General features: G+C 39.5%; 44 protein-coding genes and 1 pseudogene (2 of these 45 cut by a window edge). 17 read left to right on the top strand and 28 right to left on the bottom strand.

Translation table 11 applies throughout. The features are described 5' to 3' along the window. The 5 genes from ldtD to cmoM form a co-directional block, all read right to left on the bottom strand. On the bottom strand, positions 1-1,334 hold the 5' portion of the coding sequence (gene ldtD / locus PZ638_RS14195) for a L,D-transpeptidase (protein ID WP_164455821.1). Its footprint begins 418 nt before the window's first position; the window shows 1,334 of its 1,752 coding nt (coding positions 1-1,334); its start codon is at positions 1,332-1,334; its stop codon lies off the left edge, out of view. Positions 1,335-1,747: 413 nt separating this feature from the next. Then, the gene (gene mukB, locus PZ638_RS14200) at positions 1,748-6,190 is read right to left on the bottom strand and encodes a chromosome partition protein MukB (protein WP_164455823.1); all 4,443 of its coding nucleotides are present in this window, start codon (positions 6,188-6,190) and stop codon (positions 1,748-1,750) included. After that, complete coding sequence (gene mukE / locus PZ638_RS14205; RefSeq protein WP_004256187.1) at positions 6,190-6,915, bottom strand: chromosome partition protein MukE; 726 nt, start codon at positions 6,913-6,915, stop codon at positions 6,190-6,192. The genes mukB and mukE overlap by 1 nt, the downstream gene beginning before the upstream one ends. Continuing rightward, positions 6,896-8,221 (bottom strand): chromosome partition protein MukF, encoded by a 1,326-nt coding sequence (mukF, locus tag PZ638_RS14210; RefSeq protein ID WP_094960694.1) that lies wholly within the window; start codon positions 8,219-8,221, stop codon positions 6,896-6,898. Before mukF ends, mukE begins: the two co-directional genes overlap by 20 nt. After that, complete coding sequence (gene cmoM / locus PZ638_RS14215; protein ID WP_164455826.1) at positions 8,218-9,006, bottom strand: tRNA uridine 5-oxyacetic acid(34) methyltransferase CmoM; 789 nt, start codon at positions 9,004-9,006, stop codon at positions 8,218-8,220. The genes mukF and cmoM overlap by 4 nt, the downstream gene beginning before the upstream one ends. A gap of 354 nt (positions 9,007-9,360) precedes the next feature. On the opposite strand from cmoM, the gene elyC reads away from it, so the two are divergent. After that, positions 9,361-10,188, top strand: coding sequence for an envelope biogenesis factor ElyC (gene elyC, locus PZ638_RS14220; RefSeq protein ID WP_164455828.1), 828 nt, complete (start codon positions 9,361-9,363; stop codon positions 10,186-10,188). 87 nt (positions 10,189-10,275) lie between these two features. Here the strand turns inward: elyC and kdsB are convergent, their stop codons facing one another. From kdsB to seqA, 13 genes are all read right to left on the bottom strand, one after another. Further along, complete coding sequence (gene kdsB, locus PZ638_RS14225; RefSeq protein ID WP_096864230.1) at positions 10,276-11,022, bottom strand: 3-deoxy-manno-octulosonate cytidylyltransferase; 747 nt, start codon at positions 11,020-11,022, stop codon at positions 10,276-10,278. A 5-nt stretch (positions 11,023-11,027) separates the two neighbouring features. Next, positions 11,028-11,207 (bottom strand): Trm112 family protein, encoded by a 180-nt coding sequence (locus tag PZ638_RS14230; protein ID WP_004256203.1) that lies wholly within the window; start codon positions 11,205-11,207, stop codon positions 11,028-11,030. A 139-nt stretch (positions 11,208-11,346) separates the two neighbouring features. After that, positions 11,347-11,562 (bottom strand): cold-shock protein, encoded by a 216-nt coding sequence (locus PZ638_RS14235; protein ID WP_004256206.1) that lies wholly within the window; start codon positions 11,560-11,562, stop codon positions 11,347-11,349. A 402-nt stretch (positions 11,563-11,964) separates the two neighbouring features. Continuing rightward, positions 11,965-12,963, bottom strand: a complete 999-nt coding sequence (gene lpxK / locus PZ638_RS14240; RefSeq protein WP_094960691.1) for a tetraacyldisaccharide 4'-kinase — start codon at positions 12,961-12,963, stop codon at positions 11,965-11,967. Next, positions 12,960-14,705 (bottom strand): lipid A ABC transporter ATP-binding protein/permease MsbA, encoded by a 1,746-nt coding sequence (msbA, locus tag PZ638_RS14245; protein WP_004256213.1) that lies wholly within the window; start codon positions 14,703-14,705, stop codon positions 12,960-12,962. Before msbA ends, lpxK begins: the two co-directional genes overlap by 4 nt. Positions 14,706-14,741: 36 nt before the next feature. Next, entirely contained in the window at positions 14,742-17,045 is a 2,304-nt protein-coding gene (locus PZ638_RS14250; protein WP_272674342.1) for a DNA internalization-related competence protein ComEC/Rec2, read from the bottom strand. 443 nt (positions 17,046-17,488) lie between these two features. After that, entirely contained in the window at positions 17,489-17,776 is a 288-nt protein-coding gene (gene ihfB / locus PZ638_RS14255; RefSeq protein ID WP_004256221.1) for an integration host factor subunit beta, read from the bottom strand. Between the two features lie 56 nt (positions 17,777-17,832). Continuing rightward, positions 17,833-19,506 (bottom strand): 30S ribosomal protein S1, encoded by a 1,674-nt coding sequence (gene rpsA, locus PZ638_RS14260; protein ID WP_004909559.1) that lies wholly within the window; start codon positions 19,504-19,506, stop codon positions 17,833-17,835. 173 nt (positions 19,507-19,679) lie between these two features. Next, positions 19,680-20,363 (bottom strand): (d)CMP kinase, encoded by a 684-nt coding sequence (cmk, locus tag PZ638_RS14265; protein WP_094960688.1) that lies wholly within the window; start codon positions 20,361-20,363, stop codon positions 19,680-19,682. A 187-nt stretch (positions 20,364-20,550) separates the two neighbouring features. After that, the gene (aroA, locus tag PZ638_RS14270; RefSeq protein WP_112308211.1) at positions 20,551-21,828 is read right to left on the bottom strand and encodes a 3-phosphoshikimate 1-carboxyvinyltransferase; all 1,278 of its coding nucleotides are present in this window, start codon (positions 21,826-21,828) and stop codon (positions 20,551-20,553) included. Positions 21,829-21,949: 121 nt separating this feature from the next. Next, entirely contained in the window at positions 21,950-23,041 is a 1,092-nt protein-coding gene (gene serC / locus PZ638_RS14275; RefSeq protein ID WP_094960686.1) for a 3-phosphoserine/phosphohydroxythreonine transaminase, read from the bottom strand. A gap of 287 nt (positions 23,042-23,328) precedes the next feature. Next, positions 23,329-24,963: a phosphoglucomutase (alpha-D-glucose-1,6-bisphosphate-dependent) gene (pgm, locus tag PZ638_RS14280; protein WP_112308212.1), complete on the bottom strand. Its 1,635-nt coding sequence runs from the start codon at positions 24,961-24,963 to the stop codon at positions 23,329-23,331. 56 nt (positions 24,964-25,019) lie between these two features. Continuing rightward, positions 25,020-25,565: a replication initiation negative regulator SeqA gene (gene seqA, locus PZ638_RS14285; RefSeq protein WP_004256238.1), complete on the bottom strand. Its 546-nt coding sequence runs from the start codon at positions 25,563-25,565 to the stop codon at positions 25,020-25,022. Between the two features lie 325 nt (positions 25,566-25,890). Between seqA and ybfF the strand changes: the two genes are divergently transcribed. The 8 genes and pseudogenes from ybfF (at position 25,891) to PZ638_RS14325 (ending at position 35,476) form a co-directional block, all read left to right on the top strand. Continuing rightward, on the top strand, positions 25,891-26,667 hold the full coding sequence (gene ybfF / locus PZ638_RS14290) for an esterase (RefSeq protein ID WP_004256243.1): 777 nt from the start codon (positions 25,891-25,893) through the stop codon (positions 26,665-26,667). A 242-nt stretch (positions 26,668-26,909) separates the two neighbouring features. After that, a complete protein-coding gene (locus PZ638_RS14295) occupies positions 26,910-29,015 on the top strand; it encodes a peptidase domain-containing ABC transporter (RefSeq protein ID WP_164455835.1) in 2,106 nt (701 codons plus the stop codon). Further along, positions 29,012-30,340 (top strand): HlyD family type I secretion periplasmic adaptor subunit, encoded by a 1,329-nt coding sequence (locus tag PZ638_RS14300; RefSeq protein ID WP_110591445.1) that lies wholly within the window; start codon positions 29,012-29,014, stop codon positions 30,338-30,340. The genes PZ638_RS14295 and PZ638_RS14300 overlap by 4 nt, the downstream gene beginning before the upstream one ends. A 3-nt stretch (positions 30,341-30,343) precedes the next feature. After that, positions 30,344-32,442, top strand: a pseudogene (locus PZ638_RS14305) (type I secretion system permease/ATPase). A 169-nt stretch (positions 32,443-32,611) separates the two neighbouring features. Next, positions 32,612-32,905, top strand: a complete 294-nt coding sequence (gene ybfE / locus PZ638_RS14310; RefSeq protein ID WP_004256256.1) for a LexA regulated protein — start codon at positions 32,612-32,614, stop codon at positions 32,903-32,905. A gap of 154 nt (positions 32,906-33,059) precedes the next feature. Continuing rightward, positions 33,060-33,587 (top strand): flavodoxin FldA, encoded by a 528-nt coding sequence (gene fldA, locus PZ638_RS14315; RefSeq protein ID WP_112308215.1) that lies wholly within the window; start codon positions 33,060-33,062, stop codon positions 33,585-33,587. Positions 33,588-33,856: 269 nt separating this feature from the next. Continuing rightward, positions 33,857-34,306: a ferric iron uptake transcriptional regulator gene (fur, locus tag PZ638_RS14320; protein WP_004256285.1), complete on the top strand. Its 450-nt coding sequence runs from the start codon at positions 33,857-33,859 to the stop codon at positions 34,304-34,306. 636 nt (positions 34,307-34,942) lie between these two features. After that, entirely contained in the window at positions 34,943-35,476 is a 534-nt protein-coding gene (locus PZ638_RS14325) for a bactofilin family protein (protein ID WP_226616972.1), read from the top strand. A 175-nt stretch (positions 35,477-35,651) separates the two neighbouring features. Here the strand turns inward: PZ638_RS14325 and chiP are convergent, their stop codons facing one another. Both chiP and ansB read right to left on the bottom strand, forming a co-directional pair. Next, positions 35,652-37,049: a chitoporin ChiP gene (gene chiP, locus PZ638_RS14330; protein ID WP_164455837.1), complete on the bottom strand. Its 1,398-nt coding sequence runs from the start codon at positions 37,047-37,049 to the stop codon at positions 35,652-35,654. 537 nt (positions 37,050-37,586) lie between these two features. Then, positions 37,587-38,630, bottom strand: coding sequence for an L-asparaginase 2 (gene ansB, locus PZ638_RS14335; protein ID WP_004256291.1), 1,044 nt, complete (start codon positions 38,628-38,630; stop codon positions 37,587-37,589). Between the two features lie 194 nt (positions 38,631-38,824). On the opposite strand from ansB, the gene ycaO reads away from it, so the two are divergent. Further along, positions 38,825-40,579, top strand: coding sequence for a 30S ribosomal protein S12 methylthiotransferase accessory factor YcaO (ycaO, locus tag PZ638_RS14340; RefSeq protein WP_206277750.1), 1,755 nt, complete (start codon positions 38,825-38,827; stop codon positions 40,577-40,579). Positions 40,580-40,646: 67 nt separating this feature from the next. On the opposite strand, the gene PZ638_RS14345 is transcribed toward ycaO, so the two are convergent. Genes PZ638_RS14345 through PZ638_RS14355 form a run of 3 tightly spaced genes read right to left on the bottom strand, consistent with a single transcriptional unit; the run spans position 40,647 to position 44,525 of the window. Further along, a complete protein-coding gene (locus PZ638_RS14345) occupies positions 40,647-42,242 on the bottom strand; it encodes a UxaA family hydrolase (protein ID WP_206277751.1) in 1,596 nt (531 codons plus the stop codon). Positions 42,243-42,266: 24 nt separating this feature from the next. Then, positions 42,267-43,580: an MFS transporter gene (locus tag PZ638_RS14350; protein ID WP_206277752.1), complete on the bottom strand. Its 1,314-nt coding sequence runs from the start codon at positions 43,578-43,580 to the stop codon at positions 42,267-42,269. 51 nt (positions 43,581-43,631) lie between these two features. Then, positions 43,632-44,525 (bottom strand): dihydrodipicolinate synthase family protein, encoded by an 894-nt coding sequence (locus tag PZ638_RS14355; RefSeq protein WP_144140567.1) that lies wholly within the window; start codon positions 44,523-44,525, stop codon positions 43,632-43,634. Positions 44,526-44,870: 345 nt separating this feature from the next. On the opposite strand from PZ638_RS14355, the gene PZ638_RS14360 reads away from it, so the two are divergent. The 4 genes from PZ638_RS14360 to pflA all read left to right on the top strand — a co-directional run bounded on the left by PZ638_RS14360 (position 44,871) and on the right by pflA (position 50,396). Beyond that, on the top strand, positions 44,871-45,644 hold the full coding sequence (locus tag PZ638_RS14360; RefSeq protein WP_206277753.1) for an IclR family transcriptional regulator: 774 nt from the start codon (positions 44,871-44,873) through the stop codon (positions 45,642-45,644). A 462-nt stretch (positions 45,645-46,106) separates the two neighbouring features. Next, entirely contained in the window at positions 46,107-46,964 is an 858-nt protein-coding gene (gene focA, locus PZ638_RS14365) for a formate transporter FocA (RefSeq protein WP_004256299.1), read from the top strand. A 70-nt stretch (positions 46,965-47,034) separates the two neighbouring features. Continuing rightward, complete coding sequence (pflB, locus tag PZ638_RS14370; protein WP_004256301.1) at positions 47,035-49,317, top strand: formate C-acetyltransferase; 2,283 nt, start codon at positions 47,035-47,037, stop codon at positions 49,315-49,317. 281 nt (positions 49,318-49,598) lie between these two features. After that, on the top strand, positions 49,599-50,396 hold the full coding sequence (gene pflA / locus PZ638_RS14375) for a pyruvate formate lyase 1-activating protein (protein WP_004256303.1): 798 nt from the start codon (positions 49,599-49,601) through the stop codon (positions 50,394-50,396). A gap of 47 nt (positions 50,397-50,443) precedes the next feature. Here pflA and PZ638_RS14380 read toward each other — a convergent pair whose 3' ends face one another. Beyond that, entirely contained in the window at positions 50,444-50,866 is a 423-nt protein-coding gene (locus PZ638_RS14380; protein WP_004256305.1) for a DUF2000 domain-containing protein, read from the bottom strand. Between the two features lie 149 nt (positions 50,867-51,015). Between PZ638_RS14380 and PZ638_RS14385 the strand changes: the two genes are divergently transcribed. From PZ638_RS14385 to PZ638_RS14395, 3 genes are all read left to right on the top strand, one after another. Then, a complete protein-coding gene (locus PZ638_RS14385; protein WP_004256307.1) occupies positions 51,016-51,483 on the top strand; it encodes an Lrp/AsnC family transcriptional regulator in 468 nt (155 codons plus the stop codon). 346 nt (positions 51,484-51,829) lie between these two features. After that, positions 51,830-52,636 (top strand): BPSS1780 family membrane protein, encoded by an 807-nt coding sequence (locus PZ638_RS14390; protein WP_004256309.1) that lies wholly within the window; start codon positions 51,830-51,832, stop codon positions 52,634-52,636. A 317-nt stretch (positions 52,637-52,953) separates the two neighbouring features. Then, positions 52,954-53,688: a LysR substrate-binding domain-containing protein gene (locus PZ638_RS14395; RefSeq protein ID WP_311135854.1), complete on the top strand. Its 735-nt coding sequence runs from the start codon at positions 52,954-52,956 to the stop codon at positions 53,686-53,688. Here PZ638_RS14395 and PZ638_RS14400 read toward each other — a convergent pair. The 4 genes from PZ638_RS14400 to PZ638_RS14415 all read right to left on the bottom strand — a co-directional run. Then, positions 53,674-54,402, bottom strand: a complete 729-nt coding sequence (locus tag PZ638_RS14400) for a sulfite exporter TauE/SafE family protein (RefSeq protein WP_096864169.1) — start codon at positions 54,400-54,402, stop codon at positions 53,674-53,676. The two genes, PZ638_RS14395 and PZ638_RS14400, sit on opposite strands and share 15 nt — an antisense overlap. Positions 54,403-54,641: 239 nt before the next feature. Next, the gene (gene tnpA, locus PZ638_RS14405; protein ID WP_180312677.1) at positions 54,642-55,136 is read right to left on the bottom strand and encodes an IS200/IS605 family transposase; all 495 of its coding nucleotides are present in this window, start codon (positions 55,134-55,136) and stop codon (positions 54,642-54,644) included. Positions 55,137-55,295: 159 nt separating this feature from the next. Beyond that, positions 55,296-56,588, bottom strand: a complete 1,293-nt coding sequence (gene serS, locus PZ638_RS14410) for a serine--tRNA ligase (RefSeq protein ID WP_004256329.1) — start codon at positions 56,586-56,588, stop codon at positions 55,296-55,298. A gap of 108 nt (positions 56,589-56,696) precedes the next feature. After that, positions 56,697-57,671, bottom strand: partial view of a replication-associated recombination protein A gene (locus tag PZ638_RS14415; RefSeq protein WP_094960674.1) — the 3' portion only. 369 nt of this gene lie beyond the right edge of the window; the window shows 975 of its 1,344 coding nt (coding positions 370-1,344); its start codon lies beyond the right edge, outside the window — the gene reads right to left on this strand; its stop codon occupies positions 56,697-56,699.

Raw genomic sequence — 57,671 nt, forward strand, 5'->3', positions numbered from 1 at the left:
GCTGGAGTAATATTATCCCAGTCAATGGCATATGGGTTGATTTCATATGAATCAGCCCCCCAACCAGAATAAACCGTATAGCCTTTTCGACTAAAATAACTTGGGTCTTGCTTCCCTTTTGGGGCGATATCTTTACGTGCCATACTGGTTGGCACACTCCAAGGCGGGTTAATTACCACGTTATTTAGCGCACTGCTCATGATCGGCGTTTTACGATCAGCACGACCAACAATCACTTTAGAATCTAAAATGACTTCGTCATTTAAATAGAAATCTAAAGAGTAGCCTGGAATATTAACTAATATTCCTGTACCACTACTTGCAGGAATAATACGTAAACGTTGGATATTAAGCGCCATTAAACCTGCTTTTTGTTTTGGCTGCATATTTAACCAAACACGCGTGCCTTTTCCAACTACACCGTCGGCCTCTAAACCATATTGTAATTGGAATTTTTTTACAGCATCAACGAGTTCTTGGTCATATACTTTGGACACGGTACTTGCAGGTGCATCACTTGGTTCTGTTGGTTCGACGGTTTGTTCAACCGCCAGCTCGGCAACTTGAGCCATTGTTTCAGGAGGCGCAACTTCTTCGGTTACATTTCCACCTTCAAGTAACCCTTCACGTTGTAAGATTTGACGTAACATAACCACATCATCGCTAGACTGCCCTGGTTTTAATGTTTTTGTTCCTACTATTTCTAGGTTATCTTCAGGCATCGCCAATAATTTCAACATTTCCTTGCGCATTGGCAGGTACATTGGATGATTCGGTGCCTGTGATTTTACCCAACTACTTAGGTTATTAGATTCAACGGCGTCTATCCATGGTTTCATTTGAGCCGTTGTTGGAGCAATAATTTTATATGGCCGATTAGTATATAGCCAGTACTGCCCACTCGCCTCTATTGATGATAAATACTGTAAATAGCCAAGCATGGCATCAGATAAAATAACGTCGCGGCCCAGTTCATTTAACTGGTTATTTTCAAGTATTGCCAACCATTCCCCAAATTGAGGCTGAACCCCAGCAAGGGATAATTCTGCCAATTGTTGTTGAAATTGGCTAATTGCCGTTTCATCTTGCCACAATAGCTGCATTTGCCTATCAGCATATAGTTTTGCTAATTGCGTAGAAAAAATAGGTTTCACATCCGTAGGAAGTGATTGTGTTATTTTTACTAAACTTTCTGTTGGTGTAACTGGAGCTACCGTTTGAACTTCAGAAACACTTTGCTGCGTATTTTCTTCATTTGAAAATGCAGGAAACTGTAACGCCATCAACCCGCATATTACTGAGACTTGCAGAGCTCGCACTCTTCTCTTTGCCATACATCCACCTTAATTAACTACATGGATAACAATATTTTTTATTATAATTACAATTTTATTGTATTTAATTTTAGCAGTAATGTTATAGGAATAGACTAATTTTCCTTTTTTCGGATTATAGACAGATAACCACTTAATGAGAAAAAGAATTATTTTCATTATTAGTGGGTATTTATTGGTGCTTTAAACATAGATGAATTTTATTTTAATTAAAAGCTTTAGCTAACGCTTTCTTTCTCACTTAATTTCCATATAGAAAAAGAGGTTTTCATCATGAAAAAATATGTTTTAAACATCGGGTTTTATTCAAATTAATTAATAATCTTGTTAAATTGCATTTGCACTATTTGTTAAATACAAGAAAACCGATATTTATTCCTAAATACCGGCTTTCATTTCATTCACAAAAACTATTACTGCAATGTTGGTGCTTGTACGTTCGGGGTTTCTTGTCCGAAGCCTTTTAAGCCAACCACATGCACATGCTCATGATTACCAACCACTTTACGAACTAGCTTATAGGTTGTGCCCTTCTCAGGACTAATATTCTCAGGCGCCGCAATAATTAGCTGCATTTCTAACCTGTCACACAGTTCAAATAAGGTTGCAATTGATTTAGCATCTAATCGCGCAGCTTCATCTAAGAATAATAAACGGCAAGGAATAATATCTTTCGCACGCAAACGGCGAGACTCTTCTTCCCAGCTTTGTACTACCATCACTAAGATGGACATACCCGTACCAATAGCCTCACCGGTGGATAACGCACCACTTTCTGCTTTTAACCAGCCATCTGAACCTCTATTAACCTCAACTTCTAATTCTAAGTAGTTGCGGTAATCGAGTAATTCTTCACCGATGGTTTGTGGCAACCGCTGCCCAACATCCACTTGAGGGTTAAGGCGTTGGTATAATTTCGCCATCGCTTCAGAGAAAGTTAACCGTTGGCTGGTAAACAAGTCTTGATGCATTTCACTTTCTTCAGAAAGGACACTGAGTAACAGCGCATGGCTTTCTCGAATATTCACATTGAGGCGAACCCCTTTAACCTGACCAAATGCCACGGCTTGCAGCCCTTGGTTTAGCATACGAATTCGATTCTGTTCGCGCTGAATGGTTTTGCGAATAATATTCGCCACACTTTTTGAACTGATCGCCAATTTTTGCTCACGTGCCGTTAGCTCTTCCGTTAAGCGCGCCAGCTCAATTTCCATTTGCTCGATTGCATCAATCGGGTCCTCTGTACGAATGATGTCTTGGCGAATACGTTCACGTAGGTGTTGATATACCGCGATAAAGAATTTGATCTTCCGCTCAGGGTGTTTTGGATCTTCGGACAAACGCAGTACATCACGTAAATGTTCGTTATCCGCAACCGCTAAACGCAACGCACCTAAGGCTTTATCCGACATGGAACGTAAGCTGTCACCGTCAGTATAGGCCAGCTCACGGCGATGTAAACGACGCTCGACGCCATTGTCTTTCACCAAGCGCATTACCGCACACCAACCTGCTTTTGCCGTCACTACCTGCTCACGCAGCATATAGTAGTCTTTTTCTAACTTACGAAGGCGCTTCTGTAAGTTATCCATTTCAGCTTCACATAATGTCAGCTGTTTTTCTAACTGGTTAATACGGCTACGATTTTCCATGACGCGCTGGTGCAGCTCATCACGTCGAATACGAGCGCGCTCTTGAGCATCAGGATCAGCTTTTACGCCGATCTCTTGCATCTCAACTTCGAGCTCTTTCAACATTTCTTGTTTGGTATCGAAAGAACTGCGTAACGAGGCGAGAACTTGATGGAATTGTGCACTTTGTGCTTGGTGCTGACGCAGCTGTTCGCGAGCGCGTGTACGCTCGGTTTCTGCCTGCTCTAAACGCTGACGTAATTTTTCATTCAAGTCCGCGTTTTCATTCACCATTCCTGTTGAGTCACTGTAACTAAAGTGAGCACGACGCTGAACAACCTCAACTAATGCAAAGGCTTGCTGTTTTGCATTTTGTTGGCTGTGTTTTGCTGACTCATAATCTTTGCGTAATTGTTCATGTTGTTCAGGATCACTGAGTAACACTGTCACAATCGGTTCTAACTTTTCTAACGCATGACCATGTTTATTCAGGAAATGTGCCGCTTCTTCTGCTTCCGTTAGTTCTTCGTTTATCTCTTCGACTCTGTCCGCCAATGTTTCATCGAGTAATAACCCCATTTGAGGTAATAAACGATTAAGAGCCGCAAGGCTTTCTTTGCCTTGTGCAAATTGTTGGCGTTGCTGCTGAGTTTGCTCTTCAAATTGTGCCAAAGCACGTTCAATTTCCGTGCGTTTCTGGTTAAGCGAACGAATTTCAGCTTCAGGATCATCTTCAAAGGCCACGGAAATATGTTGGCCTATAAACCGACTGAATGCTTGGTGCGAACGCTGAATTTTCTGCACATCAAATGACAGATTCGCATAACGCTCAGCAAGCTCATCACGTTCAGCAGTTAATGACTCTAAATGACTTTCACGAGCAGCACGACCAAACAAAGGCAATTCAGGATAACGAGAGTAACGCCATTGACGCTCAGACGAACGGACTAATACCGCATTTTCAAATTCCTGCGCATCAAAAACGCTGTCATCGAACGATTGAGGATCCCCCTCGATAAAATAAACATCGTCAGGGCAATCTTGTAATGTTTCGAGCTGGCTACGGACCACAGATAAGTCTTGAACCACAATACCATGACGAGCTGGGCCATATAACGCAGAAAAATAAGCCGCATCTTCGATGGTAATGTCATCATAAATTTCTGATAACAAAACACCATTAAAACGCTCAGCCAACGCTAACATGCGGCCATCTTCCGCACCACTTGGCTGACTTAACCGCTCAATTTGCTTTTCGAGATCTTTACGTTGCGCAGCAACTTCATCTCGTTCAACCGTTATTTCCCTTTCTTGTTCAAGGAGTTGCTGCATAAACTCAGTCACAGCGGTACTTGACTCAAACGTTTCATGGGATTGCTCATTAAGCTGCGTTAGCGCTTCTTGAGCCATAATCCATGCAGGGGCTTTAGATGAAAGTTGGCTAATACGCTGGCGAATTTGTTCCAGTTCTTGGCGCATTTGCATTCGTCTTTCGCCACTCTCATTCACACCAATACTGAGCTCTTCTTGTTGCGCTTCCAGCTCAGCCATCAGTGCATCAAGCTCATCTGGCTCATAGCTTTGGCCATGACGTTTACAGAATTCCGCCAATAAGCGTTCTGCATTTTGCTGGCTATTCAGACGTTGTTGCAATTCAGATAGCTGCATACGTAATGGTTGTACACGATCCGCTAAATGTTGTTGTGATGACCAATCACGTAATAATGTGCGCGCTTGTTGGTATGCATCACTGCGGCTAACTTCCCCTACCATATTTCTAACTAATTGATAGGCTTGCTCAAATTGGCTATGTGCGGCATCCGCCACACTCATTTTTTGCTCAAGCGCTAATAACGCTTGGGTAGCTTGTTGTTCACGCGCTTCGAAGGTATCTAGCCATTCATCTGCGTTATCAATGGATAATTCAGGAAGCTGGCACAATTCACGAGCACGCGTTAAGGCATGCAAGGCTTGCTGGTACTGAATGGCTCGTGTTTGTTGTACATCCAGTGCTTGTTGGTAGTCAGCTAATTGATTTTTTAATTCATCAACTTCAATTTCAGCAGCTTCAGCTCGTGCTTCATATTCTTCTTGAGTTTCAGTCGATTCAGCAACAACTTCACTTTGTTCTTCAAGACGATAAGTCAGTTCTTCGATATCTGCTTGATAGCGATCGATTTTTTCTTGTTGACGCAGCGCGGCTTGCACTAAATTTAAATGGTCACTGGCAGCTTGGTAGTCAGCTTCTAATTCTGTAGATGCCCCATTTTGCTCATTCAATTCACGCGCCATTTCGACGCTACGAACTTGTTCAACACGTAATTGTTTACGGCTAGCTAATAGCTCATTGCGCGCAGCCAGTGCTGCATCAAGGTGAATGCGTCTTTCATTGGAATGGCGCATATAATCCGCAGAAACATAATCAGTCGCCTGGCTAATCAAATGTTTGAATAAGTCGCGGTCTGATTGAGTGACACGAATGGCTTCTAATGTTAAACGGTTTTCACGCAGAGCCGCTTCCATATCTTGGAATGCTTTACGTACCCCACTGTTTTCTGGCAACAAATAATCACGTAATGAGCGAGTAATGGCACTAGAAATACCGCCATATAGTGACGCTTCAATCAGTCGATAATATTTGCTTCGGTCACTCGCAGAACGTAAGCGTTTCGGTAACACGCCTAATTCAAACAGTGTCGAGTGGTAATCGGTAATTGAGCTAAACTGCTTAAACAAAACGCCTTCCTGTTCTTCAAGACGTTCTTTTAGCTCATTGAGTGGGATCACTTTTGCTTGGCGGCCATCGATAACTTCCGTCAATATTTCCGTTGGAACTGTCGCTAATGGAATGCCTTGTACCATAAATGGCTTAATATCGACTTTTTTATCGCGCCCTGCGACTTGCTGTAAACGCACCCCCACCATGACGCGCTGATGCTTCGAATTTAACACATCCAAAATAGCGTAACAGACACCAGGACGTAACTTACCATGCAAGCCTTTATCACGAGAACCTGAGGTCGCGCCGGCTTCCGTTGTGTTACGGAAGTGAAGTAAGGTTAAATCTGGGATCATCGCGGTAATAAATGCCGCCATGGTTGTTGATTTACCCGCACCATTACCACCCGATAACGTGGTCACTAATTCATCAAGGTCAAAAGTTCGGGCAAAAAAACCGTTCCAATTCACCAGCGTCAGTGAGCGAAATTTTCCGCGTTCAATCATTATTCTTCATCCTCATCACTTTCTGCCGGTTCTTGACTCTCTTCGCCATCCTCTTCATCACTATCTTTTAGTGATAATTCACCGTCAAGAGAGATAGCTTCACCATCACGGATCATCCGTAACTGTGCATCTTGTGGGTTATCGCCACTGCGCACATCGGCGCCAAAACGGAATACAGATTCACTAATAATAAATTTACTCGAATCATTTTGCAGAAAATGCACCATTCCCAAGCGACGTAAACGATTGAGTGATGTTCTTAATTTTTCCTGCAATTTTTGTTTATCTAGGTCAGAGCCTGTCGAACGTTGATTAACAAATTTAAGTAGTTTGCTTTCATCCGCTAATGATAATAATTCTTCAAATAACTCTTGTGAGGTAAAAATACCTTGGTTACTCAAGCGTTCAGGGCTGAGATAGAGATAACAAAGAATTTTCCCAACCATCATATCTAATTCAGATAACACAGAGCGAGGTATTAAGGTTGTTGATCGCGGACGTAAATAGAAGAACCCCTCAGGGGCACGAATTAATTCTACGTTATATCGTGCATAAAATTGTTCTAATGCTTCCTGAAAATCCATTAAAAATGCGTGGTTATCAAGGTCATCAACACTAATATGGCGACCTGAACGCAATTGGCTGTCTAGCTCTGGAAAAATCGGGTTAGCTAATGCTTGAGCCAGTTTAACTGGCATAAATTGTTCAATATTTGTCGATGACATGTGCCTGTACCTTGGCTCCGTGATCATTAATAGCTTGCCATTCTGCCGGTAATCCCGCCAAATCAGCCTCTGCGATACCTAATTTAACAGCTTGGTCGATAATAATTCGAGCAACATCAAAATGACGTTTTTGTGGATATTGCAGTAAGTACTCATGCAACACACGGCCAACATCGAGCGGCCGTTGCTCTGCTTTATAAATAGCTAACTCAACTTCCATTAGCTCAGCAAGCTTGTCATTTAATTCACTAAACTCTTCAAACTCAAGCTCTGGTGGTAATTCACCCATGACCTCTTCATCATGCAACGCGAGCTCTTCATCACGCATATCGAATAACCGATCCGCATTAGCGTAAGTGAGTGCCCAAGGGCTATCAAGGTAGTGCTGAACAGATTGACGTAACCGCTGAGAAAATATTCTATTTTTATCCATATCGATAGCTGTACGGATAAACTTATGAACATGACGGTCATAACCAATCCATAAATCGATAGATTGTTGACCCCAGCTAACAATACGGTCTAATTTATTTTGCAGGTCAAAAACCAACCTATCCACTAAGTCAGAGAACGCCGGCGCATTCATATTAGCTTCTTGAATACGTAATAAATTCGCTTGCAGTTTATCCCCTGCGGCTTCCAATGTGTCTTGCAACTCACGCAATGTACCTGATGTTTCTGATAATAATTGCTCACAGTTAGCAATAGCTGCCTGCCAGTCTTGATTTAATAATGCGGCAATATCTTCTTTTACTGAATTTTGCTGTTCATCCATAATACGTTGGGATAAATCAATACTGTCAAAAATTTCAGCAACTGAATATTTTAGTGGGGCAAACACGTAACGATGCCAATAAAATTCATCACCACCTTCCTCTGCGGCTTCAGCGGCACGTTGCAGCTCTCCTGCAACAATAGAAAGTTGCATGGAAAGTCTTAATGTTGAGAACTCTCTCTGACGAATATAATAATCGCTGATGCCAATCCCCAAAGGGGTTAACCGGTAAATTGCATTACCTTCAACAATGTCACTGGCAAAACGGTTAAAAATCTTCTGGCGAACCATATCATTGATGGCATTATTGGCCCTTACTGCCAATGATTCAGTTGTCTGCTCAAACCCTTTGCAAACTTCACGAAAGGCATCAACCAGTTCCCCTTCACTCATTTCACCATTGACTCTTTCACTATTTAATACCGCCACCGCAAGCAAAAATGCTAAACGTTCTGCGGGAAGTGAAATCGAAAGATCATTTTTTCGTGCCCAAGACACAAGTTCAGGGACGGTCTGGGAAAAATCACTCATAAATCGTCCTTTTGTATTTGTTTGCGTGCCATGACATGAACATAACGCCCCATGCTAATATAGGGTTCTTCACGGCAATACTGCTGTTCTAATGCCAACAATGCCGGAAAATCTTTTTGCTGTAACTGCCGACTTTGTAAATAGTCATGGAATACCCTGACACCACTTTTACCGATGATTTGCATATTACACTCGCCCAACCAAGCATCAACCTGATGAGGAAAAAGCGGGTTTTGTGGTGATAACGAGCGTTTACGACGACGTTGAATATGTGGCGTTGCAAGATGAAAATTTCCTAAAATTGCATTACGCATCACCAGACCATTTGCATTATAGAACATGACAGAAAATACGCCTTCTGGTCTAATTATATCTACCAGTTGTTCAATTGCATATTTTTGATCGCTAATCCATTCAAGTACCGCATGAAATAAAACAAGGTCAACAGGTTCATCAATGTATTGTGCAACATCTTGCACCGCACAATGCACAAAACGCATGTTATCGCTAATACCTTGTTCCTTGGCAAGCTCACTACCTCGTTCCAACATCTCTTCAGATAAATCGCAAAGTATCACCTGATGCCCCATTTCGGCGAGTTTGCGTGAAAAGTGTCCTTCACCACCACCTGCATCAAGTATTTTTAGAGTTTTACCCTCAAATTGGCTGCTTAATAATTGAGTTAAATCTTGCCAAACTACCGCTTCTCGTATTTTTCCTTTTGTCGTTCCGTAGATATTTTTTGCAAATTTATCGACAATATCATCAAAGTTGCGGTCTGCCATGTGCTATCCGGTTGCCTATCATCTATTATTTAAAGCGGTTTATGAGCCAATTTGTCGCGAAAAAACGTAAAATGGTTGATTACATCCTGATATTGAGAAAATTAACTCTAACCAGAAATATTCTCATATTGCAGCGTATTTATCACATACAATGCGAGGCGACTGTTAAAACAGGAATTATAACAGATAATAGCTATATTTTTGCATAGTACTTCATTGTGCTCAGCAAATTTCAGTTTGCTACTATTAAACACTATTCTGTTATTTTCCCTCTAATTTCGCTGCGTTATTGCATATTTTTCCGTAGATTCTGCCACAATGATTAATCGATAACCCTTAAAAATAGGCTTAGTTATGTTATTTATCTTAAAAAAATATATTGGTTCTCTATTGATGCCATTACCATTATTACTCATCATCGGGTTTATCGGATTGCTTTTGCTTTGGTTTACACGCTGGCAGCGTTGTGGAAAGGCGTTTACTACCCTAAGTTTAGTTTTAATAACTCTGTTGGGGTTACAACCTGTTTCAGATACTTTACTTGCCCCAGCAGAAAAACAATTCAATAAGCGCTATGAATTAATTACTGAGAATCCACCTCAAGATGTACGTTATATTGTTGTTCTCGGTGGCGGTTTTACGTATAACCCTGATTGGAGTCCAAGTTCCAATCTGTTGAATAATAGCCTACCTAGAGTGACTGAAGGTGTTCGTCTTTACCTTAAACACCCTGGTAGTAAACTAATTTTCACTGGCGGTAAAGCGAGTAGTCCTATCAGCAGTGCCGAAGTTGCTGCACAAGTTGCTCAATCCTTGGGTGTCCCCGCACAAGATACTATTCCACTCACTGAACCCAAAGATACACAAGAGGAAGCTTATGAAGTTGAAAAAATCATTGGGAAATCTCCTTTTTTATTAGTAACTTCTGCTAACCATTTACCTCGAGCGATGACTATGTTTACTCAACGAGGAATGAACCCTTTCCCTGCCCCCGCAAATCAGTTGGTTATCACGAGTGAAATTAATCCATGGGAGAAATATATCCCTTCCTCTTATTTCTTTGGCCATAGTGAACGTGCTTGGTATGAATTTCTTGGTACGCTTTGGTGGCATTTAAAACCCAATAATACACAGACGTTAGAAGAGCAACTTGCTACGCCTGAGTCAGTTACCGCTGAATAGTAGCAAAAAAGGTGTAATCTATTGAGATTACACCTTTTGTTTAGCTAAATCGCATATTGGCTATTTGAGCTATTAGGAAAATGTGGGCTACTGAATAAATTGACTTCTAACGAGTTCAAGATCTTCAGGGGTATCAACACCAGCACCTGGCGTAGTTTTCGCGACATCCACATGAATTTTCTCGCCATACCAAAGCACCCTAAGTTGCTCTAGCATTTCGATTTTCTCTAATGGGCTTGCTTCCCACTTAATATAACGACGAATAAACCCTGCTCGATAAGCGTATATACCAATGTGACGCAAAAAGGTATCCCCTATTACATCATGGCTTTTCGCAAAGTTGTCTCTATCCCAAGGAATAGTTGCCCGAGAAAAATACAATGCATAACCTTCGTGATCAGTAACAACCTTGACAGTATTTGGATTAAACGCTTCATGAGCATCATTAATAGGTACAGCTAGCGTCCCCATTTCAGCTTTACTCCCCTGAAGATTACGAGCAACTTGGCTGATAATCTCAGGTGGAATTAAAGGTTCATCACCTTGCACATTCACAATGATTTCATCGTCAGAAAAAGCATAGGTATCAATAACTTCAGCTAGTCTTTCTGTCCCAGACTGATGATTTGGGTTAGTCATACAAGCTTCACCACCTGCTTCAATCACCGCTTTAGCAACATCAGAGTGATCTGTCGCAACTATCACTCGGCTAGCCCCCGATTTAACAGCTTGCTCCATTACTCGAACAACCATTGGCTTGCCATGGATATCAGCCAAAGGTTTACCTGGTAAGCGTGTTGAGGCATAACGAGCAGGAATAATAACCGTAAACATGAGGATTACTGACCTTCATCTAATGAAACGGGGCGCGCTTCATTTTCTAGTAATACAGGGATGCCGTCACGAATTGGATAGGCTAAATGATCAAACTTACAGATAAGTTCGAGGTTTTCTTTGTTATAACTTAATTTGCCGTGACATACAGGACAGGCAACGATTTCAAGTAAACGGTGATCCATGTTTTCTCCCGAATGGATTTTAACTCACTTGAAGTCAGGATATCACATGCAGATATCACCGTTAACTTTAATCTTCCTGAATAAGATCTCCTGCGAGAGATGAGAGGATAAAAGCAGGAGAAATTGTTCTGTTTATTATCTAATAAGCAATAACGTCAGCTGCCGTTATGCCATCCGAATTACGAGTAACAGAGAACTCAACGTTTTGACCTTCGAATAATGATTTGATTTTTTTATTAGCAATTGACTTTGTTGTCACAAATACATCATCACCACCATTGAATGGTGAAATAAAACCGTAACCTTCTTTTGCGTCAAACCATTTAACTCGACCCATATGTAATTGAAAATTCATATTAAAACTCCTTTTGTTCTGAGAACAATATTTTTTTTATCTTTGTATCATTACTCTTTCTTGCTTCCCATTTATAAAATGCCGATCTATTAATACATCAAAGAGTAATTAAACTTTACCAATTCATGCGCACAAATCATTGCGCATATTTTATAACGCCCATATATATAGATTTCAGACACCGCTAATCTACTGCGAAGTTAACAGTCTATTTTGACATTATGATGACAAAACGCAGTGACAGCGACTTTACAATGTAGATTACGCGAGGATATGAAGACTAACTAAAGAACGGAGCGTGAAATTTAAGCTAGTATAAAATCCAATTATCAATGTATTGTATCTAGATACATAATAAGTAGATCTATATCACATTGGAGATATTATTATCACAGAGGAACGTTATAGACAAGTTTTTTTGTTATTTGTGATAAGTTTTCTTATTCCGCTTAAGATTTTTTCAGCGTCAATCGGCTGCAATTGTGCTTGTACTGGAAGGAACCACCAATTTGGTTGTGCAAAAGCACGGCATTTCACCGCGTCTTTTTCGGTCATTAATAAGTTTTGCTCATTTTTAACTAACGGTGAAAGCTGTTTTAATTCATACGATTGGTGATCAGCAAAAGCATGAGTGTTAATAACTTCGACCCCTTTGTTTTCTAATGAGGTAAAAAAACGAGGAGGATGACCAATACCTGCTATTGCGACAACCGCAGGTAATTGTGTAACTGCACGTTTTTCACCAGTCACCAAGTTATAAGCAACATCGCCTTCAAGGGCCATTACGGCTTCATTTTCTTGAGCTTCACCACCGTTAACAATGACAGCATTAACACGCTTTAAACGCCCAGCCCTTTCACGCATAGGCCCTGCGGGTAGCCACCAACCATTACCAAAACGACGCTGGCCATCAATAACGACAATCTCGTAGTCACGTTGCAATGCATAGTGCTGCAACCCATCATCAGTAATAATCACATCTAATGGGAATTTTTCCAATAACGCTTTAACTGCATCACTGCGCTTAGGCGCAACAGCCACGGGGGATTTAGTACGATGAAAAATTAGTATGGGTTCATCCCCAGCAACTTCAGTTTTCGTCGTTTCATCGAGTATCAGCGGGTACTTTTCAGCTTTACCGCCATACCCTCGAGAAACAACCCCCACGCGGTAGCCTTCTTTGGTGAGTGATTCCACTAACCAGATAACAACAGGGGTTTTACCATTTCCCCCCGCTGTCAGGTTTCCCACCACTACCACTGGAATTGGCGCTTTCCATGAACGTTTCAGCCCGATTTTATAAGCTATATCCCTAATTACCGTTACCAACCCATAAAGGAAAGATAACGGCAGCAATAAAAGATACAGCCATGACTTGCCAGACCAAATGCGTTCTATCATTGTTTAAACTGAATGCTATGTAACTGTGAATATGCGCCATCTTGAGCTAATAGCGATTTATGGTCACCACGCTCAATGATTCGGCCATCTTGTACAACTAATATCTCATCTGCATTTTCTATCGTCGATAACCTGTGTGCAATGACCAAAGATGTTCTATTTTTCTGTAACTCATCAAGGGCAGCTTGAATAGCACGTTCAGACTCTGTATCTAGCGCGGATGTCGCCTCATCAAGAATAAGAATTGGGGCATCACGTAGCAGTGCTCGAGCAATCGCTATTCTTTGACGTTGTCCGCCAGAAAGCATAACACCATTTTCACCAATAACCGTATCCAAGCCTTTTTCAAGTTTAGCAATAAAATCCATTGCATAAGCCATTTCTGCAGCTTTCTCTATTTGCTCACGGCTGTAGCTGCCGTCTGTTGCATAGGCAATATTATTGGCTATCGTATCGTTAAATAGATAAACATGCTGAGAAACTAACGCGACTTGACTACGTAATGAAGATAACGTGTATTCACGAATGTCATGCCCATCAATTTGAATAGACCCCTCGTCGATATCATAAAAACGTGTAATCAAATTTGCAATTGTGGACTTACCTGAACCTGATCGCCCAACTAGAGCAACTGATTTTCCTGCTGGCAAAGTAAACGAAACATCGTCTAACGCAGGATGCTCTTTGGTTGCATAGGTAAAGGTAACATGTTCAAATTTAATATCTCCTTTAACCTCTTTAAGTACTTTATTTCCGTTATCTTTTTCTTGTTCGGAATCTAAGATAGCAAATAAAGTTTGGCAAGCCGCCATACCACGCTGGAATTGTGAGTTAACGTTAGTTAATGATTTTAAAGGACGCATCAGTGCAAACATTGATGAAAAAACAACTGCAATTGTACCCGATGTTAATTCATCACGAATTTCAGGAAAACTCGCTGCATAAAGGACAAATGCTAGTGCAAATGATGCAATTAACTGAACAATAGGGTCTGAAATTGCTGAAGCGGTTACCATTTTCATATTTTGGCGGCGCATGTTGTTACTGACTTTATTAAAGCGTTCAGTCTCAACTTTCTGTCCCCCAAAAATTAAAACTTCTTTATGGCCTTTTAACATCTGTTCAGCACTTGCCGTCACATGCCCCATTCCGGTTTGCATGTTTTTACTAATCTTACGAAAACGTTTAGAGACGATACGAATAGTGACTGATACAATCGGGGCAATTACGATTAAAATAAGAGAAAGTTGCCAGCTATAATAAAACATCATCGCAAACAACCCGATGATATAAGCACTTTCACGAATAATTGTAATTAATGCTCCAGAAGAAGAAGATGCAACTTGTTCTGAATCATAGGTAATTCTAGATAATAGTGTTCCTGTCGATTGCTGGTCAAAAAAACTAACAGGCATTCCCATCATATGACCAAATAATTTACGCCGCATGTTCATCACGACTTTACCTGCAACCCAGGAAACACAATAGGTTGAAACAAAGCTAGACCCACCACGAACAACCATTAAACCTAACACCGCAAGCGGAAGCCATTTTAAAACGTCATTATCTGCTTTATCAAAGCCCTCATCCAATAAAGGTTTTAATAAAGAAATCATAAACGCGTCACCCGCTGCGTTTATGATAAGTGCTATTGCTGCAACGATTAAACCCGCTTTAAAAGGCGCAATTATCGGCCACAAGCGACGAAAAGTTTGTTTTGTCGAAAGGTCTTTATCATTCATACTTTTAATTACCAGACTTAATGTAAGCGCACTATTCTACTCGGGAAATAGCGGTAAGCCAAACCACAGATGATACCAGCGGGGCTGAATTTCATAGCGATAACGTGAAATTTTAATTTTTTCCTTTTTAAACCATATAGTTAACTGGCCATCTTCCGCTGTATTTAACCATTTAATATTATTATTTTTATACCGAAAATAGACTTTTGGCGATGGAATTTTCCATGCACTATACCTTGCTGATGAGACTACCACCATTGAAGGTTGAACATTTCTTAATAATAAATCAGTTGATGACGTGCTGCTTCCATGATGAGGAGCGAAAAGAAGAGTCGAACGTAACCGATTCTTGTACATTGCGACCAGTGATTTTTCCCCTTGTTTTTCGATATCTCCTGTTAATAAAATTTTATGAAACCCATCCGTTAATTGAATAACACAAGAATCATCATTATGTGATATTGGTGCTAGCTTTTCAGGCCATAATACTTCAAAAGTTAATATCCCCCACTGCCATTTTTGGCCTTTAAAACACGGAAGGTGTTCCATACTTTTTATATTATTAGTTTTTTCCCTATTTACCGACGTTTTTTGTGGGCCAAAGCTACTTCTTACACTTAGCCATGGATATTGCTGGATTAAATAATTTGCGCCACCAGTATGGTCTAAATGATTATGGCTTAAAATGACTCCAATTGGGGTTATATCGTGATATTTAAGGAAAGGAATAATTTGACGCTGTGCATTGCTATCCCCTTTCCATACATTACCTGTATCATAGAGTAACGCTAAATTGTTTTGTTCTATCACAACAGCCAAACCATGCCCGATGTCTAATACCGTCATTCTCCAACCTTCTTTGGATTGTTTACCGCTCCCCTTTTCTAAGAAAATTGAAATAACTACACAGCTAATAAGCCCGAAATAGCGCTTGTACCACTTAAATAAAACGACAATGATACTTAACCAACATATTAAAAATAAATAATAGGGAACATTGATAAATTCTGACCAAAAAGTACTGAAATAAGGTAATGGTTTTAGCCCTATATCTATAACCCTATCTATCGTATATAAAATAGGTTGCTGAACCACTTTTATTGGTACTAAAAACAAGAGCAAAATAGCAGGAACAACACACCAAGAAACTAACGGGACAAACCAGATATTTGCCACTAACCCCATTACATTAATACCATTAAATAGACTAAGTTGCATTGGGATCAGTAAGACTAGTAAGCCAATTTGTAAATGGGTTAACCCTATAATTTTCCCCTTTACACCTTTAGATAAATGATATGGTAGTGGAAATATGGTTAACCAATAAAGAATGGCTAGCACAGCGAAACTAGATAACCAAAAACTATCTGACAAAATAGCTAATGGGTCTAATAATAATATTCCTGCGATACTCCACAGTGCCCATTGCCAAGCAAAATACCTTGCAGGCTTATTTCTGATATATACCCATAATAGTAGGGCAAATAATGCTCGAGTCGCAGGGATAGCAAAGCCAGAGATCCATGCATAAAAAATTGCTAGCCCTATACCAATTACTACTGGTAGTGTTTCATTGACATACTTTATTGGTAAAAAATATTGAATCCCTCGAGTGATAAGAAAGCCAAACAAGTAAGCTAACCCAATATGCAAGCCTGATATAGCCATTAAATGTGTCAAACCTGTTCTCTGTAGTAAATATGTTTGTTCTACTGCCAACAAACTTCTATCTCCAAACATTAGTCCATAAATAATCCCTTTATTAGATAATGAATTAATTAGCTCCATATAATTATGGATAACTTTTTGTCTTACAGAACAATCCTTTTTTAATAATTTTATTTTCTTACTTTTCAAAACTCCAATGATTCTATTAGCCAAATAATAACGTTGTAGGTTAAATCCTCCTTCATTTAGTGAGCTGTGTAGTGGCTTTACAGTGCCATTGATTCGCCACAACTGCCCAGCGCAAACTGTTTCCTTTGTTTTCCACGTAGCATATAAAGGAGGGAAAACAATGCGGTTGTTAATTTTATCAATACGTACTTTGATTTTTTGTTCTTTGTCACTTAATGAAATACCAACAATAACTATATTAATATCGTTATTTTTTGTAGATAGATAATTGATATGGTTAATGATATTAATTCCATGCCAATTAGCCCATAAGAAAAACATAATAGTTAATGCAAGGAACTTTCCTAACTTACCCAATAGAAAGAGCATTATTAACAGCACCATAAATAACACGATAAAGAGTAATTCACTCAACATTATAATTTCAGGTATAAATAAAAGTGGTAACGTACCTAAAATCAAAGCAATAGAAGCCAGCGTCATCGAAATAGACAATTTTCCATTAAAGATTAAATTACATTTTTTGATTGAGTTATTTAGCCATCTTATTATGTAGATGATATTTTTTATCAACTTTTGTATCCCTACATAGCGTTTATTTGCTTTAGTTTATTTATTCCTATGAATTTTTTAAGTCTCTTTGTTTTATTTTTCGTAGCGCTTCCCAATATGTTTTTTACTGATAAAAATATACATATTAGTTTGCGAGGAGCTTCGCAAAACACGTATATATCTCTAAAGCTGCTTTTGGATTTATTTTATTATTTTTATAGGCTTTAAAAGTATAGAAGTGGTGTTGGTGTTGGTGTTGGTGTTGGTGTTGGTGTTGGTGTTGGTGTTGGTGTTGGTGTTGACCAGAAATAAAAAACAGTGCTGTATAAAATACAAGCACTGTTTTGATGTAATAATTAAGATTTACAGCCCGATTATTGGCCGTAAATATTTACACGATCACGTAATTCTTTACCTGGTTTAAAGTGAGGAACATATTTACCTTCTAGTTCCACTTTATCACCAGTTTTTGGGTTACGGCCAACGCGTGGAGCACGGTAGTGAAGAGAAAAACTGCCGAAACCACGGACTTCAATACGCTCACCGTTAGCTAACGTATCCGCCATATGCTCAAGAATTTCCTTTACAGCTTCCTCAACGGTTTTTGCTGAAAGATGAGACTGCTGGCTAGCCAGTCTTTCAATTAATTCAGACTTGGTCATAGTACCTCCCTAAACTACCGTTACAAAGGGGCAACGCTACTGTTGCCCCCACTTAATTATTCGCCTTTAGCTGCTTTGAAAGCTTCAGCCATAGCATTGTTGCCGAATGCTGTATCTTCTTGTTTGTTCACAGCTGCGACAGCGTCTTTCTCATCAGCTTCGTCTTTAGCGCGAACAGACAGGTTGATTACACGGTTTTTACGATCAACACCAGTGTATTTAGCTTCAACATCATCACCAACGTTCAGAACCAGTGTTGCATCTTCAACACGGTCACGTGAAGCTTCTGATGCACGCAGGTAACCTTCAACGCCCAGTGTCAGCTCAACAGTTGCACCTTTAGCATCAACTGCGATTACTTTACCAGTTACGATTGCGCCTTTCTTAGTTGCTGCTAAATAGTTATTGAATGGATCTTCAGCTAACTGTTTAACACCTAAAGAAATACGTTCACGCTCTGCGTCGACTTGCAGAACAACAGCTGCGATTTCATCACCTTTTTTGTATTCACGAACTGCTTCTTCGCCTGCAACGTTCCAGGAGATGTCAGACAGGTGAACCAGGCCATCGATGCCGCCGTCCAGACCGATGAAGATACCGAAGTCAGTGATAGACTTGATTTTACCTTCAACGCGGTCGCCTTTGTTGTGAGTTTCTGCGAATTGCTGCCATGGGTTAGATTTGCACTGTTTCAGGCCCAGTGAGATACGACGACGTTCTTCATCGATATCCAGAACCATAACTTCAACAACATCACCAACGTTAACAACTTTAGATGGGTGGATGTTTTTGTTAGTCCAATCCATTTCTGAAACGTGAACCAGACCTTCAACGCCTTCTTCGATTTCTACGAAGCAACCATAGTCAGTCAGGTTAGTAACGCGACCAGTCAGTTTAGTACCTTCTGGGTAACGTTTAGCGATTGCGACCCAAGGATCTTCGCCCAGTTGTTTCAGACCCAGAGAAACACGAGTGCGCTCACGGTCGAATTTCAGAACTTTAACATTGATTTCATCACCAACGTTGACGATTTCGCTTGGGTGTTTAACACGTTTCCAAGCCATGTCAGTGATATGCAGCAGGCCGTCAACACCGCCCAGATCAACGAATGCACCGTAGTCAGTAAGGTTCTTAACGATACCTTTAACTTCCATGCCTTCTTGCAGATTTTCCAGCAGTTGATCGCGCTCAGCGCTGCTTTCAGATTCAATTACAGCACGACGAGAAACAACAACGTTGTTGCGTTTCTGATCCAGCTTGATTACTTTGAACTCAAGCTCTTTGCCTTCCAAGTGAGTAGTATCACGAACTGGACGTACATCAACCAGTGAACCTGGTAAGAACGCACGAATACCGTTCAGCTCAACAGTGAAACCACCTTTAACTTTACCGTTGATAACACCAGTTACAGTTTCAGCTTCTTCGTAAGCTTTTTCCAGCATCAGCCATGCTTCATGACGTTTAGCTTTCTCACGAGACAGGATAGTTTCACCGAAACCATCTTCTACTGCATCCAGAGCTACATCGATTTCATCGCCAACTTGGATTTCTAGCTCACCCTGAGCATTTTTGAACTGTTCTACTGGGATAGCAGATTCTGATTTAAGACCTGCGTCAACAAGGACTACGTCTTTATCGATGGCAACAACAGTACCACGGACGATAGAACCAGGACGAGTTTCAATATTCTGCAGGGATTCTTCAAAGAGTTGAGCAAAAGATTCAGTCATATTAATGATCTTCAAGAGTTTTAAATTAACGTCCACTTAGCTTCCCGCCAAATGGGGTTGTTTCACATACCCCACAACATTCCATGTCGCAAGGTTGATGCTACGCTAATAATATAATCACATAGCGGTAACTGCGTATATTATCTAATTATAAGCTAAAATAAAGCCTATTATCACGATAATTGTAGAATTTTTTTTGCATAGGTGTGTGCTTTTTCAATAACTTCCTCAATAGACATACTTGTGGAATCCAGCACTAATGCGTCTTTCGCGGCAATAAGAGGTGCAACAGAGCGATTACGATCACGAAAATCCCGCTCTTCAATTTCGCTTAAAAGACGTTCAAAATTAACATCAAAACCTTTTTCTTGCAACTGCTTCATCCGCCGATGAGCCCGTTCTTCCGCGGAGGCATCAAGAAAAATTTTTACCGGTGCATCGGGAAAAACCACCGTTCCCATATCACGGCCATCAGCAATTAGCCCAGGATGGGTTCTAAATGCACGTTGGCGTCGGAGTAAAGCTTCACGTACGCGAGGAAAAGTGGCTGTTTGGGATGCAGTGTTTCCTACTGTTTCGGTTCTAATTTGATTCGAAACATCTTCCCCTTCCAGAATGACTTTCAGTACATTATCTTCAGGAACAAATTTCACATCTAAATTTGCAGCCAAAGGAACTAACGCATCTTCGGATTGGATATCAACATGGTGATGTAACGCAGCTAACGCTAATACACGATAAATCGCGCCAGAGTCTAAAAGTTGCCACCCAAACTCGTTTGCTAATGCTTGGCAAAGCGTACCTTTACCTGCTCCGCTTGGTCCATCAACGGTGATTACAGGGGCTATCGCCACCATAAAAAATCTCCTTTTCTGCAAATAGCCTAGCTACCCGCAATTAAAATCTGTGAAGGTATTATACCAATTCAGTAGATTTGTGAAATAAGCAGGTTCTGATGATTGCTAAAAAATAAGAAAAAGTTGATATTTGAATCGTAAAAATCAGGTTGATATCAAAGAAAATAATATCAACCCAATCAATAGATTAATGACTTAGACGTGCCAACTGTTCGAAGTAATCAGGAAAAGTTTTTGCAGTGCAGCCCGGATCCAAAATTGTTACTGGTGTATCTGATAATGCAACTAACGAAAAACACATTGCAATACGATGGTCGTTATAGGTTTCAATTTCAGCATGTTGTAATTTTTTCGGTGGAACAACACGAATATAATCATGCCCCTCTTCCACTTCAGCGCCAACTTTTCGTAACTCTGTCGCCATCGCATATAACCGGTCGGTCTCTTTTACCCGCCAGTTATAGATATTACGAATAACCGTTTCGCCTTCAGCAAACAGGGCAACCGTTCCAATGGTCATTGCCGCATCAGGGATCGCGTTCATGTCCATATCAATACCAGTCAACGTTCCGCGTTCACATTCAACGTAGTCATCACCCCAACGAATAGTCGCGCCCATTTTTTCTAATACGTTGGCAAATTTAGTGTCCCCTTGCAAACTATTGCGCCCAATTCCTGTTACACGCACTACGCCCCCCTTAATGGCGGCCGCAGCGAGGAAATAAGACGCTGATGAAGCATCACCTTCCACTAAATATTCGCCTGGTGATTGGTATTGTTGCTGCCCTTTGATAACGAAATATTCATATTGATGATTTTCGACATTAACACCGAACGTTTTCATTAATGCTAATGTGATATCAATGTAAGGTTTGGAGACTAACTCGCCAATAATTGTAATTGTTGTGTCTTGCTCTGCACGCGGTGCCGCCATTAACAGCGCAGTTAAAAACTGGCTGGAAACAGACCCATCAACTGAAATTTGGCCACCGATAAAACCACCTTTTAAACGTAATGGTGGGTAATTCTCTTGTTCCAAATATTCAATCTCTGCACCGCCTTCCCTCAGCGCATCAACCAAATGCCCAATTGGGCGCTCTTTCATGCGAGGCTCACCCGTTAAAATAATATTATTACGGCTTAGTGATAGTGCTGCAGTCAGTGGGCGCATTGCAGTTCCCGCATTGCCTAAAAAGATTTCTGTTTCATCTGGATGAGATAAATTTCCACCTAAACCTTCTACACGACAACGTGTTTTATCTTCAGACAATTGGTAGTTAACACCTAGCTGGCTTAATGCATTCAGCATATGGCGAATATCATCACTGTCCAATAAGTTAGTGAGTGTGGTCGTTCCTTTAGCCATCGCTGCTAATAATAGTGCGCGGTTTGAGACACTTTTTGACCCTGGCAAATTAATTGTGCCGTTGATTGAAGAGATAGGTTGTAATGTCAGGGATTGCATAAAAAGCAGTTTCTCCAGTGAAGTTTTGCAAGTAAATAAAATCTGGCTCCATTTTCTTTTAAGTCAAATAAGAAGAGCACAGATAACCGACTGAACATCCTATTTCAGTCGGCAAATCTCATTATTGAGCGTTATGGCGTTCGAAATCAGCCATAAAATCAACCAAAGCCTGTACACCAGCTAATGGCATCGCATTATAGATTGACGCACGCATACCACCAGCCACTTTATGGCCTTTTAGAGAAAGTAAGCCTTGCTCTTTGGCTTCTTCAATAAATTTCGCATCAAGTGCCGGGTTTTGCATTTGGAACGGTACGTTCATCCAAGAACGGTTTTCAACCGCAACACGGTTAATATAGAACTGGCTATCATCAATTGCATTGTAGAGTAATTGTGATTTTTCATAATTACGCTTAGCCATTTCTTGCAAACCACCTTGCTCTTTTAACCATTTGAAGACCATCCCCGCGAGATACCAAGCAAAAGTCGGTGGAGTATTAAACATTGAATCGTGTTTTGCTAATACCGTGTAATCAAATACAGATGGAGTCTGAGGCGAAGCTTTACCGAGCAGGTCTTCTCGAATAATAACGATAGTTAATCCAGCTGGCCCAATATTTTTTTGAGCTCCCGCATAAATTACACCATAACGGCTTACATCAATCGGTTTAGATAAGATAGAAGAGGAATAGTCAGCAACAATAATTTTATCTTCAGGGAAATCAGGTTCCTCATGAATAGCTAAGCCACCAATGGTTTCATTTGGGCAATAGTGAACATAAGCGGCATCATCACTTAATGGCCACTCTTTCATAGGTTTTAAACTAACAATGCCATCTTTTTCTTCAGTAATTTGAATTACATTAGGTGTACAGTATTTTTCAGCTTCTTTTGCTGCTGACTCTGACCAATAGCCGCTTACAATGTAGTCTGCGGTCGTTTTATCACCTAGTAAATTCATTGGTAACGTCGCAAAATGGGCTCGAGCTCCACCGTGACAAAATAAAACTTTATAGTTATCAGGGATGTTTAATAAATCACGTAAATTTTGCTCTGCTTCTATTGCCACTTCGATAAAGTCTTTTCCGCGATGGCTAACTTCCATGACAGAAACGCCTAAACCCTTCCAATTACAAAACTCTTGTTCAGCACGACGCATGACTTCAACAGGTAGCATAGCTGGACCTGCACTGAAATTATAAACCTGACTCATTGACCTCACCCTATCTATCTTCAATTATGGTTAATAAAATTCACTCAGATAGTTAAAGTTGTACCACTCCAAGCCTTTAGCTGCAACGGTTATTGTCAGCAATCCCAAAAATGAAAGGGGGGTTATTTTTTGATAATGGGGAAAAGAATTTTGTTAATCTTGTCACACTCTCGACAAGCACCATTTTATGGAGAAATTAACAATAAATAAGCGATAATATCCCGAATTACATCATTGCGCTGTGTTTCGGGATATTCATTGAAATGTCTTTTATTGAAGATTAAAAATTAGCGAATAACTTTGCTTACGATCTCAATCGCTTCTTTTTCTATTTGGCGTAAATGATCTTCTCCACGGAAGCTTTCACAATAAATTTTATACGCTTCTTCCGTACCTGATGGCCTTGCTGCAAACCAGCCATAATCAGTCATGATTTTTAAACCACCAATTGGCGCATTATTACCGGGGGCTGCGGTTAAACGCTGTGTAATTTTATCTCCTGCCAATGTATCTGCTGCAACCATTTCCGGTGATAATTTACTTAGCTTCGCTTTTTCTTCGTGAGTAGCTTTCGCTTGAATACGATTGTAAATCGGTGCCCCAAATTTTTTGGCGAGGTTATTATAACGCTGCTGCGGGTTTTCACCGGTAACCGCCGTAATTTCCGCGGCTAGTAAGCAAAGAATGATACCGTCTTTGTCTGTTGACCAAGGTGTGCCATCGAATTTTAAGAATGATGCCCCTGCACTTTCCTCACCGCCAAAACCTAGTTGTCCACTGAATAACCCATCAACGAACCATTTGAACCCTACAGGCACTTCAACTAATTCACGACCGATATCATTAACAACACGGTCAATCATCGCACTTGAGACAAGTGTTTTCCCTACCGCAACATTTTTTCCCCACTGAGGGCGGTGTTGGAATAGGTAGTCGATTGCCACAGCAAGATAGTGATTTGGGTTCATTAAACCATCGGGGGTAACAATGCCATGACGGTCATAGTCAGGGTCATTAGCGAAAGCTAAATCAAATTTTTCTTTCATCCCAAGCAAACCCGCCATTGCCCAACTTGATGAGCAATCCATACGGATAACACCATCATGATCCAAAGGCATAAAACGGAACGTTTGGTCTAATTGGTCATTTACGATTTCAATATCTAATTGATAATATTCAGCAATTTTTTTCCAGTATTCAATACCGGAACCGCCTAGTGGGTCAACACCAATTTTCAAACCAGACTTAGCAATCGCTTGCATATCAACAACTTCGCCTAATGCAGAGACATAAGGCATAACCAAATCTTGCTGAATAACGTATTCACTCGCCATCGCTGTATCAAAATTGACTCTTTTAACCCCTTCCAGGTTATTGACTAGCAATTGGTTTGCATTTTTTTCAATAACAGAAGTTAAATCGGTATCAGCCGGCCCGCCATTCGCAGGGTTGTATTTAATACCGCCATCTTCAGGTGGGTTATGTGAAGGCGTAATTACAATGCCATCCGCAACATCTTGGTGTGATTGGTTATAACTTAAAATAGCGTGAGAGATAGCTGGAGTTGGCGTAAAACCATTATTTTCCTGAACAATTACATGAACTTGATTTGCCGCTAACACTTCAACCACTGTAATAAACGCTGCTTCTGATAACGCATGGGTATCTTTCCCTACAAAACAAGGACCTGTTACACCTTGCTTTTTGCGTAAATCGGCAATTGCTTGTGCAATGGCTAATATGTGGTTTTCATTAAAATTTTTACGCAACGAACTACCACGATGCCCTGATGTGCCAAACTTAACAGCTTGAGATGTATTATCGGGTTGTGGTTGCTGCGTATAATATTGAGCGGTTAATTGAGCGACATTGATCAAGTCACTTTGAAACGGAAGCTGCCCTGCACGTTCATGTATTGTCACTTGTTTTCTCCCAAAGCACTGATGCTTTGTTATCAACATCAGTGGCCTTTCAGTTTTTAAATAGTATTACAAACTTTTTCAATCACATTGGTTGGAAATTGCATTTCCTGCATGATCGCATCAACCATGCTACGTTTACGATTCGTATTCGTATTCGTGATCACCCAATAGGGTGTTCCTGGTATATGACGCGGCTTAGATTGCTTACCAGCTGCAAGTAATGTTTGTTCATCACCAGCAAAATAAATACGAGTTCGGCCATGCATTAACTCTGTTGCACTCGCAAAACGATTCGCATCTAAACTATATAAAGTAGACAAAATCAACATAAAGCGGTCAATCGCTTTACTTTTTTCTGCATAAGCGTCAGATAACAGAAGCTCTCTAATGACTCTAACAGGGTTTAATGCAACAGCAGGTGTACTCATCGCAGGTTCAGCCTTAATAACAGCATGTTCCTGACTAATTTCTTTTGCTTGTACTGGCTGCCCGGATTTGAAATTTAACATACGGCGCAAAATATCCGATGCACTTTCACCGATATGCTGTGTATGGCTCGCAATATAGCGGTAAAGCTCTTCATCAACTTCTATCGTTTTCATTTTTTCCCAGTACTTTTTTAACTAAAATTTGCGGTGTGATTATAAGACAGATTTAAAAAAAACAAAACAATTAAAATTTCAATAACTTAAAGTAAACATTATTCTAAGTTCAAAGATAATTCAGTGGGTTATCATGCCATGACTTCCAGTATTTTGCCTCAGTGATCAACTTCAATTTTCTGAAATTCATTGGCTAAGGATATTTTGATTATCGACTCATTGACTTACCTCAGCCAAAATCGCAGCTTATTTGACCATTTGGATTTTATTCATAGCCGTGACATGATAAGACCACATGTACCGCTGACGAATTGATCAAACAAATATGACTGTGTTACTTAACCATACTATCCATAAACCTGAAAATCCAATCTCAAATAGTCCTATTGTACTCATACATGGGTTATTTGGTGACCTCAATAACTTAGGTGTTTTAGGACGTAATCTACAACAATATTTCGATACGATTCAAATTGATGTTCGTAATCATGGTGACTCATTTCGTGATGAGCAAATGAGTTACCAACAAATGGCCCAAGATGTTATTACTCTAATAAAGTCTTTAGGTTACGAAAATGCTATTTTAATTGGTCACTCTATGGGTGGCAAAATCGCCATGGCGGCAACAGCAATAGCCCCTAATTTTATTAATAGTATCGTTGCTATTGATATGGCGCCTGTCGCTTACCAAGTCCGTCGTCATGATAAAATATTCGCGGCGCTTGATGCCGTTACAGCAAAAAATGCAAAAACTCGCCAAGAAGCTACTGTGATTATGCGTGATTACATTAATGAGGATGGCGTTATCCAATTTCTGCTTAAATCCTTTAAGCAAGGTGAGTGGAAATTTAATTTACCTGCCCTAAAAGCTAATTATGAAAGTATTATTGGTTGGGAAATAGTACCCGCCTGGAATAAACCCGTGCTGTTAATCCCAGGAGGAAATTCCCCTTATGTACAAGCTGAATATAAAGAACAAATCGCACAACAATTTCCGCAAGCCAAAGCGTGGGTTGTTGCTGATACAGGGCACTGGGTTCATGCAGAAAAACCAGACCATGTTTTAAGAGCCATTCATCGTTTTTTATCTATCCCTGAATAATTGAACACATTTAAATATAGATATTGAAAAGATATATAGCTTTTCAATATCTTTAAATATATTTGTAGTTAAATATAATTACTTTATTAATTACATAATAAGACTAACTTCAATACACAGCGAATTATAAACCCTGTATTATCCAAATTCTACTCCACCTTATTACTATCTAGTGCATATTTTATCAATGCAAATTTGGAATTAAAAATTCAAATAACTTAAGGAATTTATTAATATAGAAAATGGATAGTCTCAAATCAAAATCAACATTATACTTCATTAGTGTTATTGCTAAGTTATCAGGGCAAGTAAATCCTAAAGAACTAGAACAAACACTCAATCAATCTATTGGTTATAATGAAAAACTTAACATTATTAAATCGAAACATGCCATTCGCTGTAGGAATAAATATCAGAAGAATAAAAATGTAACTAAAATCGTATGCCCTGCTATTTTATATAATACCAAAGGAGAAGCCATTCTATTAGCTAACTGCAATCAAGAACAAGTACTCATTCAGCAATTTGGGAATACGCCTCCAGAGATATGGAGCATTGATGAGCTGAATCAACAATGGAATGGTCATTGGTTAGAAGTAAGCCTTAAACAGGGTCAATTTGACATTACCTGGTTCCAAGTTGAATTTATGAAATACAAACCCATTATTTTGTGGGTTTTATTCTTTTCATTTATATTACAAATACTCGCATTAGTTTCCCCTATTGTTATGCAAGTTATTATGGATAAAGTACTCGTTCATAATAGCTTAGTCACATTGGACGTTTTAATTTTTGGGTTAATTATTGCGGCGTTAATAGAAGTGACTTTGAAAGGGTTACGTGAGTATATTTATCATCACACTGTTAACCGAATTGATATGACACTGGGCTTGAAGCTGGTAAATCATTTACTGAGACTGCCTATTCCCTTTTTTAAAAGCAGGCAAATAGGCGCAATTGTCACCCGAGTAAAAGAGCTCGAAACTATTCGTGAATTTTTAACCAGCAGCTTTTTTACTCTATGTGTCGATGTGCTATTTTTATTTGTATTTATTTTTGTGATGAATTTGATCTCCACAACACTCACAATAATATTTTTGTGTTCTATTCCTTTTTATCTTTTATTAGCTTGGTGGTTAACGCCTAAAATTGAATCTGCTGCACAACAACAGTTCACCAATATTGCCATCAATACCTCTTTTTTGACCGAAAGTATCAATGGGATCGAAACAGCCAAAAGCTTATCCGTCGAACCAAATTTCACTCGTCGCTGGGACGGCCAAACCGCTGATATGAGCCAAACTAACTTTGTATCAGGGCAAATAAGCTCCCGCTCTGAACATCTAGTGATGGCTATTGAAAAAATCACCAGTGCTATTGTTTTGTGGGTTGGTGCTTCTGAAGTTTTAGCATTGCAGATGACGATTGGCCAGCTTATTGCCTTTTACATGATGGTTAGCCACGCTAACCAGCCCCTCATCAAACTAACTAAACTATGGGGGGACTACATTCGAACCAGTGTCGCTATCGAAAAACTCTCCCAAATTATTAACTTACCTACCGAACAATCACAGCAAGAAAATAAGTTATCTCTTCAAGGGCATTTAAATCTAAAAAATATCTCGTTCCGCTACCAACCTAACATGCCATTTGTTCTAAAAAACTTTAATTTAAATATTAAAGCGGGAGAAACTATTGGTATTGTTGGGACATCAGGGTCAGGTAAGAGCACCCTCGCTAAATTATTACTACGGCTTTATACCCCTGAAAGTGGTGCTATTTTTGTGGATGGAACCCCCATGTCTGCGATTAACTTGCACTCCCTTAGACAACAAATTGGTATTGTTTTACAGGAAAATTTCTTATTCAGCCAATCTGTTTTTCACAATATCGCTCAAACCTCACCGGATGCCTCCATGGACGAAGTCGTTCATGCCGCCAAAATGGCGGGAGCACACGATTTTATTTTGAAATTACCAAAAGGTTACGACACCGTTCTTGCCGAGGGGGGAACATCACTTTCTGGCGGCCAACGCCAACGTATTGCTATTGCTAGAACACTGCTTTCCAACCCTAAAGTGATTATTTTTGATGAGGCAACTAGCGCTTTAGATGATGAATCCCAAGCCGTTATTCAAGAAAATATGCATATTATTGCAAAAGGAAGGACCATCATCACAATTGCTCACCGCCTATCAACTATTCGCCATCACCAGCGGATCATTGTGATGCAAAATGGTGAAATTATCGAGCAAGGTAGCCATCAGCAACTTATTGAACAAGGTAATTTTTATAAACATTTGTGGACTCTACAACAGTCTCTGAAATCAGACATGGACGTAAAATGAAACATCGATTAGACAAAAACCGTTATAACAGCTTTTTGCCTTCACACTTGGCGATATTAAAAACACCACCGTCTTACTTGGCACTATACGTCGCTATTTCTATTAGTGTAGGCGTTTTTATTGCTATAACTTGGTCGTTTTTTGGTAAGTTGGATATTCAAGCAACCACGCAAGGTAAACTTATTGTTTCAGGACGAACACAGTTAATTCAAGCGTTTGAATTAAGTCGTTTAGAACATATTCATGTCACTGATGGGCAAGTAGTAAAACAAGGGGATCCTTTAATAACTGTCAATGTATTAGGTGTTGACCAAGATATCCTAAGTTTAAATTACCAACATAACTTCCATGTAGCCGAAATATTAATTTATCAAGCATTGATTTCACAACAGCCTATTGAGCAATTACCTTTATTTAACCAATTAACTGAACTAGAACAAAACAATACACGGGCTAGCTATCAAACACAAAAAATAGAATTTGATTCATTAATTAATGAACTTAATAATGAAATTCAATTAAATACTGTCAATCAGCAAGCTAGAAAAGACGAATTACTCACTATCAATTCCCTCATCGTAAACATCAAAAAGCGCCTCGATGCACACCATTCGTTAACTAAAAAGCAGTTGATCAGCCAGAAGGAATTTTTAGAACAAGAGCGAGAACTATTAATCGCTAAAAAAGAAAAAGTCACCAAATTATCTGAGCTCTCAATTCTAAAAAGCCAGTATCAAGCCTTAAATGAAAAGGTAGGCAGAATTAAAGCCCAAAAAAACCAAGAGTGGGATGAAAAATACAAACAAGCTGACTTTAAGCGGGCTTCCCTTGAGCAAGAACTATTAAAAAATAAAGAAAGAAACCAATTAGAAATCATACGGGCTCCCGTTGATGGCACGATACAACAGCTTGCTACACACACTATAGGTGCAGTGTTACAACCCGCACAGCAGTTAATGGCTGTAGTACCTAATAATCATGTTCAACTAGCTGAAATTAAAATCTTAAATAAAGATATTGGTTTCATCCATGAAGGGTTAAGAGCAGAGGTGAAAATAGATGCTTTCCCTTACACTCGTTATGGCACAGTTGAAGGGGAAGTGATTTCCGTCTCTCGTGACAGTACTCTCGATGAAAATCTTGGATTAGTGTTCTTAGGGCAAATCGGTCTTAAGCAAAAAGAACTAGTAGTTGATGGTGAGTCTATTGAACTGACACCCGGTTTATCCATTGTGGCAGAAATAAAAACAGATAAACGCCGTATTATTGATTACTTACTTAGCCCAATCAATGAATACACCTCAAACGCGATGAGAGAAAAATAATCGATGGAACAGTTAAATAATCATGGTTTGGATGCCTTAGTTTGGGTGGCTAAATATTATCAAAACAATGTTTCATCTGACCAACTAAGACATGCTATTGGTATGCAAACTTTATCCCCTACTGAGTGGGAAATTAGAGAATGCGCACAAATATTGGGGTATGAAACCGAGCTTATTGCAGCACAATATAAGCAATTAAGAACACTACCTTTGCCCGCTTTAATCTATATAGATGGTTTCTGGCAAGTAATTAGCCAAGAAAATGAATTGGTACTCATTAACCCGACTAATGATGAACGAAAACCTATTTATAATTCGATTGGGCATCAACAAGCTGAATTTGACATAGTACTCATTAAGGAGCAATTAGAACCGGAGCAAAAAAAGGCCTTTGGTTTTAGCTGGTTTATTCCCTCTATTTTGCGACAACATGTTAAATTACGAAATATTTTTATTCTCTCTGCCATTATTCAGCTTTTCGCCTTAATTAGTCCACTGTTGTTTCAAAATTTAATCGACAAAGTGTTAGTTGGCCGCAGTCTCTCAAATTTACACGTTATTGCATTGGCGATTTTTGCCATTGCTGTTGCAGAGCCGATATATGGTTTTATTCGTAATAAGATTTTTAGCCATAGTAGTAGCCAGATAAGCGCTGAATTATCAGGGAAAATTTATCGCCATTTAATGGCCTTACCTTTAAATTATTTTAAGCTAAGGCCAACAGGGAAAATTATCGCAAGGATCCGTGAATTAGCTCATATAAGGCAGTTTTTAACGGGCTCGACACTGATGCTATTCATTGACTTTATCTTTGTTATCCTTTTTGTCGCGGTTTTATTTTCCTATAGTAGTTTGATGGCTTGGATTTTATTGGGCCTATGGGGGTATTTTTTGTTTTATGGATGGTTTTAGGCCCAATCATTCGCCAACAAACTCAAAAATCTTACCAAGCCGATGAAAATGGTCTCACTTTTCTCACCGAAAGTATTACTGGGATTGAAACCATAAAAACGACAGCAACAGAAAAATACTTTAATCAACGCTGGAAAAAAATATTTAGCAAGCAGCTAACTCAAAGCTTTAAAGTATCAATGCGCAGTGAAGTTGCCTCTCAGTTAATGACTCTCGTGAGTAAAATAACTACCGCAATTCTTTTGTGGGTTGGTGTCAAGGAGGTATTAAACGGTGGGATTTCTCCTGGCGAATTAGTGGCATTTAATATGCTAAGCGCGCATGTTACACAACCTGTATTGCGATTTGCCCAGGTTTGGCAAGATTTCCAACATACCATCATTTCATTGCGTCGGGTGGGAGATATTCTTGATGAACCTGTAGAAAATGAACGTAAAGGGATTGCAAACACTTCAAATATTCACGGAAAAATCGAGTTTCAAAACATCCGCTTTCGTTATCAACCTGATACGCCTGAAGTTATCAATAATTTGTCATTAATGGTTAATTCTGGTGAATTTATTGGGATTACTGGCCCTTCTGGTTCTGGAAAAAGCACCTTAACGAAATTATTACAACGACTTTATGTACCACAACATGGGCAAGTTATTGTTGATGGCATGGATTTAGCTGTCGCAGATACTGTGTCATTACGCCGAAAAATGAGCGTTGTATTACAAGAAAGCACTTTATTCGTCGGTTCTATTGCAGAGAATATTCGTTTAAGCCACCCGCAAGCGACTCACGAACAAGTTATTCACGCAGCAAAATTAGCTGGAGCATATGACTTTATTATGGCATTGCCTGATAATTTTAATTATCCCTTATCAGAAAAAGGCTTGAACCTTTCAGGTGGTCAACGTCAAAGAATTGCACTTGCGCGCGCTTTACTCACCGAACCAGACATTTTAATTCTCGATGAAGCCACTTCTGCGCTCGATTACGAGTCAGAAGCTGCCATTATGGAAAATATGCCTTTAATTACGCAAGGAAGAACAGTCATTAGTATTGCTCACCGACTCAACACGATTATGCATGCTGATAGGATATGTGTTATTTGCCAAGGAGAAGTACACGAAATGGATACACACGAAAACTTGCTCAAATCAAATGGCTTATACGCCAATTTATGGCGCCAACAAACGCAATAACACGGATAAAAAAGCATCACACCTATAGCAAGTGGTGCTTTTTTACTAAAAGCGCTCATTTTACAACCGATTAAACCAAATCATCGTAGATGAAGCTATAGCACAAGGGGATTAGCTAGGGTATCATGGCGCGCTGAATTACTGGCACACCCTTTTAGCAGTTATAGACATGGCAAAAGAACAAACGGATCGAACTACACTAGATTTGTTCGCTGAGGAACGAAGGCCTGGGCGACCTAAAACAAGCCCGCTATCACGGGATGAACAACTGAGGATCAACAAACGCAACCAACTGAAACGAGATAAAGTGAAAGGATTGCGTAGAGTTGAATTGAAACTGAACGAAGAAGCTGTCGTGATATTGAATCAGTTAGCTGAAGATAAAAATATAAGCCGTAGTGAATTGATCGAAGAAATTTTGATGTCACAACTTGAGCATGTTAACACATCAATACTCAAATAACGTTATCTTGATAAATCACACAAATTTGACAGACTTAGCATCATTTTTTCGCCAGAATAAGGCGTAATATTCTATCTATTTTCGTTCTAAATGGGCTCTAGAAGGCGAATTTTCACCTCTAGTCCTCTTAGAAAAACAAGAGGTTAATCACTTTATGGCAGTCATAGGCATTTTCTTCGGAAGTGACACAGGTAACACAGAAAATATTGCCAAAATGATCCAAGAAAGATTGGGCAAAGATGTAGCAGAAGTTCACGATATCGCAAAATGTAGTAAAGAAGATATTGAAGCTTTTGATATTCTACTTCTCGGTATTCCAACTTGGTATTATGGTGAAGCTCAATGTGATTGGGATGATTTCTTCCCTACTCTCGAAGAAATTGATTTCGAAGGTAAACTTGTCGCCTTATTTGGTTGTGGAGACCAGGAAGACTACGCTGAATATTTCTGTGATGCTATGGGTACGATCCGCGATATTATTGAGCCTCGTGGTGCTGTTATTGTTGGTCATTGGCCAACAGAAGGTTATCACTTTGAAGTATCCAAAGGTATGGCAGATGACAACCACTTTGTTGGTTTAGCTATTGATGAAGATCGTCAACCTGAGCTAACTGATGAACGTGTTGATGCATGGGTAAAACAAATCTCTGAAGAAATGTCTTTAGCTGAAATTTTAGGCTAATAGATCATATAAAGAAACCTTACCCATAGATTGCACCACTGTCTTGTACAAAATGAATCACCTAAGCCAGTGGCGTAATCTAAAATAACCGATAAGGTATCCTAATAGGATAGGTTCTCAAGAGATTATCAAAATAATGAGACAATGCATGGTTTCTATTTTTATTTTCCATGCCTATAATTGTAAATCAGTTTAGAAGACAACTGTATTGATGTTAAAAATGTCTCATTATTGTTAAATTTATGATTTAAGATACAGGACAAACCCGCATGACAGACAACAACAAAGCATTGAAAAATGCTGGACTCAAAGTCACTCTTCCAAGATTAAAAATTTTGGAAGTACTTCAAGAGCCTGAGTGCCACCACGTCAGTGCGGAAGATCTCTATAAAAAGCTGATCGATATGGGCGAAGAGATCGGGTTAGCAACCGTATACCGCGTGTTAAACCAATTTGATGATGCAGGTATCGTAACCCGTCACAACTTCGAGGGTGGTAAATCTGTATTCGAGTTAACTCAGCAACATCACCATGATCATTTAATCTGTTTAGATTGTGGAAAAGTGATTGAGTTTACTGACGAATCCATTGAAACTCGCCAAAAAAATATCGCTGCTCGCCATGGCATTAAACTATCTAACCATAGTTTATATCTATATGGTCATTGCGCAGATGGTGATTGCCGTGATAATGCTGACGCACACGAAGCAAAAGAGTAATAGTATTCAACCATCGCTGATAAAACGTAATGGTTAAAAATACCAAAACCCTGATAATAAACTTTATCAGGGTTTTTTATTTTAAATATCCATATTTTTTTCACTCAATTAGTGATAATTTATGATGAATAACTTAAATTTAACTATTTATCACTACAATTTTTAGTTAATAAAAAATTTTCCTAGAAACTATAATAGTTGCAATTCAAATCAAAACCCTTATATTATTTCACTGATGAATATATTCTATCATCTAGAATTATACTTATATATCAAAGTGGTATATAAATAACATTATAGATGTTTTCTAATTTTTCATACTATATAAAAATTATTTTATTTCCTTTCTATTATTTTAACTATAATTTAGAAAGTTGATGATTCAAATGTAGCCATAAAGTTAAAATACACTTTAAATGCACAATTACATTTATTGACTAAACTAATTACGTATTTTAGTAATTTGTAAGAGATTATCTGATGAAAAAAACATATCTTTTTCTCAACACAAGTTTTTTCTTCTGGTTTCTTACTTTAATAGGGTGGTTTTTTAGCTATTTATCTATCACCTTATTTTCGTTCGTATTATCAGTGCTATTCTTGATCTTATACTTCAATCAAAAAAAGGTAAGTAAAATGTTCACCAAAAGACAAAACAAGCCCACGCCTACATCGACGTCCCCTTCTATAAGTAATGAGCCTGAAGTGACTGCAAAGATAGAAGAACAAATTACACTATCAACGCCTACTATTAGTGAAGAAAAATCGAATACGGTTATCTCTAGGGACGTTATTTTTGAAGGGAATATTACCTCTAATGAGCAAGTACATATCTATGGAAAAGTCATTGGAAATATAACAGGAAAAGATAATACTGTTAAAGTCATGTTAAACGGCCAAGTCACGGGAAATATTACCTGTAAAGAGCTGGTAGTTAATGGGCGTATTGAAGGTGAGTGCTTATCTGATACTATTTGTATTGAAAATAATGGCGAAATCCACGGTACTATCCATTACAGTAGCTTATCGATTAAAAAGGGTGGGGTTTTATCTGGCCATGCTCAAATTAAAAATCCTCCTCATCAATCGGAAAAAGTTACCATATTAAAAGATAAGCTAAAACAAGACGCTATCATACCCAATGAAAGTGTAAATAACGCTTCTTTGTAGTCACCATAAAAATAAGGTGAATATACCCACCTTATTTTCAATTTTTATATCAGTATTTACACTTATTAAAACATCTCATTAATATTAAAATATATAGCAAACCTCTTTCCTATCTAGGCAAATGACTGCCATAGTTCCCCTATAGCAGTCATTTGTTACTAAAATATTTTCTACTCTAGAATACAGTAAATGGCATCATTACCATAAACTTAATATCTTTTTCATCTTGGAAAATATTTCCATAACCACCACCATAACTCGGAATATCTGTATGATTATCATATTTGGTAAAATGTAGCTTAAATAGCGTATCTTTTGCTCTACCTGACTGCACGGTATATAAAATATCAAAGTTCCATGCACTTTCTTTTAAGCGTACATCTTGAGCATATTGGCTATTCGTACTTGGTTTAGCATCCCAACCATAAATATATGAGGTTCCGACTTTCCATCCAGCTAAATCCCAATTTTTTAAATCATACATAACACCAGCCATAACGGCTTTTTCATTATTAGCATTCCAGTCTGAACGGCCATCCCACCAAATATCCATGCGGCCATTTGATGTTGCCCAACCAGGGGTCATACGCTGTAGGAAATAACCTTGATTACCTTTAGCTTTTACATAGGTTCCCTCTAATTTAAAATCAAATTCATCGTAGGTGTAACCTAATGTCATCGCTTGCAACCAAGCTAAACCGTCATAAACATCATTAACTCCGCCGTCTGAAACTTTGTCTTTTGCCCCATAAAATTGATAAGACATACGTAAATCACGGTCTACAACAGGAACAGCATAGGAAACCTTGGCAAAATATTGGTCCATATAGCTTTTTGCTTGCCCATATGCCCCTTCAAGAACTAAGTTGTTTTTAAAGTCATATTTGAAACCAATTGATTGTAAATAGCTGATCCCAGTTTTACCATCCGCTTCACGAAAATCATACATACTGCGGTACCAAGGTGCTTTATAGCGGTCGGTCCACATATAGGACATGCTGAGTTCACCATTTTGCTCAAAATCAAACACCCCGCCCACCTCTAATCCACGGTATGTTCCAGGCATATAACTCCAATGGGATGCTAATAGCGTTTGCCCCGTTGGTTGAATATAGCCGCCTCTCCCCCAGAAAGGGCCATATTTCAATTTTGCAGCCGCTTTATAAAAAGTCACACCACTACGATCCCCTGTCCATTTTTCATCCCAACGTGATTTTGCGTCACTAAAACCGATTTCATTTGGTGCAGCAGGCCCACTGTTCGATAGCTCAATAGCTGTAAAACCCGCTAAATCAAGCCCAATAATGTCCTGAAAATAGCCGGATGAGAAATCTAGGCTGGCATTAAACGTTGAGTGTTTAAGATTATCCGCATACTTTTTATATTTATCACTATTAGAGTCTAAATCTTTACGTGAACGATCTCGTTGCCAGTAGTAAAGGCCACCAGTAAGTTTTGAATCTTCAAAAAATTGCTCCGCATGCATGATTGGCTGGTAACCAATAGGTAGCATCGCTATTGCGATTTTTAAGACGAGCAATTTCCTGCCAGTATTGACATTTTTATTAACCATTCTTGTATTCCTCTAATATTTTTTAATTTTATTTTTCGGCCGAAATACGATTTAACTTTCCATTTAAATCTAAATATTCACAATGAGTTATGCCTCTTGCGATGTATTTAGCCTATTTTTTGCAACGCGAATTATCAACACAGATACAGGCTTTGTTGCCAAAATATGATCAACGACACATTAATTTTAATTAATTGCCATTATCACCAGTGATGACCTTGCTAAAAATAAAATGTAATAAATTGATAAATATAAAAAATATAGAGAGAATACACATAAGAAAGGGTTCAAGATAAAATCAATAAATTAACTGTTTGTACCTTAATTTTTCCTATTTTGTAGGAATTCTCAAAGTTCTATCACCACATTGACCTAATTGCCTTAAAAAAGCTCAGATTACTGAGTCAAATAATTAGGATAAATGTTGTTGTACTGAAAAATAACATACGTAAGTATAAAATTTCTTAACAAACAATAAAGCTAACGGGGTACAGGCTACTGCACCCCGCTGTATTAAATTAACACTTGTTTTGATAATTAATATTTTTCGAATAATGCCTGAATTTGCTGAGGATCTTTAGTCTGAGTTAAGGCTAACTGAAGCAATACACGCGCTTTTTGCGGGTTCAACCTTTCTGAAGCAACAAAACCATATAAGTTATCATCCACTTCGGCATTTCTTGTCGTATAACCTGTTGGTACACGACTTGAACGAACGACAACCACGTCTTCTTTCGCTGCTTTTGCTAAAGCGTCAAATACCGCTTTATACATATTACCGTTACCCACACCTGCGCTTACAACCCCTTCAACCCCTTCTTCTCTCAAAGCTTTCACCGGAGCCGCTGATGCATTGGCATAATTGTAAACAATGCCTACCGCAGGGAGCTTTTCGAGTTTACTGACATCGAATGCCGCTTTGTCACCACGAGGTTGCGCTGCTTGGAAATAAGTGACTTTACCATCATGAATAAAACCTTCTGCTCCACCATTAACTGCATCAAATGCCTGTACTTCAGTGGTGCTCATTTTCATCACATTACGGCCTTGCACGACTTTATCGTTCATTGCCATCAGAACACCGCGCTCTCCAGCAGACTTATCCGTCGCTAAAACTACTGCATTATACAGGTTCAAAGGACCATCAGCGCCCAAAGCTGTTGAAGGACGCATTGCACCAACCAAGACAATTGGCTTTTTACATTGCGTGGTTAAATCAAGGAAAAATGCCGTTTCTTCTAAAGTATCAGTACCATGAGTGATTACAAAACCATCTGTTTTATCGCAATCTTGGTTAATTTTTTTCGCGAGGCTCAGCCAGACTTGGTCATTCATATCTTGTGAGCCAATATTCACCAATTGCTCACCACTTAAATTGGCAATTTTTTTGGTTTCTGGCACTGCATTAATTAAAGCATCAATCCCTACTTTACCCGCTTGATAACTGGAAGATGTGGCTGAATCACCGCCACCTGCTATCGTTCCCCCTGTCGCCAATACTGTAATATTAGGTTGAGCGATAGCGGATACGGCAAACAGTGAAACCAATGTCGCCAAAAGCGCTTTATTTCTGTTTTTCATCCTATTTTCCTTTCATTAATAAACTTCAGTTATTATGTGGAATTATGCTGAATTTTATGTGACCTATACAATTATTTTAGGATAAATAATGAATTTTAAGATGATTTATCTGTGAATAAATAAAAAGCGTGAGGCTTGCGACAAAAATCCGTATCATAGGCCGTTTGAAACACTCTATTCACAAGTGACTGACAATGAGCCAAACTTTTATTCCCGGCAAAGATGCCGCTCTTGAAGATTCCATCGATGCATTTCAAACCAAATTAAAGAAATTAGGGTTTGATATTGAAGAAGCCTCTTGGTTAAACCCTGTACCCAACGTTTGGTCTGTACATATCCGCGATAAAGCGTGCCCTCTTTGCTTTACTAATGGTAAAGGAGCGAGCAAAAAAGCCGCATTAGCCTCAGCGCTTGGTGAGTATTTTGAGCGTTTATCAACGAATTACTTCTTTGCGGACTTTTACCTTGGTAAATCTATCGCTGAAGGGGATTTTGTTCATTACCCTAATGAAAAATGGTTTCCACTAACCGAAGATGATAGTTTACCTGAAGGGTTATTAGACAATCGTTTGATTAAATTTTATGACCCCGATAACGCCTTAGCCGCCAGCCAATTAATTGACTTACAATCCGGCAATGAAGAACGTGGTATCTGCGCCCTGCCATTTACCCGCCAATCAGACAATCAAACCGTATATATTCCAATGAATATCGTTGGCAACCTATATGTTTCCAACGGAATGTCTGCGGGAAATACCGCCAACGAAGCGCGTGTACAAGGCCTTTCCGAAGTCTTTGAACGCTTTGTTAAAAATAAAATCATTGCTGAAAGTATTAGCTTACCGGCTATCCCTGCTGACGTCATGGCTCGTTATCCTGCGGTAGTTGAAGCCGTTGAAACCTTAGAAAAAGAAGGTTTTCCAATTTTCTGTTATGACGCATCACTAGGCGGCCAATACCCTGTAATTTGTGTGGTCTTGTTCAATCCACAGAACGGGACTTGTTTTGCCTCATTTGGTGCTCATCCTGACTTTGGTGTTGCCCTTGAACGTACAGTCACCGAATTGCTACAAGGCCGTGGCTTAAAAGACCTCGATGTATTTAATGCACCGACCTTTGATGACGAAGAAGTGGCTGAACACACAAACCTTGAAACTCACTTTATTGATTCAAGCGGTTTAATTAGCTGGGATTTATTTAAAGATGATGCCGATTATGCCTTTGCAGATTGGAGCTTTAAAGGCACAACTCAAGAAGAATTTGCAACGCTTATTAGTATTTTCAATACATTAGATGCTGAAGTCTATATTGCAGATTATAACCATTTGGGTGTCTACGCTTGCCGTATTTTAGTCCCAGGTATGTCTGATATTTACCCAGTAGAAGACTTACATATCGCCAATAACGCGATGGGCGCTTATTTACGTGACACGATTATCAACCTACCTGATAGCCAATGGAAAAAACAAGATTATCTTGCACTTATCGAGCAATTAGATGATGACGGTTTAGATGATTTTACCCGTGTTCGTGAATTACTTGGGTTGGCTGTAGGTAAAGACAATGGGTGGAGTAACCTGCGTATTGGCGAACTAAAATCCATGTTGGCACTGGCTGGTGGTGATCTCGAGCAAGCACTTGCTTGGGTTGAATGGACACAAGACTTCAATAGCTCGGTATTTACTGCTGAGCGTGCAAATTATTATCGTTGCTTGCAAACCCTGTTGTTGTTATCCCAAGAAGAAGAACGTGATCCTGCACAATACTACAACGCCTTTGTACGTATGTATGGTCAAGAGGCAGTAAATGCTGCATCAGCCGCTATCGCTGGGGAATCATGCTTCTATGGCTTGTGGTCTATTGACGAAGAACTTAAAGCACTTCCTGCGCATCAAGCCTTGCTGGCTGCTTATGAAAAGCTGCAAAAAGCAAAGCGTGATAATGCATAATGTGAATTAAATCGTTGACGGGGAACTTGCCCCGTCAACATTTTCACAATTTATTGGTTTATATTAATTATAAATCCAATGAACGTTTCCATAATAAGAAATCAAACTGTTCTAATCGGTCCGCTTGAACCTGATAGTCACCGCTTGCCGTTTCAATCACCCGTTCAAATAACCCTTTACTAATTGTTGGTAGTGGAACCCCATCAATAATTGGCCCGCAATCATAATCAATTATGTCTGACAGACGCTCTGCAATGGCACTATTAGTCGATATTTTTAAAACTGGCACAATCGGGTTCCCTGTAGGAGTTCCAAGTCCTGTTGAAAAAATAACCACATTACACCCCGCAGCAACAAGGCCGGTAACCGCATCAACATCATTACCCGGCGTGCAAACTAATGATAACCCGCTGTCAGGCATAGGCTCCGCATAATCACACACCGCACTAATCGGCGACGTTCCGCCTTTTTTAGCCGCTCCAGTCGATTTAATTGCATCTGTTATTAGTCCATCTGCAATATTACCGGGGCTCGGGTTATCGGCAATCGTAGTATTAAAGAAATTCGCTGTCTTTTCATAACGCTCCATCAAGTCCAAGAATTTTTTCTTATCCTCAAAAGACACGCACCGTTTCACCATGTCCCCTTCTGCACCACACAATTCAGGGAATTCAGCTAAACCTGATGCGCCCCCCAAGGTCACTAACCAATCAGAAACTAGCCCCATCGCAGGATTACCCGAAATACCAGAAAAACCGTCAGAAGCGCCACATTTCACACCGAGTTTTAAATGAGACAACGGAACATCCACACGGGACTGTGGTTCGACAGCCTTCATGCACTCATAAGTTTGCTTCAAAGCGGTTTGCATCATTTCTTCTTCGCTATTCCATTCTTGCTGGCGGAAGTAAAGTGCAGGCTTAGCAAAATTAGGGTTACGAGCAACAAGTGACTCTTTAAACATTTTACGCTGTGCTTTTTCGCAGCCCAAACTAAACACCGTAATACCAATCACATTAGGGTGATCTGCATAGGCAGCAAGCACATCACACATTGTCTTACTGTCAGAAGTCGCCCCACCACAACCACTCGTGACCGTAATGCAACGCACGCCTTCTATATGTGGGAATAATTTAGGCTTTGCGGCTTCCCTTTGCTCGCCTGCGGTTAAATCTAACGCAAAGTTTTTCAAACTATTATTGGTATAACCTAATGCTTCATTTAAGGCATCAGTGAGCTTTGTTACATTGCGGTTTTCACAAAATACTAATGGAAAGATTAACCAATAGTTTGCAGTTCCCACTCGCCCATCTTCACGTATATAGCCTTTAAATGTACGTCCTTGATATACCGATACATCTGGCGCATTCCACTCATATGGCGCATCTTGCTCTAAAGAAACCGGAGCTGCATAGTGGCGAATATTATCGACTGTGATAACTTCACCTTTTGCGATTGGCTTTGTGGCTTTTCCTACTGCAGTACCATACATCGAAACAATACCATCAACGGGTATCGCTTCCATGGCGAACTTGTGTTTTGCTTTCACATCGGTCACTAGGGTCACTTCTTCACTTCCCCAGTGGTAGATATCGCCTGCTTGCAGGTCTTTCAAAGCAACAATTAGGTTGTCGCTCTCATCAATTTTGAGAATTTTTTGCATGTCACACCTTCCTAAAAATTGTCATTAGTTAGATGACAATGCTTTGAGTTTGTTGTTATGAGTGTTTTTTTTAAGTAATGCGATTAAAACGGCACAACCGACGGTGATCACCGCTAATGTCACGATACCTGCGGTATTGCTATTCATAATTTTATCGACTTCCACGCGAATGATTGGTGCGAGGAATGAACAGAATGCCCCCATGGTGGTACAGAAACCAATTCCTGCTGCTAATGCAGGGCCACTTAATAACTGAGGTGGAAACGTCCAAAACACCGGTTGAACGGATAAAAAACCAACAGCGCTTAAACATAACGCCGCAATAGCAAAAACAGGGCTCGCAAATGCTGACAATGCCAAACCTAATGCTGCGGCTAACATACACAGCACTGAGATTTCGATGCGACGAGTTGGATGGCGGTCAGCAAAACGAGGAATGTAATACACCCCGAATGCAGAACAAGCCCAAGGTATGGCAGCAACTAAGGATTGTTTAAAGCCTAAGCTTTCCCCCATTAAGGACGCAACTTGGGAAGGCAGAAAGAACATCAAACCGTATACTGAAATTTGGATCGTGCCGTAAATCAGTGCAAGGTGCCAAACTTTGATATTTTTTAGTGCAGATAATACTGATGTGGTTTCAGTTTTTGCATTTTCTTTAGCTAATTGTTCAGTTAGGGCTTTTTTCTCTTCTTCGGTTAAAAAACGGGCTTTTTCAGGGCTATCATCCAAATAAAAGAAGGCAAAAATACCAATCACAACAGCGGGAAGGCCTTCAATGACAAACATCCAGAACCAGCCCGGCCGACCTAACCAACCATGCAATTCCAGTAACGCGCCGGATAATGGCGAGCCCAGTGTCAACGCCAAAGGTACGCCTAAAACAAAGATTCCAATTACAGACCCGCGTACATTATTGGGGAAATAAATGGAAGCTAATAATAGAATACCTGGATAAAAACCGGCTTCCCCCAACCCCAATAAGAAACGTAAAATAATAAATTGCGTCTCATTGGTGACAAAACCTGTCATTGCAGACAGAACGCCCCAGATAACTGTCGTAATACTTAGCCATTTTTGCGCCCCTATTTTGTTTAAAATTAAGTTAGCGGGAATACCAAATAACGCATATGCCGCAAAGAAAATACCTGCACCAAAAGCAAAAGCAGAATCGGATAAACCAATGTCGACTTGCATCGCATCTTTAGCAAAACCGACATTCACACGGTCAATAAATGCAACAAAATACAAAATAAACATCAGAGGTACTAAACGTTTCCACGATTTGGCTATCGCAGAATTTAAAACAGGATTGTTATAAGCTTTCGTTGTCGCCATGATATTTTTCCCTGTTGGTAAGATGTTCTATTGTGTTTGATTCAGGAAAGGTCAGAGCGGTAAATCAGCAAGGGTTAATAACTGCTGAAGTTGCTCAATCTGTATATTGTTCAAGCCAATAAATGGCGCTGTACAATAGTCTGAATTAACCACACCTTTTAGCTGCAATGCTTTTTTAAAGGTTGGGATAAATGGTGCATTGACACCATATATAGCCATCAATTGGTCTACTCGTTGTTGGTGTTTTGCCACTAATGCTAAATCACCCTGGATAAACGCCTGCATCCACGATGCAAAAAACTGTGGAACAATATTTGAAAGCCCACCAATGCAACCATTTCCCCCCGATAAAACCACATGAGCAAAGTTATTATCGTAACCTGCATATACCTCAAAATGAGGTAAGCGGGTTTTCACCGTTTCAATCACTTGGGCGGTATGAGTCGTGTCAGGAATGGTATCTTTCAACCCGATGATATTGGGATATTTATCCGCTAAACGTAGGCAAACATCTGGAGAGACAGAATAACCTGTTCGTTCAGGGAAGTTATAAATGAAAATGTTAGCAGATGTTTTGGCTGCTATCGTGCTGTAAAAACGGAAAACACCTTCATCATCCAGCGGAAAATAATATGGGCTAATGATCATCACCCCATCGATTCCTTTTTCATATGCATAGTTAGCCAATTCAACCGACTCTTGCACATCAAGGCGGCTTGCTCCTGCATAAACACGCATTTCCTCCTTTGGGTAACGACCACATAGGTCTATTAGTGTTTTTGAGCTCTGCATATTAAGTGCAAAAAATTCCCCCGTGCTTCCCATTGTGACAAAACCGGAGACTTTGCCTTTCAATGAATCATAAACACGTATGTTTTGTTCTATATCCACTCGACCTTTGTCATCAAAGATGGTCACTACTGGAGTGATATAACGACTTTCCATACCGATAATCTCCTTACTCATTACTGTTCATATATACAAACTGTATTCATAAATAAAAACAATAAACAAGAAATCATGAATTATGGATTGAGTCAAATTCATCCAATTTATATATAAATCTCACATAATCATTTGATTAAAAAGAATTTAAAGAAAAGAAATAGCAATTAGACTGGCTAAAAAATGATTTTTTTATTACTAAATTTTGAACAGAGTCACGTCTTTATTGCGACTTGAGCCATTAACAGGTATGACCAATTTGAGATTAAACGTATTCCTGAGATGATTTACATAGTGGTATTTTAAACCTAGAATAGCGACAAAATTAATCAGTGAGGTGGTTTAATGTCTACGGGGCACATGCCGACAATTCGGGTATTAGAAATACTGCAAGTTTTATCGGCTGAAAATACTGGGCTTTCTTTGACACAACTTTCTGATAAAACACAAATCTTAAAGGGGACTATTTATCCTATCTTAAAAACGTTGGTTGAACATCGATATATTAATTATGATGACAATAGCCAGCTGTATTATTTAGGTATCGCCTGCTCACTCCTTTCCCGCTCATTTTTCGAAAAATCCTATTGGCTAAAAATGGTTCATCGGGAAATGGTACATATTGTTGATGAATGCAATGAAGTGTGTCAAATGGGGATTTTAGACGGTGCCGATGTACTATACATTGATAAAGTCCAATCAGCCCAAAAGGTCCAATTAATCTCTAATATTGGTACTCGTTTGCCTGCTATTTACTCGGCACTTGGTAAGGCCATGATTTTTAACTACAGTGACCAACAAATTTCCGAGCTTTATCCTTCAGGTTTTACCCCGTTAACCCAATACAGTGTGCAAACTTTGGCTGAACTGCGCCTACAGCTTAACGCAGTTCGTGAAAATAATTATGCCGTTGATAATAAAGAAATAAATGAAGAAACGACCTGCTATGCTGTTGCATTGCGTCAGCGGGATAAAATCATAGCTGCAATTAGTGTGTCTATCCCAACTTTCCGCATTGATGAATCCAAAGTGAACCAAGTCATCAAAACACTTTTAGCAAGTCGTGCACGTATTGAGCAAGAATTGAACACACTCGAAGATATTGAGTTTTATACCTAGCCATAACATTAAAAGCTGTTTGATTAGTTAACATATATCACTTTCATTTGTAGATTCATTTATACGAATCTTTTATTATTTACATTATTGTTAGATAAATATTGCAGAAATACGGTTTGGTTAAGGAATATATATCGGAATCCCCCCGAATTAAATAGGGTATTATGCAAACATAAGTTAAATTATATGCCAAAAGGATCATATTCATCTTAAATAGTTAACATTTACACGTATATTTTTACTTATTTTAATGCTCAAAACTGACTTTATAAAAATTTTTAATAAATTTTAAAAAATATTTAAACCTTATATATCAATATGATAGGTTAAAATTTAACAATTTACTAACCATTTTCACCGCTCTCTCTAGAGAGTTCATGATCCATATCAAATTTATCAATTCACCCCTTTGTTACTATTATTGCGTGCTATAATTAATCAACTTTGTAAGAGAGTGTTGGTATGAAAGCTGACAACCCTTTTAATTTATTGCCACCTGCTGTAATGGCGCAAGTCGCAGATGATGCCTCTTTTTATAAGGCAAATAAACATCCTGCAATTACTTACTTGTCAGCATTCACTGCCGGTATTTTTATCTCTATCGCGTTTGTATTCTATATCACAGCAACAACCGGGGCAGCTGAAGCGCCTTATGGTTTCACTAAACTTATTGGCGGGATTTGTTTCTCCTTAGGTCTGATGTTAGTGGTTGTATGTGGCGCAGATCTTTTCACCTCCACCGTACTCACTATCGTCTCAAAAGCCACAGGAAGAATTACTTGGGGGCAAATGTTCCGTAACTGGTTTAATGTCTATATTGGTAACTTAATTGGTGCGTTATTCTTTGTTGCACTGATTTGGTTTGCAGGACAATACACCGCAGCCAATGGTCAATGGGGGTTAAATGTATTACAAACCACCAGCCATAAATTACACCATACCTTTATTGAAGCGGTTACATTAGGAATTTTAGCAAACTTAATGGTTTGCCTTGCGGTTTGGATGAGTTACTCCGGCCGTAGTTTAACTGATAAACTGGTCGTTCTAGTGTTACCTGTCGCGATGTTCGTAGCGAGCGGTTTTGAGCATAGTATCGCAAACATGTTCATGATCCCGTTAGGCATTATGATTAAAGAGTTCGCCCCCGCTGAATATTGGTCTCAAATAAATATGTCTCCTGACCAATTTTCACACCTAACGGTTGGTAACTTTATTACAGATAACTTAATTCCAGTCACTATCGGAAATATTATTGGCGGTGCGATTTTAGTCGGCCTCATTTATTGGTTTATGCATTTACGTAGTGGCCAAAAACATTAATAGCCACTGACACACACGAAAAGATTTATTAAGATCCCTAAAAGATCCATTGTTAAAAGGTAAAAGTATCATGTCCGAGTTAAATGAAAAATTCGCTTTAGCATGGCAAGGTTTTAACCAAGGTGACTGGCAGAATAACGTCAACGTACGTGACTTCATCCAGAAAAACTACACTCCATATGAAGGTGATGAATCTTTCTTAGCAGGCTCTACTCCAGCAACTGACACGTTGTGGGATAAAGTCATGGAAGGGATCAAAATCGAAAACCGCACTCATGCGCCAGTTGATTTTGACACTGATGTCGCTTCAACCATCACTTCTCATGATGCAGGTTACATTACTAAAGAATTAGAAAAAGTCGTTGGCTTGCAAACTGACGCACCTCTGAAACGTGGTCTTATCCCATTCGGTGGTATCAAAATGGTTGAAGGCTCATGCAAAGCTTACGACCGTACATTAGATCCAGAAATCAAAAAAATCTTCACTGAATACCGTAAAACTCACAACCAAGGTGTTTTCGACGTTTACACGCCAGACATCTTAAAATGCCGTAAATCAGGTATCTTAACTGGTCTACCTGATGCATATGGTCGTGGTCGTATCATCGGTGACTACCGTCGTGTTGCACTGTACGGTATTGATTTCCTGATGAAAGACAAATTTAACCAATTCACCTCTTTGCAAGAAAGATTAGAAAAAGGTGAAGACCTACAAATGACTATCCAACTGCGCGAAGAAATTGCTGAACAGCACCGTGCATTGGGTCAAATGAAAGAAATGGCTGCAAAATACGGTTACGATATTTCTGCACCAGCAACAAACGCACAAGAAGCAGTACAGTGGACTTACTTCGGTTACTTAGCCGCTGTTAAATCACAAAACGGTGCTGCAATGTCATTTGGTCGTGTTTCTACCTTCTTAGACGTGTATATCCAACGTGACTTAGAAGCAGGTAAAATCACCGAACAACAAGCGCAAGAATTGATTGACCACTTAGTCATGAAACTGCGTATGGTACGTTTCTTACGTACTCCTGAATACGATGAGCTGTTCTCTGGTGACCCAATCTGGGCAACTGAATCATTAGCAGGTATGGGCCTTGATGGCCGTACTCTGGTAACGAAAAGCACATTCCGTTTCCTGAACACACTGTATACCATGGGCCCATCTCCTGAGCCAAACATGACTATCCTGTGGTCAGAAAAACTGCCAATGAATTTCAAAAAATTCGCAGCTAAAGTGTCTATCGATACCTCATCAGTTCAGTATGAAAATGATGACCTGATGCGTCCAGACTTCAATAACGATGACTACGCAATTGCATGTTGCGTCAGCCCAATGATTGTTGGTAAACAAATGCAGTTCTTCGGTGCTCGCGCAAACTTAGCGAAAACCATGCTGTATACCATCAACGGTGGTGTTGATGAAAAACTGAAAATGCAAGTTGGTCCTAAACATGCACCAATCATGGACGAGGTCTTAGATTTCGATACTGTGATGAACCAAATGGACCACTTCATGGATTGGTTAGCAACTCAGTACGTCACTGCACTGAACTGCATCCACTTCATGCACGATAAATACAGCTATGAAGCTTCGCTGATGGCGTTACATGACCGTGATGTTTATCGCACCATGGCTTGTGGTATTGCGGGTCTATCTGTTGCTGCTGACTCACTGTCTGCAATCAAATATGCGAAAGTTAAACCAATTCGTGATGAAGACGGTATCGCTATCGACTTCGAAATCGAAGGTGAATATCCACAATTTGGTAACAACGATTCTCGTGTAGATGATATCGCGTGTGACTTAGTTGAACGTTTCATGAAGAAAATTCAGAAACTGCCTACTTACCGTAACGCGGTACCAACTCAGTCAATCCTGACCATCACCTCTAACGTAGTGTATGGTAAGAAAACAGGTAATACACCAGATGGCCGTCGTGCAGGTGCACCATTCGGACCAGGTGCAAACCCAATGCACGGTCGTGACCAAAAAGGTGCGGTAGCTTCACTGACTTCTGTTGCTAAACTGCCATTTGCTTACGCGAAAGATGGTATTTCTTATACTTTCTCTATCGTACCAAATGCGTTAGGTAAAGATGATGATGTTCGTAAAACGAACTTAGCGGGTCTGATGGATGGTTACTTCCACCACGAAGCGTCTATCGAAGGCGGCCAGCATCTGAACGTTAACGTTATGAACCGTGAAATGCTGTTAGATGCAATGGAAAACCCAGAGAAGTACCCACAACTGACTATCCGTGTATCTGGTTATGCTGTACGTTTCAACTCACTGACTAAAGAACAACAGCAAGACGTTATTACTCGTACTTTCACCAGTACAATGTAATAATTAGCTCATTAAAATAAAGTAAATTAAAGACCCCGCTTTACGGGGTCTGAGGTTGTTGACAAAGCGGGATAAAAGCGTGATTTTTCCCGCTTTGTGTTATCAGCCGAAAATCAATAAATTGATTTTCCTAGTTTATTTTCAAAACCTATTCGACTTGCCGCCAAACATAATATGTTTGTCAGCAGTCTGAGCCCCCTCAAGGGGGCTTTTTATCTATACCAGCAACGATATTTTTGCTCTAAAGTTTGCGGTATGAAGGATATTTTGGAGTGCCTGCTATGTCTATCGATGATACTAAAACCAAAACAATAGCGACGACTAATGTGACAGAAACCCCAACCACACTCGGCCGTATTCATTCGTTTGAATCATGCGGAACCGTTGATGGTCCTGGGATCCGTTTTATTGTGTTTTTCCAAGGCTGCTTAATGCGCTGCCTGTATTGCCATAACCGCGATACTTGGGATACCCACGGTGGCAATATTGTTACCGTTGAAGAATTAATGAAAGAAGCCGTAACCTATCGCCACTTTATGAATGCGACTGGCGGAGGTGTTACCGCCTCAGGCGGAGAAGCTATCTTACAAGCTGAATTTGTACGTGACTGGTTCCGTGCCTGTAAAAAAGAAAATATTCATACTTGCCTTGATACCAATGGATTCGTGCGCCGCTACGACCCAGTGATTGATGAACTGATGGATGTCACTGACTTAGTGATGTTAGATTTAAAGCAAATCGATGATGAAATTCATCAAAAATTAGTGGGTGTTTCTAACCATCGTACTTTGGAATTTGCTCGTTACCTTGCCAAACGCAACCAGAAAACTTGGGTACGCTATGTTGTCGTGCCGGGTTGGAGTGATGATGACCATTCAGTACATTTACTGGGCGAATTTACCAAAGATATGAGCAATATCGAAAAAATCGAATTACTGCCCTACCACGAACTCGGTAAACACAAATGGGAAACCATGGGTGAAGAATACAAACTAGATGGCGTTAGACCACCATCAAAAGAAGTGATGGAACGAGTTAAAAGTATTCTAGAAAGTTATGGTCACAAAGTAATGTACTAACCAATTTGAGGCTCTTTATAGAGCCTCTGCTTTATCTGCCATTATTCCTATCTAAACAAAGGTAAGTGGCCAATAAGCTGCGTCACCGCCTTTTTATTTCCTACCAACCCAATACCAGCTAACTGAATATTTTTATATTCGTGTTCTAATAATTTTTGCTGATACTCATCATAAGTCCGGCACGATTGTGCCAATAAGCTAAAAGGAATAATGTATATTTCATTTACCTTTAATGCAGCCACTTCAATCTCTTTAATATACTGCTCCGGTGATTTTAAAATCGGTAATGGCGCATAAATCACACCGGGATAATTGATATTATCCGCACTGTTCAAATCTTCCCCTACTATATTGTTAACTTTATTTCCTAAACTCACGCCAATCACACTAGCGGCATTCATTGCCAACCCGTTAGATAAATCCTGATTAACGACGATAGCGCAACGATGCTCAGCTGGATTAAATATCATTCCTGTCCCCTATGATTTTATGTGTATTCAATTTCCCAATAATTATGGCATTTAAAGAAAGAAATAGGCTTTCTAACTCAGTCATTACACGCTAAGATTTAGGTAAATTTATCCCATTTAAAGCATTTTTAAGGTAGAGATTTTCATTTATGGCAATAGATAAGACAGAAATAAAAATACTAAAGTTACTACAAGATGACGCTCGAATAACTAACCAAGTGCTTGCCGAAAAAGTAGGCATGTCAGCCTCTCCCTGTTGGCGAAGGGTTAAAAAATTAGAAGAAGAAAATATTATTCAAGGATATCGCGCCATTCTCAATCGTAAAAAGATTGGCTTAGGTGTGATGGTTTTTGTTCGCGTCATTATTGATAGTGATAGCGAGGCTGAAGCACAAAAATTTGAACAAGAAGTGACTGAGCTAGAAAATGTCGTCGCTTGCTACAGTATTGGTGGTGATACTGACTTTTTATTACAGGTTGTATCCCATGATTTAGACTCCTATGCCGACTTTGCTATGACGGTTATTCGCCGGTTACCGGGTATCAAAGAAATGCAAAGTATGTTTGTACTTAAAGAAATTAAGCCGTTGGATGCTTACCCAATATCACTTATTTAGCTTTTAAATTAAATAAAATCTTACTTAATTATTATGAATCGTGATTATTTAATTGACGATTTAACCTTGTTGATAGAACCAAAAAATAGCTTTTTTCACTAAATATACTAAATATTCGTATTTTATTCAGTACATTAAGGAATAGATAACCTTCTTATTTCGATAGAAAATATTTTATACAAGAAAATTTTAATCAAAAATACCTTACCAGAATAGTCTGCTTTATAATAAGCTAACTTATCTGCATACTACTGCCGATAAGTTACAAAAATGAGTATAATCTCAAAAAACTTATTAATAATAATATATCGCTAATTCACTACGACTAACAGGTTCCTTTTTTATCATGAATAATGAAAACTTCAGTGCAGATAACAATCCTGCACCTACAATTAACGCACAAACTCAAGCCGATACATTCGTTTTTCACGCAGAACCTCGCGCAGTAGATGCAGGTGAAGGTGTTAACTGGATCAGCCAATCATGGTCTCTCGTTAAAGAAAAACTGGGAATGTGGATCCTAATTAACATCGTTCTGTTTGCGGTGATCTTTATCATTTCAATGATCCCATTCTTGAACTTACTGATTACTTTTATTACACCTATTTTTATCGGTGGTATTATTGCTATCAGTGAAAATCAACGTAAAACAGGCCAAGCAGAAATCGGCTTATTATTTGCAGGCTTCCAAAATAAATTTGGTACCCTATTTGCCGTTGGAGCCATCAACTTTGCTGCTAACTTAGTAGGAATGATCATCGCATTTATTATCGGTGGTTCTGCAATGTTCGGTTTACTGATGGAAAGCAACCAATACGGTTCGCCATCTGACGCGGCTATCCTTGCGTCTTCAGGTACATTCTTCTTTGCAATCATCATAATGGCCATTGCAGCATTAGTGGGTACAGCCTTAACTTGGTTTGCTCCTGCATTAGTGATGAACCATGATTTCACTGTTGGCGCTGCAATCTCAGCAAGCTTACAAGCTGTTAAGAAAAACCTCCTACCAGGTATCCTGTTCTTTATCGTTTTATCAATCTTAATGATAATTTCAGTTATCCCATTAGGTTTAGGTTTATTAGTTTCTATGCCAATTATGTATGTTTGCTATTACAGCAGTTATCGCAGCCTGTTTTTCTCACAAGTAAAATAAACCAAAATCTAATGATTTGACGACTTTGTTAAATCATTAAATCTAAAAAAAGGAAAGCAATTGCTTTCCTTTTTGCTATCCCGAAAAAATTCACATATATTCCTTTAAATGATAATTTCCCTCTTCTTTTCATAATTTGGAGTTGTTTTCCATGTATTTCGATACCACTGATTTAAAACTGTGTGTTAATGTCGCCAATGCAGGAAGCATCACCCAAGGAGCGAAACTAACTTATCTTACACTGCAATCTGCAATCTGCAAGTGAACGAATACGTGGGTTAGAAAATGAATTAAACATCGATATATTTATTCGTTCAGTGAAAGGGGTTTCATTATCGAATGCAGGTCATGCATTTATTGAGCATGCGAAAACAATTTTGCAGCAAATTGAATTAATGCAAGATGAACTGCGAAAATATAGTCGACACCTGCGTGGGCATATTAATATTCTTTGTAATACTTCAGCTCAAATGGAATTTTTACCCGCCCGTGTTAGCGCTTATTTACGACAACAACCCACTATGTCTGTATCCGTGAAAGAAATGCCAAGTGCTAATATCGTCACTGCCATCAAAAATAAAATTGCAGATATTGGTATTATCGCAGATTCTACTGACCTCACTGGTCTGGATATTCGTCCATTCAGCTCAGATGAATTAGTCGTTTTTGCCCATAAAGATAGCCTTTGGGTAAGCCAAAAAAGCGTTCTATTTTCTGATATTATTGATGCTGAATTTATTGGTTTAATGGAAGATAACCCATTACAAAAACATATTGATAATAACGCTAAACAACAAGGCAAACGGCTCAACTACCGGATACGCATGCCAACACTAGATGCGGTAATGCAAGGGGTTAACGATGGAATTGGCATTGCTATTATTCCCAAACAAGCGGCACAGCGTAGTCAATTTTCTACTAGTAAAATACTGCAATTGACCGAAGATTGGGCATGCCGAAAATTAGTTATCTGCGCACGAGATTTCAGCCAATTACCTGATTATACCAACGAGTTTATTCATTTTTTAATTAACTGGTCATCTGAAAGCTAATTTTGCCGTCATGTAAATCCCTAATCCGATTAACCCAATAAAAAAGCAACGACGGAATAATTTCTCGCTAATAATCTTGCGTAAATATTGACCAAGATACATTCCACCAATAGCAGGTATTAAGGCAAAGGCAGATAAACTCCAATTAATATCATATTGTTGATGGTCAATGGATAACTTGATGGCTAATGCAACTGTTGATGCGGTAAATGCTAACCCTAGAGCCTGAATAAGCTCATCTTTATTTAATTTTAAGGTTTGCAAATAAGGAACTGCTGGAATAACAAATACTCCTGTAGCTGCTGTAATTACACCTGTAATATAACCCACTGTTGGCGAAAGCCATGTTTCATGTTTCTCGAAAGATGGCGTTTTTTTAGCAATTAAGCCCCAAATTCCATAGATAATAAGCACGATACCCAGTGTAGGTAGTGTCCAACGAGATGCCGAGGTTAAAGAAGGTAAAAAACTGAATAATGTGCCAAGCATGACCCCAATAATAAAACCACTGAGCCGTTTGATTAGTGCCATAAATTGTGGGCCAATCAATAATTGCCATATATTAGTAATTAATGACGGAATAATTAATAAGCTCGCAGCTGCAGCAGGCTCCATTGATGTGCTTAATAACCCCATCGCGATTGTTGGTAGGCCTAGCCCGATCACCCCTTTTACAATACCTGCTAATAAGAAAACACCAATAATTACACCCATCAATATCACTCCGATAAATTTACTTTACCGTAGATTAATGTCATGCATTGAATGCTGCTATTTGGAAAATATTGAGGGGGGATCAGGTTTAACCTGAGGATGCTTTTTCCAGAACACTTTAAATTTACACAATAAATATCCTCCGGCATAGCCGGAGGTTTTTAATATGCGCCTATAAGGCTTTGTTACCAGCCGCGCCCTAACAGGCGCATAACGGCCCTGACATTTGCATCTATGGATTACTTACGGCCCGTAAACGGGCTGCCCGGATAGGGGATCGACAATTGCTCTCCCAATTTATCCTGTTCTAACTGATGTTTTATATATTCTTGTATTCGTTTCGTATTCTTTCCTACCGTATCAACATAGTACCCTCTGCACCAAAACTCTCTATTTCGATATTTAAACTTTAAATCCCCAAATTGCTCATAAAGCATTAGGCTACTTTTTCCTTTTAAATACCCCATAAAGCTCGAAACACTCATCTTGGGTGGGATTTCTAGAAGCATGTGTATATGGTCAACACAACATTCTGCCTCCACTATCCTGACATTTTTCCACTCACACAATTTCCTTAAAATACTACCTATCGCCCTACGTTTTTCACCGTAGAAAACTTGCCTTCTATACTTTGGGGCAAAAACAATGTGATATTTACAATTCCATCGTGTATGCGCTAAGCTCTTTTCGTCCCCATTGGGACCCCCTTTTGATTTTTTGTTTGACTCTTGCAGTTGCCAGACCGCAAGGTGTTTTAACAAATCAAAAGGGGTTTTAATATCTTATTCAAAGCTGAAAGCTTTACGGAACCCCCAGCCTAGCTGGGGGTTTTCTATGCACAAAAAAACGCGACTGTCGTCAGTCGCGCTTTATGTTTGAAAGAGTAACGGAAATTAACCGATGAACTCTAGCCCTTTCATATATGGGCGCAATACTTCTGGAACTTCAATACGGCCATCAGCTAATTGGTAGTTTTCTAAAATCGCCACCAATGTACGACCAACAGCTAAACCAGAACCATTCAGGGTATGAACAAGTTGTGTTTTCTTATCACTCTTACCGCGGAAACGCGCTTGCATACGACGCGCTTGGAAGTCCCACATGTTTGAACAAGATGAAATTTCACGATAAGTATTTTGCGCTGGTAACCACACTTCTAAGTCATAGGTTTTACGTGAACCAAAACCAATATCACCGGTGCACAAAATCACTTTACGATAAGGCAAGTTCAGTAATTGTAATACTTTTTCTGCATGACCAGTCAGCTCTTCCAATGCATCCATGGATTTTTCTGGATGAACGATTTGTACTAACTCAACTTTGTCGAACTGATGCATACGGATCAAACCGCGTGTATCACGGCCATAAGACCCTGCTTCAGAACGGAAACAAGGCGTATGTGCTGTCATTTTCAGAGGAAGTGAGTCTTCATCTAAAATTTCATCACGAACCAAGTTAGTCACTGGAACTTCTGCGGTTGGGATCAACGCATAAGTACTGCTGTCTGCTTCTTCTTCCAGTGGTTTAGTATGGAACAAATCTTCACCAAACTTTGGTAATTGGCCAGTTCCGTACAGTGTGTCATGGTTGACTAAATATGGAACATACAACTCTTGGTAACCATGTTGTTCAGTATGTAAGTCAAGCATAAATTGAGCCAAGGCACGATGCATGCGAGCAATTTGCCCTTTCATGACAACAAAACGTGCTCCTGTCAGTTTTACCGCAGCAGGGAAGTCTAAGCCACCAGATAACTCACCAAGGCTAACATGGTCTTTAACTTCGAAGTCATACTGGCGAGGTTCACCCCAACGAGCAACTTCAACGTTGTCAGAATCATCTTTACCATCAGGTACTTGGTCATCAGGGATGTTCGGGATACTCAAGGCAATATCACGGATTTCTTGTTGCAGCTTATCTAGCTCTGCTTTTGCAGAATCCAATTTTTCGCCTAATTGGTTAACTTCCAGACGTAATGGTTCGATATCTTCACCACGTGCCTTCGCCGCACCAATAGTTTTCGATCGCGAATTACGGTCTGCTTGCAGGGTTTCAGTTTCAACTTGTAAAACTTTGCGGCGTTCTTCTAATTCACGCAGCTTTTCCACATCAAGGGTAAAACCCCTGCGAGCCAGTTTTTCAGCAACCGCGTCTAGCTCCGTACGCAGTAAATTGGGATCGAGCATGCTTATCCTGTGATTATTGTTAGTAATTAATGATACTTTTTGAGGTGCATTCCAGCACAACAAATAAAGTAAAGTATTTCGCTATATAACCTTACCGCATTGCCTAGTTTAGCGATAGCGTTTTGTGGTGCTAATTTGATCCTGTTGGGCTAACCAGTCTAATTTTTCAGCAAACTTGCTTTCTTGGCCCCGTTTCGTAGGGTAGTAATAACGTGTTGTTTGCATAGGTTCAGGAAAATAATTTTCTCCCGCAGCATATGCGTTAGGTTCATCATGTGCATAACGATATTCTTTCCCTGCACCCATTTCTTTTAATAGTTTAGTTGGGGCATTTCGAAGATGTTCTGGCACATCGTAGTCTGGTTGCATTTGTGCATCTTTAATCGCTGCTTTATAGGCGGTATAAACCGCGTTACTTTTCGGCGCACAAGCTAAATAAACAATAGCTTGGGCAATTGCACGCTCGCCTTCGGCTGGCCCCACTCGCGTGAAGCAATCCCAAGCTGAAATGGCGACTTGCATCGCACGAGGATCCGCATTCCCCACATCTTCTGATGCAATTGCAAGTAGCCGACGGGCAACATACAGAGGGTCACCACCCGCAGTAATAATCCTTGCAAACCAATACAGTGCGGCATCTGGTGCTGAGCCTCTAATCGACTTATGCAGAGCAGAGATTAAGTCGTAATAACGGTCGCCTTTGTTATCAAACCGTGCAGTACGTTCACCGCTAACTTCTTTTAACAGATCAGCGGTTAAAATACGCTGCCCTTGGCTATCAGCCTCTGCCATATCTGCCATCATTTCCAGCAGATTTAATGAACGCCTAGCATCCCCATTAACCAACTGAGCGACCATTTTGCGCGTGTTATCAGGCAGAACAATATTTTGCCCACCAAGGCCACGAGATGAATCTGCCAGTGCTTGTAACAAGACCTGTTCAATATCATTTTCTTCAAGGGATTTAAGCAAATACACCCTAGCACGTGATAACAATGCGGAATTTAATTCAAATGATGGGTTTTCAGTTGTTGCACCAATAAATGTAATCGTGCCATCTTCTATATGAGGTAAAAATGCATC

It is taken from the genome of Providencia hangzhouensis (assembly GCF_029193595.2).
GTDB classification, from domain to species: domain Bacteria; phylum Pseudomonadota; class Gammaproteobacteria; order Enterobacterales; family Enterobacteriaceae; genus Providencia; species Providencia hangzhouensis.

Excerpts from the sequence above, each read along its gene's own strand:
- mukB (WP_164455823.1), bottom strand. The coding sequence starts at position 6,190 with ATGATTGAACGCGGAAAATTTCGCTCACTGACGCTGGTGAATTGGAAC.
- mukE (WP_004256187.1), bottom strand. The coding sequence starts at position 6,915 with ATGTCATCGACAAATATTGAACAATTTATGCCAGTTAAACTGGCTCAA.
- mukF (WP_094960694.1), bottom strand. The coding sequence starts at position 8,221 with ATGAGTGATTTTTCCCAGACCGTCCCTGAACTTGTGTCTTGGGCACGA.
- cmoM (WP_164455826.1), bottom strand. The coding sequence starts at position 9,006 with ATGGCAGACCGCAACTTTGATGATATTGTCGATAAATTTGCAAAAAAT.
- elyC (WP_164455828.1), top strand. The coding sequence starts at position 9,361 with ATGTTATTTATCTTAAAAAAATATATTGGTTCTCTATTGATGCCATTA.
- kdsB (WP_096864230.1), bottom strand. The coding sequence starts at position 11,022 with ATGTTTACGGTTATTATTCCTGCTCGTTATGCCTCAACACGCTTACCA.
- PZ638_RS14230 (WP_004256203.1), bottom strand. The coding sequence starts at position 11,207 with ATGGATCACCGTTTACTTGAAATCGTTGCCTGTCCTGTATGTCACGGC.
- PZ638_RS14235 (WP_004256206.1), bottom strand. The coding sequence starts at position 11,562 with ATGAATTTTCAATTACATATGGGTCGAGTTAAATGGTTTGACGCAAAA.
- lpxK (WP_094960691.1), bottom strand. The coding sequence starts at position 12,963 with ATGATAGAACGCATTTGGTCTGGCAAGTCATGGCTGTATCTTTTATTG.
- msbA (WP_004256213.1), bottom strand. The coding sequence starts at position 14,705 with ATGAATGATAAAGACCTTTCGACAAAACAAACTTTTCGTCGCTTGTGG.
- PZ638_RS14250 (WP_272674342.1), bottom strand. The coding sequence starts at position 17,045 with ATGACGCTGGCTTCTATTGCTTTGATTTTAGGTACGTTACCACTTTTA.
- ihfB (WP_004256221.1), bottom strand. The coding sequence starts at position 17,776 with ATGACCAAGTCTGAATTAATTGAAAGACTGGCTAGCCAGCAGTCTCAT.
- rpsA (WP_004909559.1), bottom strand. The coding sequence starts at position 19,506 with ATGACTGAATCTTTTGCTCAACTCTTTGAAGAATCCCTGCAGAATATT.
- cmk (WP_094960688.1), bottom strand. The coding sequence starts at position 20,363 with ATGGTGGCGATAGCCCCTGTAATCACCGTTGATGGACCAAGCGGAGCA.
- aroA (WP_112308211.1), bottom strand. The coding sequence starts at position 21,828 with ATGCAATCCCTGACATTACAACCTATCTCTTCAATCAACGGCACAATT.
- serC (WP_094960686.1), bottom strand. The coding sequence starts at position 23,041 with ATGAGTCAGGTTTATAATTTCAGTGCAGGTCCAGCTATGCTACCTGTT.
- seqA (WP_004256238.1), bottom strand. The coding sequence starts at position 25,565 with ATGAAAACGATAGAAGTTGATGAAGAGCTTTACCGCTATATTGCGAGC.
- ybfF (WP_004256243.1), top strand. The coding sequence starts at position 25,891 with ATGACTGTGTTACTTAACCATACTATCCATAAACCTGAAAATCCAATC.
- PZ638_RS14295 (WP_164455835.1), top strand. The coding sequence starts at position 26,910 with ATGGATAGTCTCAAATCAAAATCAACATTATACTTCATTAGTGTTATT.
- PZ638_RS14300 (WP_110591445.1), top strand. The coding sequence starts at position 29,012 with ATGAAACATCGATTAGACAAAAACCGTTATAACAGCTTTTTGCCTTCA.
- ybfE (WP_004256256.1), top strand. The coding sequence starts at position 32,612 with ATGGCAAAAGAACAAACGGATCGAACTACACTAGATTTGTTCGCTGAG.
- fldA (WP_112308215.1), top strand. The coding sequence starts at position 33,060 with ATGGCAGTCATAGGCATTTTCTTCGGAAGTGACACAGGTAACACAGAA.
- fur (WP_004256285.1), top strand. The coding sequence starts at position 33,857 with ATGACAGACAACAACAAAGCATTGAAAAATGCTGGACTCAAAGTCACT.
- PZ638_RS14325 (WP_226616972.1), top strand. The coding sequence starts at position 34,943 with ATGTTCACCAAAAGACAAAACAAGCCCACGCCTACATCGACGTCCCCT.
- chiP (WP_164455837.1), bottom strand. The coding sequence starts at position 37,049 with ATGGTTAATAAAAATGTCAATACTGGCAGGAAATTGCTCGTCTTAAAA.
- ansB (WP_004256291.1), bottom strand. The coding sequence starts at position 38,630 with ATGAAAAACAGAAATAAAGCGCTTTTGGCGACATTGGTTTCACTGTTT.
- ycaO (WP_206277750.1), top strand. The coding sequence starts at position 38,825 with ATGAGCCAAACTTTTATTCCCGGCAAAGATGCCGCTCTTGAAGATTCC.
- PZ638_RS14345 (WP_206277751.1), bottom strand. The coding sequence starts at position 42,242 with ATGCAAAAAATTCTCAAAATTGATGAGAGCGACAACCTAATTGTTGCT.
- PZ638_RS14350 (WP_206277752.1), bottom strand. The coding sequence starts at position 43,580 with ATGGCGACAACGAAAGCTTATAACAATCCTGTTTTAAATTCTGCGATA.
- PZ638_RS14355 (WP_144140567.1), bottom strand. The coding sequence starts at position 44,525 with ATGGAAAGTCGTTATATCACTCCAGTAGTGACCATCTTTGATGACAAA.
- PZ638_RS14360 (WP_206277753.1), top strand. The coding sequence starts at position 44,871 with ATGTCTACGGGGCACATGCCGACAATTCGGGTATTAGAAATACTGCAA.
- focA (WP_004256299.1), top strand. The coding sequence starts at position 46,107 with ATGAAAGCTGACAACCCTTTTAATTTATTGCCACCTGCTGTAATGGCG.
- pflB (WP_004256301.1), top strand. The coding sequence starts at position 47,035 with ATGTCCGAGTTAAATGAAAAATTCGCTTTAGCATGGCAAGGTTTTAAC.
- pflA (WP_004256303.1), top strand. The coding sequence starts at position 49,599 with ATGTCTATCGATGATACTAAAACCAAAACAATAGCGACGACTAATGTG.
- PZ638_RS14380 (WP_004256305.1), bottom strand. The coding sequence starts at position 50,866 with ATGATATTTAATCCAGCTGAGCATCGTTGCGCTATCGTCGTTAATCAG.
- PZ638_RS14385 (WP_004256307.1), top strand. The coding sequence starts at position 51,016 with ATGGCAATAGATAAGACAGAAATAAAAATACTAAAGTTACTACAAGAT.
- PZ638_RS14390 (WP_004256309.1), top strand. The coding sequence starts at position 51,830 with ATGAATAATGAAAACTTCAGTGCAGATAACAATCCTGCACCTACAATT.
- PZ638_RS14400 (WP_096864169.1), bottom strand. The coding sequence starts at position 54,402 with ATGGGTGTAATTATTGGTGTTTTCTTATTAGCAGGTATTGTAAAAGGG.
- serS (WP_004256329.1), bottom strand. The coding sequence starts at position 56,588 with ATGCTCGATCCCAATTTACTGCGTACGGAGCTAGACGCGGTTGCTGAA.